Source organism: Streptomyces sp. NPDC020681 (assembly GCF_044334895.1).
Taxonomy (GTDB): Bacteria; Actinomycetota; Actinomycetes; order Streptomycetales; family Streptomycetaceae; genus Streptomyces.
In genome coordinates, this window is record NZ_JBIRTX010000017.1 from 1 (window position 1) to 56095 (window position 56095).

Annotated in this window: 51 protein-coding genes (1 of these 51 cut by a window edge); 20 read left to right on the top strand and 31 right to left on the bottom strand. The window is 70.9% G+C overall.

The genetic code is table 11. The features are described 5' to 3' along the window. Window positions 1–91 precede the first annotated feature (91 nt). From ACH4YL_RS31050 to ACH4YL_RS31070, 5 genes are all read right to left on the bottom strand, one after another. The gene (locus ACH4YL_RS31050) at window positions 92–913 is read right to left on the bottom strand and encodes an enoyl-CoA hydratase/isomerase family protein (RefSeq protein ID WP_398510799.1); all 822 of its coding nucleotides are present in this window, start codon (window positions 911–913) and stop codon (window positions 92–94) included. 25 nt (window positions 914–938) lie between these two features. After that, window positions 939–3170, bottom strand: coding sequence for an acetate--CoA ligase family protein (locus ACH4YL_RS31055; protein ID WP_398510800.1), 2232 nt, complete (start codon window positions 3168–3170; stop codon window positions 939–941). Window positions 3171–3334: 164 nt separating this feature from the next. Further along, entirely contained in the window at window positions 3335–4183 is an 849-nt protein-coding gene (locus tag ACH4YL_RS31060; protein WP_398510801.1) for an endonuclease/exonuclease/phosphatase family protein, read from the bottom strand. Between the two features lie 211 nt (window positions 4184–4394). Further along, window positions 4395–5594 carry an esterase-like activity of phytase family protein gene (locus tag ACH4YL_RS31065; RefSeq protein WP_398510802.1) on the bottom strand — a complete coding sequence of 400 codons (1200 nt, stop codon included), beginning with the start codon at window positions 5592–5594 and terminating at the stop codon, window positions 4395–4397. 70 nt (window positions 5595–5664) lie between these two features. Beyond that, a complete protein-coding gene (locus tag ACH4YL_RS31070) occupies window positions 5665–6828 on the bottom strand; it encodes a flavin-containing monooxygenase (protein WP_398510803.1) in 1164 nt (387 codons plus the stop codon). Between the two features lie 210 nt (window positions 6829–7038). Between ACH4YL_RS31070 and ACH4YL_RS31075 the strand changes: the two genes are divergently transcribed. Continuing rightward, complete coding sequence (locus ACH4YL_RS31075) at window positions 7039–7488, top strand: DoxX family protein (RefSeq protein ID WP_398510804.1); 450 nt, start codon at window positions 7039–7041, stop codon at window positions 7486–7488. Further along, window positions 7488–7910: a Zn-ribbon domain-containing OB-fold protein gene (locus tag ACH4YL_RS31080; RefSeq protein ID WP_398510805.1), complete on the top strand. Its 423-nt coding sequence runs from the start codon at window positions 7488–7490 to the stop codon at window positions 7908–7910. Before ACH4YL_RS31075 ends, ACH4YL_RS31080 begins: the two co-directional genes overlap by 1 nt. Before the next feature lie 15 nt (window positions 7911–7925). Here ACH4YL_RS31080 and ACH4YL_RS31085 read toward each other — a convergent pair whose 3' ends face one another. Further along, complete coding sequence (locus ACH4YL_RS31085; RefSeq protein ID WP_398510806.1) at window positions 7926–8597, bottom strand: pyridoxal 5'-phosphate synthase; 672 nt, start codon at window positions 8595–8597, stop codon at window positions 7926–7928. Between the two features lie 122 nt (window positions 8598–8719). Between ACH4YL_RS31085 and ACH4YL_RS31090 the strand changes: the two genes are divergently transcribed. Continuing rightward, window positions 8720–9310 (top strand): flavin reductase family protein, encoded by a 591-nt coding sequence (locus tag ACH4YL_RS31090; RefSeq protein ID WP_398510941.1) that lies wholly within the window; start codon window positions 8720–8722, stop codon window positions 9308–9310. 26 nt (window positions 9311–9336) lie between these two features. On the opposite strand, the gene ACH4YL_RS31095 is transcribed toward ACH4YL_RS31090, so the two are convergent. Then, a complete protein-coding gene (locus ACH4YL_RS31095; RefSeq protein WP_398510807.1) occupies window positions 9337–10659 on the bottom strand; it encodes an MFS transporter in 1323 nt (440 codons plus the stop codon). Between the two features lie 59 nt (window positions 10660–10718). On the opposite strand from ACH4YL_RS31095, the gene ACH4YL_RS31100 reads away from it, so the two are divergent. Next, a complete protein-coding gene (locus ACH4YL_RS31100; protein WP_398510808.1) occupies window positions 10719–11735 on the top strand; it encodes a GlxA family transcriptional regulator in 1017 nt (338 codons plus the stop codon). A gap of 20 nt (window positions 11736–11755) precedes the next feature. Here ACH4YL_RS31100 and ACH4YL_RS31105 read toward each other — a convergent pair whose 3' ends face one another. Genes ACH4YL_RS31105 through ACH4YL_RS31115 form a run of 3 tightly spaced genes read right to left on the bottom strand, consistent with a single transcriptional unit; the run spans window position 11756 to window position 14917 of the window. Beyond that, window positions 11756–12805: a Zn-dependent alcohol dehydrogenase gene (locus ACH4YL_RS31105; RefSeq protein WP_398510809.1), complete on the bottom strand. Its 1050-nt coding sequence runs from the start codon at window positions 12803–12805 to the stop codon at window positions 11756–11758. Continuing rightward, the gene (locus ACH4YL_RS31110; protein WP_398510942.1) at window positions 12805–13971 is read right to left on the bottom strand and encodes an acyl-CoA dehydrogenase family protein; all 1167 of its coding nucleotides are present in this window, start codon (window positions 13969–13971) and stop codon (window positions 12805–12807) included. Before ACH4YL_RS31110 ends, ACH4YL_RS31105 begins: the two co-directional genes overlap by 1 nt. Before the next feature lie 22 nt (window positions 13972–13993). Beyond that, window positions 13994–14917 (bottom strand): SDR family oxidoreductase, encoded by a 924-nt coding sequence (locus tag ACH4YL_RS31115; protein WP_398510810.1) that lies wholly within the window; start codon window positions 14915–14917, stop codon window positions 13994–13996. 86 nt (window positions 14918–15003) lie between these two features. Between ACH4YL_RS31115 and ACH4YL_RS31120 the strand changes: the two genes are divergently transcribed. Next, a complete protein-coding gene (locus ACH4YL_RS31120) occupies window positions 15004–15930 on the top strand; it encodes a cyclase family protein (RefSeq protein ID WP_398510811.1) in 927 nt (308 codons plus the stop codon). A 19-nt stretch (window positions 15931–15949) separates the two neighbouring features. Here the strand turns inward: ACH4YL_RS31120 and ACH4YL_RS31125 are convergent, their stop codons facing one another. The 4 genes from ACH4YL_RS31125 to ACH4YL_RS31140 form a co-directional block, all read right to left on the bottom strand. Then, window positions 15950–16414: an ATP-binding protein gene (locus ACH4YL_RS31125; RefSeq protein WP_398510812.1), complete on the bottom strand. Its 465-nt coding sequence runs from the start codon at window positions 16412–16414 to the stop codon at window positions 15950–15952. Between the two features lie 419 nt (window positions 16415–16833). Beyond that, window positions 16834–17718, bottom strand: a complete 885-nt coding sequence (locus ACH4YL_RS31130; RefSeq protein ID WP_398510813.1) for an acyl-CoA dehydrogenase family protein — start codon at window positions 17716–17718, stop codon at window positions 16834–16836. Window position 17719: 1 nt separating this feature from the next. After that, window positions 17720–18853, bottom strand: a complete 1134-nt coding sequence (locus tag ACH4YL_RS31135; protein ID WP_398510814.1) for an acyl-CoA dehydrogenase family protein — start codon at window positions 18851–18853, stop codon at window positions 17720–17722. Continuing rightward, complete coding sequence (locus ACH4YL_RS31140) at window positions 18854–20074, bottom strand: amidohydrolase family protein (protein WP_398510815.1); 1221 nt, start codon at window positions 20072–20074, stop codon at window positions 18854–18856. A 180-nt stretch (window positions 20075–20254) separates the two neighbouring features. Here ACH4YL_RS31140 and ACH4YL_RS31145 point away from each other — a divergent pair, with 180 nt between their 5' ends. After that, window positions 20255–21835 carry a class I adenylate-forming enzyme family protein gene (locus tag ACH4YL_RS31145; RefSeq protein WP_398510816.1) on the top strand — a complete coding sequence of 527 codons (1581 nt, stop codon included), beginning with the start codon at window positions 20255–20257 and terminating at the stop codon, window positions 21833–21835. On the opposite strand, the gene ACH4YL_RS31150 is transcribed toward ACH4YL_RS31145, so the two are convergent. After that, a complete protein-coding gene (locus tag ACH4YL_RS31150) occupies window positions 21816–22331 on the bottom strand; it encodes an EF-hand domain-containing protein (RefSeq protein ID WP_398510817.1) in 516 nt (171 codons plus the stop codon). The two genes, ACH4YL_RS31145 and ACH4YL_RS31150, sit on opposite strands and share 20 nt — an antisense overlap. A 147-nt stretch (window positions 22332–22478) precedes the next feature. Next, window positions 22479–22853 (bottom strand): STAS domain-containing protein, encoded by a 375-nt coding sequence (locus tag ACH4YL_RS31155; RefSeq protein ID WP_398510818.1) that lies wholly within the window; start codon window positions 22851–22853, stop codon window positions 22479–22481. Between the two features lie 318 nt (window positions 22854–23171). On the opposite strand from ACH4YL_RS31155, the gene ACH4YL_RS31160 reads away from it, so the two are divergent. After that, window positions 23172–23753, top strand: coding sequence for a sigma-70 family RNA polymerase sigma factor (locus tag ACH4YL_RS31160; RefSeq protein ID WP_398510819.1), 582 nt, complete (start codon window positions 23172–23174; stop codon window positions 23751–23753). After that, window positions 23750–25051, top strand: coding sequence for a zf-HC2 domain-containing protein (locus tag ACH4YL_RS31165; RefSeq protein ID WP_398510820.1), 1302 nt, complete (start codon window positions 23750–23752; stop codon window positions 25049–25051). Before ACH4YL_RS31160 ends, ACH4YL_RS31165 begins: the two co-directional genes overlap by 4 nt. A gap of 39 nt (window positions 25052–25090) precedes the next feature. Here ACH4YL_RS31165 and ACH4YL_RS31170 read toward each other — a convergent pair whose 3' ends face one another. Continuing rightward, a complete protein-coding gene (locus tag ACH4YL_RS31170) occupies window positions 25091–25672 on the bottom strand; it encodes an HD family hydrolase (protein WP_398510821.1) in 582 nt (193 codons plus the stop codon). A 156-nt stretch (window positions 25673–25828) separates the two neighbouring features. Between ACH4YL_RS31170 and ACH4YL_RS31175 the strand changes: the two genes are divergently transcribed. Further along, window positions 25829–26215, top strand: coding sequence for a signal peptidase I (locus ACH4YL_RS31175; RefSeq protein WP_398510822.1), 387 nt, complete (start codon window positions 25829–25831; stop codon window positions 26213–26215). On the opposite strand, the gene ACH4YL_RS31180 is transcribed toward ACH4YL_RS31175, so the two are convergent. Then, window positions 26202–26519 (bottom strand): trypco2 family protein, encoded by a 318-nt coding sequence (locus ACH4YL_RS31180; protein ID WP_398510823.1) that lies wholly within the window; start codon window positions 26517–26519, stop codon window positions 26202–26204. The genes ACH4YL_RS31175 and ACH4YL_RS31180 overlap by 14 nt on opposite strands. A gap of 36 nt (window positions 26520–26555) precedes the next feature. Between ACH4YL_RS31180 and ACH4YL_RS31185 the strand changes: the two genes are divergently transcribed. The 3 genes from ACH4YL_RS31185 to ACH4YL_RS31195 are packed head-to-tail and all read left to right on the top strand — an operon-like array spanning window position 26556 to window position 32655. Continuing rightward, window positions 26556–30215: a tetratricopeptide repeat protein gene (locus ACH4YL_RS31185; protein ID WP_398510824.1), complete on the top strand. Its 3660-nt coding sequence runs from the start codon at window positions 26556–26558 to the stop codon at window positions 30213–30215. Beyond that, the gene (locus ACH4YL_RS31190; protein ID WP_398510825.1) at window positions 30212–31348 is read left to right on the top strand and encodes a hypothetical protein; all 1137 of its coding nucleotides are present in this window, start codon (window positions 30212–30214) and stop codon (window positions 31346–31348) included. The genes ACH4YL_RS31185 and ACH4YL_RS31190 overlap by 4 nt, the downstream gene beginning before the upstream one ends. Further along, window positions 31345–32655, top strand: a complete 1311-nt coding sequence (locus ACH4YL_RS31195; protein ID WP_398510826.1) for an extracellular solute-binding protein — start codon at window positions 31345–31347, stop codon at window positions 32653–32655. The genes ACH4YL_RS31190 and ACH4YL_RS31195 overlap by 4 nt, the downstream gene beginning before the upstream one ends. 13 nt (window positions 32656–32668) lie before the next feature. On the opposite strand, the gene purU is transcribed toward ACH4YL_RS31195, so the two are convergent. Continuing rightward, window positions 32669–33520 carry a formyltetrahydrofolate deformylase gene (purU, locus tag ACH4YL_RS31200; protein ID WP_398510827.1) on the bottom strand — a complete coding sequence of 284 codons (852 nt, stop codon included), beginning with the start codon at window positions 33518–33520 and terminating at the stop codon, window positions 32669–32671. Window positions 33521–33651: 131 nt separating this feature from the next. Then, complete coding sequence (locus ACH4YL_RS31205) at window positions 33652–34098, bottom strand: hypothetical protein (RefSeq protein WP_398510943.1); 447 nt, start codon at window positions 34096–34098, stop codon at window positions 33652–33654. Window positions 34099–34271: 173 nt separating this feature from the next. On the opposite strand from ACH4YL_RS31205, the gene ACH4YL_RS31210 reads away from it, so the two are divergent. Continuing rightward, a complete protein-coding gene (locus ACH4YL_RS31210) occupies window positions 34272–35585 on the top strand; it encodes an ABC transporter substrate-binding protein (protein ID WP_398510828.1) in 1314 nt (437 codons plus the stop codon). 42 nt (window positions 35586–35627) lie between these two features. Here the strand turns inward: ACH4YL_RS31210 and ACH4YL_RS31215 are convergent, their stop codons facing one another. Then, window positions 35628–37178, bottom strand: coding sequence for a hypothetical protein (locus tag ACH4YL_RS31215; RefSeq protein ID WP_398510829.1), 1551 nt, complete (start codon window positions 37176–37178; stop codon window positions 35628–35630). Between the two features lie 146 nt (window positions 37179–37324). Continuing rightward, window positions 37325–38707, bottom strand: coding sequence for a transcriptional regulator (locus tag ACH4YL_RS31220; protein ID WP_398510830.1), 1383 nt, complete (start codon window positions 38705–38707; stop codon window positions 37325–37327). 262 nt (window positions 38708–38969) lie between these two features. Between ACH4YL_RS31220 and ACH4YL_RS31225 the strand changes: the two genes are divergently transcribed. The 5 genes from ACH4YL_RS31225 (at window position 38970) to ACH4YL_RS31245 (ending at window position 43863) form a co-directional block, all read left to right on the top strand. Further along, the gene (locus ACH4YL_RS31225; RefSeq protein ID WP_398510831.1) at window positions 38970–39674 is read left to right on the top strand and encodes a bifunctional DNA primase/polymerase; all 705 of its coding nucleotides are present in this window, start codon (window positions 38970–38972) and stop codon (window positions 39672–39674) included. 64 nt (window positions 39675–39738) lie between these two features. Beyond that, window positions 39739–40557: an ABC transporter ATP-binding protein gene (locus ACH4YL_RS31230; protein ID WP_398510832.1), complete on the top strand. Its 819-nt coding sequence runs from the start codon at window positions 39739–39741 to the stop codon at window positions 40555–40557. Further along, on the top strand, window positions 40554–42167 hold the full coding sequence (locus ACH4YL_RS31235; protein ID WP_398510833.1) for a transporter: 1614 nt from the start codon (window positions 40554–40556) through the stop codon (window positions 42165–42167). The genes ACH4YL_RS31230 and ACH4YL_RS31235 overlap by 4 nt, the downstream gene beginning before the upstream one ends. A gap of 75 nt (window positions 42168–42242) precedes the next feature. Continuing rightward, window positions 42243–43085 (top strand): hypothetical protein, encoded by an 843-nt coding sequence (locus ACH4YL_RS31240; RefSeq protein WP_398510834.1) that lies wholly within the window; start codon window positions 42243–42245, stop codon window positions 43083–43085. Between the two features lie 331 nt (window positions 43086–43416). Continuing rightward, a complete protein-coding gene (locus tag ACH4YL_RS31245) occupies window positions 43417–43863 on the top strand; it encodes a subtilase-type protease inhibitor (RefSeq protein WP_398510835.1) in 447 nt (148 codons plus the stop codon). Between the two features lie 379 nt (window positions 43864–44242). Here ACH4YL_RS31245 and ACH4YL_RS31250 read toward each other — a convergent pair whose 3' ends face one another. Further along, a complete protein-coding gene (locus tag ACH4YL_RS31250) occupies window positions 44243–45106 on the bottom strand; it encodes an alpha/beta fold hydrolase (RefSeq protein ID WP_398510836.1) in 864 nt (287 codons plus the stop codon). Window positions 45107–45647: 541 nt separating this feature from the next. After that, a complete protein-coding gene (locus tag ACH4YL_RS31255; RefSeq protein ID WP_398510837.1) occupies window positions 45648–46340 on the bottom strand; it encodes a metal-dependent transcriptional regulator in 693 nt (230 codons plus the stop codon). Between the two features lie 260 nt (window positions 46341–46600). Here ACH4YL_RS31255 and ACH4YL_RS31260 point away from each other — a divergent pair, with 260 nt between their 5' ends. Continuing rightward, window positions 46601–47356: an SIS domain-containing protein gene (locus ACH4YL_RS31260; RefSeq protein WP_398510838.1), complete on the top strand. Its 756-nt coding sequence runs from the start codon at window positions 46601–46603 to the stop codon at window positions 47354–47356. A 37-nt stretch (window positions 47357–47393) separates the two neighbouring features. Here ACH4YL_RS31260 and ACH4YL_RS31265 read toward each other — a convergent pair whose 3' ends face one another. After that, complete coding sequence (locus ACH4YL_RS31265) at window positions 47394–48803, bottom strand: PAS domain-containing protein (RefSeq protein ID WP_398510839.1); 1410 nt, start codon at window positions 48801–48803, stop codon at window positions 47394–47396. 445 nt (window positions 48804–49248) lie between these two features. After that, complete coding sequence (pdxH, locus tag ACH4YL_RS31270) at window positions 49249–49875, bottom strand: pyridoxamine 5'-phosphate oxidase (protein WP_398510944.1); 627 nt, start codon at window positions 49873–49875, stop codon at window positions 49249–49251. A 411-nt stretch (window positions 49876–50286) separates the two neighbouring features. Here pdxH and ACH4YL_RS31275 point away from each other — a divergent pair, with 411 nt between their 5' ends. Beyond that, complete coding sequence (locus ACH4YL_RS31275; protein WP_398510840.1) at window positions 50287–51387, top strand: citrate synthase 2; 1101 nt, start codon at window positions 50287–50289, stop codon at window positions 51385–51387. On the opposite strand, the gene ACH4YL_RS31280 is transcribed toward ACH4YL_RS31275, so the two are convergent. The 5 genes from ACH4YL_RS31280 to ACH4YL_RS31300 all read right to left on the bottom strand — a co-directional run. Continuing rightward, a complete protein-coding gene (locus ACH4YL_RS31280) occupies window positions 51366–52406 on the bottom strand; it encodes an isopenicillin N synthase family dioxygenase (protein WP_398510841.1) in 1041 nt (346 codons plus the stop codon). The two genes, ACH4YL_RS31275 and ACH4YL_RS31280, sit on opposite strands and share 22 nt — an antisense overlap. A 392-nt stretch (window positions 52407–52798) precedes the next feature. Further along, complete coding sequence (locus ACH4YL_RS31285) at window positions 52799–53401, bottom strand: TetR/AcrR family transcriptional regulator (RefSeq protein ID WP_398510842.1); 603 nt, start codon at window positions 53399–53401, stop codon at window positions 52799–52801. Continuing rightward, window positions 53389–54123: an enoyl-CoA hydratase family protein gene (locus ACH4YL_RS31290; protein ID WP_398510843.1), complete on the bottom strand. Its 735-nt coding sequence runs from the start codon at window positions 54121–54123 to the stop codon at window positions 53389–53391. The genes ACH4YL_RS31285 and ACH4YL_RS31290 overlap by 13 nt, the downstream gene beginning before the upstream one ends. After that, window positions 54120–55700, bottom strand: a complete 1581-nt coding sequence (locus tag ACH4YL_RS31295) for a 4-coumarate--CoA ligase family protein (protein WP_398510844.1) — start codon at window positions 55698–55700, stop codon at window positions 54120–54122. The genes ACH4YL_RS31290 and ACH4YL_RS31295 overlap by 4 nt, the downstream gene beginning before the upstream one ends. A gap of 56 nt (window positions 55701–55756) precedes the next feature. After that, window positions 55757–56095, bottom strand: the 3' end of a protein-coding gene (locus ACH4YL_RS31300; protein ID WP_398510845.1) for an acyl-CoA dehydrogenase family protein. 795 nt of this gene lie beyond the right edge of the window; 339 of the gene's 1134 nt are visible here — the last part of the coding sequence; its start codon lies off the right edge, out of view; its stop codon occupies window positions 55757–55759.

Sequence of the window (56095 nt, forward strand, 5' to 3'; positions counted from 1 at the left end):
GTGCGGTGTGTTCCTAGACAGCTCCACCACATCGGAGGTCTTCGCCATGTTCAAGACCCACAACTGTCAACAACGCTCGTGATCAATACACCTAGCGCCCGCGGTACTCCGGCGTCCGGCGCTCCACGAAGCTCGCCACTCCCTCGTTCGCGTCCCGCGTCGTCATGTTGATCTCCTGCGCCGCCGCCTCGGCCGCGAACGCCGTCGTCCTGTCCGCGTCCAGCGACGCGTTCACCAGCTGCTTCGTCAGCGCGAGCGCCCGCGTCGGACCCTGGGCCAGCCGCTCCGCCCACTCGCGTGCCGTCTTCTCCAACTCGTCCGCCGGGACGACCCGGTTGACCAGTCCGAGCCGCTCGGCGTCGGCGGCCGGCAGCGCGTCGCCGAAGAACATCAGCTCCTTGGCCCGCTGCGGGCCGATCAGCCGCGGCAGGAGATACGCGCCGCCGCCGTCCGGGACGAGACCCCGGCGGACGAACACCTCGATGAACCTGGCCGGTTCGGCGGCCAGAACGAGGTCGCAGGCGAGGGCGAGATGCGCACCGATGCCCGCGGCGGTGCCGTTGACCGCGGCGATCACCGGCTTTTCGCAGTCGAGTACGGCGGCGATGAGGCGCTGCGCGCCGAGCCGGATCGTACGGGCCACATCGCCTGGCACCCGGTCCCCGGCCGAAGGCGCTCCCCGCAGGTCCGCGCCCGCGCAGAAACCCTTGCCGGTGGCGGTGATCACGACCGCCCGTACGTCCGGGTCCGCGGACGCCGCGCCGAGGAGCGCGATGATCCGCTCGCGCTGGTCCCAGGTGACGGCGTTCATCGCCTCGGGCCGGTTGAGGGTGATCCACGAGACGCCGTTGTCAGTGGCGTGCAGTACCAATGACTCAGCGGGTTCTTTTGACTCTTCGGGGGAGGAAGTCATGGGCGTACGGCTCCAAGTCGTCGGGTCACCGGCATACCGCCAGCGCGTCCAGCGCCACCGCACCCTGCCCGCGCGGCAGCACCATCAGCGGGTTGATGTCCAGTTCGGACAGTTCGTCGCCCAGTTCCAGCGCCATCCGCTGGACCCGCAGCACCACCTCCACCAGCGCGTCGACGTCCACCGGCGGTCCGCCTCGTACTCCGTCCAGCAGGGCGCGGCCGCGCAGTTCGCCGAGCATCGCGCGGGCCTGGTCCTCGCCGAACGGCGGGACGCGTACGGCGGCGTCCTGCAGGACCTCCACCAGCACCCCGCCGAGCCCGACCGTCACCGTCGGGCCGAACAGCGCGTCCTGCGTGACGCCGACGACCATCTCCACACCCCGCTCGACCATCTGGCAGACCAGGATCCCGTCGAGGTCCGCCTCCTCGTAGCGCGCGATGTCGGTGAGTTCGCGATACGCGTCGCGAACCTGGCTCGCCGAGGTCAGCCCGATCTTCACCAGGCCCAGTTCGGTCTTGTGCGCCAGCTGTGTCCCGGACGCCTTCATGACGACCGGGTAGCCGACCAGACCCGCCGCCCGGACCGCCGCCGCCGCGCTGGTCACCAGCTGCTCGCGCGGGACGCGGATGCCGTACGCCCGCAGGAGCTGCTTCGCCGCGTGCTCGCTCAGCTGCTTGCCGGGACGCATCAGCGCCTGCGCCTTGCGGAAGGACGGCGACGGCGTGCGCGGTGCGTCGTCGAACGGCGAGCGGTAGCCGACGGTGAAACGGTGGTGGTCCAGATAGGCGCGGACCGCGGTGATGCAGTTCCCGAAGGTGCGGAAGGTCGCGACCCGCGAGGAGCCGAGCAGCGTCTCGCGGTACGCCGCCTCCGTGCCCACCGGCGACCCCCACACCACGCACACCAGCTTGTCCGTGGCTTCCGCCGCGTCCACCAGGTCCTGGGCCAGCTTGTCGCTCATCGGCGGGAAGGGGCCGGTGATCGGGCAGATCAGCACGCCGACGGACGGGTCTTCGAGGATCGCGTCGATGATCTTGCGGCCACGCCAGTCGCCCACCGGGTGCCCGCCGTTGTCGACGGGGTTCGCGACGCTCAGATACTCCGGTATCCACTCGTGCAGTTCGGCCTGCTTGGCCTCGGAGAGCTGGGGCATCGGCAGCCCCGCCGCGGTCGCCAGGTCCGAGAAGTGCGCGCCCGTGCCGCCGGAGATCGAATAGACCACGACCCCGTCGACCACCGGCCTGCGGGCCCGCGCCAACAGCGCTGACGTGTCCTGGAGTTCGTCGAGCCCGTCCACCCGGATCACGCCGAACTGCCGCATGGCCGCGTCCACCACCTGGTCCGCGCCGGTCAGTTTGCCGGTGTGCGAGGCGGCCATCCTGGCACCGGTCTCGGTCCGCCCGACCTTGACCGCGACGACCGGCACCCCGCGCCGCGCCGCCCGGTCCGCAGCGAGCAGGAAGGAGCGTCCGTCCTTGAGCCCCTCCACGTAGCAGGCGATGGCCCCGACCTCGGGCCGTTCGGCGAAGTACGAGATGAAGTCGGCGGTCTCCAGATCGGCCTCGTTGCCGGTCGGCGCCCAGTGGGAGAGCCGTACGCCCAGCTCCTGAAGGGTGAAGACCGGCCTGCCCTGGTGTCCCGACTGGGTGATCAGCGCGATCGCCGGACCGTCCAGGTCGTCGCGGAACTTCTCGAAGGCGTTGAGATTGGTGTTGGGCCCGAGCAGCCGCAGACCGGCCCGCTCCACCGCGGCCGCCAGCCGGGTCTGGGCCTCGGCACCGGCCGCGCCGGTCTCGGCGTATCCGGAGGCGAACGCGACGGCGAACTTCACCTTGGCCTGGGCCAGTTCCTCGATCACCGGCAGCGGGTCGCCGACCAGCAGCACGGCGAGATCGACCTGCTCGGGCAGCTCGCCGACGGACGGCACACAGCGCAGCCCGAAGACGCTCTCCCGGGTGGGATGCACGGGATACAGCCGCGCACCGACCCGCTCGGCCCAGTCCACGAGTTGTCTGGTGATCCCGGTGTTGGGCCGCCCGTCGCCGTCCGACGCCCCGACGACGGCGACGGACGCCGGCCGGAAGAACCGGTCGAGATCGGGCACGGGCGCGTGCAGCGGCCGCCCGCTGACGTCCATGTCGCCGTCGGTCGCGGTGATCGAGGCAGTGTCATGGACGGCATCGCGGGCGTGCTCCCCGCAGGCCACCACTCGGGCGCGGAGGTCGGAGGTGAGGGTGCCGTGAGTTGATCCAAGCATCGCTGAGCCCCGCTCCTGCTCGTAGCCAAGTTAACTGACGCATAGTCAGATTACAGACCTGACGGCATGTCAGGAACACTCCTGCGGGCAAAGCTGTACGGGAGGGGTGCTTTATCGGGTCGGAACGGGTCCTTGGGCCGGGTCCTTGGGCCGGGCCCCTCGGGTCAGGCCGGGTCGTCGGCTCGGGCCAGGTCCTCGGTCGAGGCCAGCTCCGCGAGGACGGCGAAGTGATCCGAGGGCCATACGCCGTCGACGGATCCGTCACCGCCGCGCCGCACGGACATCACGTGGCCGAGACCGTCGGGCCCGGGCAGCCCGACATGGATGTAGTCGATGCGGACGCTCGGCTGGAAGTACTCCGAGACATACGGGTTGGCTGCGTCCCAGGTCGCCGATGGCGCCGCCGGGTCGGCGTACTCCCAGGCATCCAGGAGTACTTGGCCCGGAACGGCGGGCGCGGTCTTGTAGCCGCCGAACAGCCGGACTTCGTCCGAGTCGGGCCATGCGTTGAAGTCACCGGTGACCACGGGTGGAAAGAGCGTCGGGCCGCGGTGTGCCGCCACGAATTCCGCGAGTGCCCGCACCTGCTCGCACCGCATGGCCGAGCCGTCGACGGCCGAGGTCAGATGGGTGGTGAAGAACGGCACCTGATGGTTGGGCGCATCTATGAGCGCGTGGAGAGCCAGCCGCCCGTCGTCGTCACCTTCGGCGGAAGGCAGTCGCAGCACGCGCTGGTCCACGATGGGCCAGCGGCTGAGCACCGCGTTGCCGAAACTCACGGCCGAATCGCCGAGTCGCCGCTGCCATCGCTCCGGCGCGTCGGAGGAGGCCCAGGTCCAGTGCATGCCGAGTTCTTCGGCAAGCCACTCGGCAAGGTTCTCCCCGTCACGCGCCCAGACCTCCTGCAACCCGATGACGTCGGGTTGCAGCTCGCGCAGCACGGCGAGAATCGCCTTCTGCCGCTCCTGCCACGGGCCGAACCGCCACCACACGTTCCACGTCAGTACGCGCATTGCCCCACCCCTCACCGGCCTCAGGCGGATCCTGCCGGCCCTGAGGCCAGCCTCCTGGTGACGCGGCGCTGGATCAAGCCGGTTCGCGGACCGGTCGCTCGTTCCGACCGGTCCGCGTCGCACCTCGCACCTCGTGCGTCATGCGTCATGCGTCATGCGTCATGCGTCATGCGTCATGCGTCATGCGTCATGCGTCATGCGTCATGCGTCATCAGACGAACGCGCGCCAGTCCGCGTTCAGGCGGTGCGCAATCCGGATGGTGATGAACTCGTTGTTGTCCGCCTTGCCCGGCGTACGGCCCGAGGAGAACGGGAAGTTGTTGTCGTTCAGTACCGCCAGAGTCCGGTCGTCGAGGAGGACGACGTCCTCGATCGTGGTGAACGGGAAGCGGAAGGTTTCGCCGAAGCCGCCGAGGCCCTTCGGGTTCGCGATGTTCAGCAGGTCGGCGACCAGCGTCTTGTCCATGACCCCGTCGCCGTTGCGGTCGCGGGTGTCGGCGAGGTAGATCCGCTTGAACTTGGCGTCGTCGCCCTGGCCGCCGTCGCGCTCGATGACCAGGAAACGGTGGCGGTCGACGGCGATGGCGTCGCCGATGGCGTTCGACGGCGACTCCAGGCGGTAGGTCCAGCGCTTACCGGTGTACTTGCCTGCACGCAGGTCGAAGTCGCTGAAGCGCAGGTCGCCGGGGGTGTCACCGGTCACCGTGCCCTCGAGGAGCGGGTAGAGGTGGCGGCCGTCGACCGAGCGGACCATGCCCTCGAAGCCCTTGCTGCCGCCGAGGGTGGGCTGCCCGCCGTTCAGGTACGGGTTCTCCGGCGCCTGTACGCCGTCCAGCGCGATCGGGGCCTCGAGGAGGCGGCCGGTCGGCGAGAAGTGCAGCAGGAACGGGCCGAACTCGTCGCCCATCCAGTACGTGCCGTCGTACGACCGCACGATCGACTCGACGTCGAAGTCGGCGCCGGTCAGCACCCGGTCGGCACGCGTGAGCGGGAACGGCACGCGGTGGTGCGGGTCGCTGAGGTTGAAGCCGCCCAGCACCGCGACCTTTCCGGTACGGGTGTCCGGCTTGACGCGGTGGACGCGCAACAGGAAGTCGGCGCTGTTGGCCTTGCCGCCGAAGCCGTTGTCGGACAGCACGTCGTAGCTGCCGTCGTGCCGGTTGACGATGCCGCTGAAGCCCTGGACCGGCTGGCCCGCGAACGGCGCCGCGATGCCGTTGAACGGGCCCGCGCCGATGGCCGAGCCGGACGGCTCGCTGTTCGGTACGAACGTCTCGGCCGGAAGCGACGCGAAACCGGTCAGCGTGGCCTGCCCGAAGGCCGTGTCCGTGGCGTCGCGGTCGGCCACCGCGGGCGACGCGAGCCCGACGGTCAGCGCGGCGGCGCTGAGCATGATCAAAAGTCTCTTCATGGCCTGCACGTTAGGGACACCGGATGACGGGCGGCCCAACGGAAGGCGACCGGTCTGCGGTACCGCTCGGTCAGCCCTTGGCCAGTGACTTGGCCAGCGACTTGGCGATCTTGCGGGCGTCGATGGTCATCTCGCGGAACATGCCGCTGATCGGGTTCGTGAACCCCGTGAAGTACAGGCCCGGAGTCTGCGCGAGCGTGCGGCCACCATGCGTCAGGGGCTTGCCGCGCTCGTCCAGGATTCCGAGATGGCCGACCAGGCCCTCCAGCGCCCGCCGGTAGCCGGTCGCCGCGATCACCACGTCCGGCGAGATGCGGGTGCCGTCCGCGAGGACCGCCTTGCCGGACTCGAAGGAGTCGAGCGCCGCGACGGGTTCGACCTTCCCGGTACGTACGGCGTCGATCAGGCCCACGTCCTGGATCGGGACCGCGCCCTCCTTGACCCGGGAGTACAGGCCGGTGTCCGGGCGCGGCAGGCCGTGTTCGGCGAGGTCCGGCACGGAGATCCGGCACATGACGGCCGCCGCCCGGTCCACCATGCGTACGGGCAGCCGGCGAGCCAGGATGCCGGTGCGCTGGGCGGGCCAGCCCGCCGTGGAGCGGCGGACGATGTGCGGGATCGTGCGGACGGCGATGCGCACTCGCGAAGCGCCGCCCTCCACCAGGTCGACGGCTATCTCCGCACCCGTGTTGCCGACGCCGACGACCAGGACGTCCTTGCCGCGGTACGGCGCGGCGTTGCGGTACTCGCCGGCGTGCAGCAGCTCGCCGGTGTACGCGTCGCTGCCGGGCCACTCGGGCAGCCTCGGCGTGTGGTTGTAGCCGGTGGCCACCACGACGGCGCTGCCGGTCAGCCGGCGGCCGCCGGTCGCGTGCAGCACCCAGTCGGAGCCTGCGGGTTCGATCCGGGAGACCTCGACCCCGGGCACGATCTCCAGCTCGTGGAACTCCGCGTACTTCTCCAGATACCGGACCACGTCGTCCCGGGAGACCCACCGTCCGAAGGAGCGCGGCATGGGAAGACCCGGCAGTGCCGACAGCCGTCGCGTGGTGTGCAGGTGGAGCCGGTCGTAGTGGCGGCGCCAGGAGGCGCCGACGGACTCGGACTTCTCCAGCACCACGGCACGTACGCCCTGCTCGCGCAGCGCGGCGGCGGCGGCGAGACCGCCGGGGCCGCCGCCGATGACGTATACCGGTCTGTCGTTCGTGAGATCGATGTCCTTTTCGTCGGCCATGCGCGTGAGCGTAATCGCGCGATTACTTGATGGGTCTCAGTCAAGACGGGAAATGATTGCGAATTCATCACGCCTGCACACGCCTTGCGCACACTTCGCACCATCTCTTGCGAGGGCCTCCCGCCATCCGCTGAACTGACGTACCGTCAGATGCTCATGGTCATGCTCACGCCCGTGCACACACGTCCCTACGCAGACAGGGAGGTCCGGATGGAGACCATCTGGCTCACCGGTGCCGAGTGGCTCGCCGTCCTCCGCATCGGTCTCGGCCTGTGGTGGCTGGAGAGCTGGCGGCACAAGGACAAGAAAGGCTGGTTCGAGCGGGGCACCGGGATCGCCTGGGCCGCGGACGTGGCGGGCAAGCACAGGTGGCCGGTGGTGAAGAACGGCTTCGCGACGGTGGTCCAGCCGCGGCCCAAGACGATGGCGTACGTCGTCGTCTACGCCGAACTCGCCCTGGGGCTCGGCCTGGCCAGCGGCTTTCTGACACCGATCGCGCTCGTCGGCGGGCTGCTGCTCAATCTGCTCTATCTGGTGCTGATGATCCATGACTGGGCGGAACAGGGACAGAACGCCATGATGGCGCTCATATCGCTCGTCGCGCTGTTCGCCATGTCCTGGCAGACCTGGTCGCTCGACAGCGCGATCGGACTCTTCTGATGAGCACCGCGAACGCCGCGAACGCCGCACTGCCTGAAGTCGACGACTTCACGCGGCCCTTCTGGGACGCGGCGCGGGACGGCCGGCTGCTGATCCGCCGCTGCCGTGCGTGCGGAAAGGCCCACCACTACCCGCGGGAGTTCTGTCCGTACTGCTGGAGCGAGGACGTCGACTGGATGGCGGCGAGCGGCCGGGCCACGCTGTACACGTGGTCCGTGGTGCACCGCAACGACCTTCCGCCGTTCGGCGCGCGCGTCCCGTACACGGCGGCGGTCGTCGACCTCGCGGAGGGCCCGCGGATGATGACCGAAATCGTCGGCTGCGCGGAGGAGGGCCTGGCGATCGGGATGGCGCTGGAGGTCGGCTTCAGGCCGGAAGGTGAGGTCGCGGTGCCGGTGTTCCGCCCTTCGCGGCCGGCCTGATCACAGTCCGCCCGGTCACGGCCAGAGCAGTTCCCTCGCCCAGCCGTCGTCCGCCTCGCGCCGGTAGCGCAGCCGTACATGCCGGCGCCGCTCGTCGCCCTGGAAGTACTCCACCTCCCGCGGCCGGAGCACATACCGCGTCCAGGTCGCGACCGGCGCGTCCGGCTCGGCCTGCGCTCGCTCCCACGCGGCCTGCGATGCCCGTGCCAACTCCTCGCGGGAGCCGAGGACTTCGCTCTGCCTGCCCGTGAGCGCGGCGGCCAGCGCGCCCGTCGAGCGCGCATGCAGATCCGCCCGGCTCTCCTGCGAACCGGCCGCGCTCACTCGGCCCCGGACCCTGATCTGCCGCCCCTGGACCGCCCAGTAGAAGCCGAGCGCCGCATCGGGACGCGCGGCCAGTTGGCGGCCCTTCGCGCTGGTGGCGTGCGAGGCGAAGTGCCAGCCCTGCTCGTCCGCGTCGTGCAGCATCAGCGTCCGTACGTCGGGCCGCCCCTGGTCGTCCACGGTGGCCAGGGTCATGGTGTGCGGCTCGGTCTGGCCTGCCGCCACGGCCTCGGCGAACCACTGATGGAAAAGCGGGATGGGGGTGGCTGGGGCGGTGTCCGGATCGAAGGCGGGAAGGTCCGTGTCCCAGACGCGCTGTGCGTGGAGCAGCGCGCGAAAGGCGTCCGGTTGATCTCTGTCCATGTGATCTCTGTCCATGTGATCTCTGACCATGCGCCCAGTCTGCCGCGCCAGGAGATCCCGGCGACCCCTTCCAATCTGACGATGCGTCAGGTTCAATGACTGATGTGATGGGACACGCAGGGATGGCGGCCACCGCCGTCCGATACCTCCGCTCGGTCGGAACCTCCACGGCCACCGAGCCGTTCGACGCCTTGCCGCGCCCGGACCTGCGGGCCGTCGGCGAGGAGGAGCGGCTGCCGCTCGACCCGGGCGAGTTCCGGCGCGTGCTCGGCTCCTTCGCGACCGGGGTCACCGTGGTCACGGCGTACGACGAGGACGGGCCCGCCGGCTTCGCCTGCCAGTCCTTCGCGTCGCTCTCGCTCGACCCGCCGCTGGTCGTGTTCATGGCCGGCCGTACGTCGACGACCTGGCCGCGGATCGCGCGCGCGGGCGTCTTCTGCGTGAACATCCTCGGCGAGGACCAGGGCACGCTGTGCCGGGGCTTCGCGGTGCCCGGCGCGGACAAGTTCGCGGGCGTGGCCCACACTCCGGCCCCGGCGACGGGTTCGCCGCTGCTGGACGGCGTACCGGCCTGGGTCGACTGCACGATCCAGACGGTGCACACGGGCGGCGACCACCTGATCGTCATCGGCCGCGTGGAGGCCCTCGGCGCAGCGGCCGAGTCGGCACCGCTGCTCTTCCACCGCGGCCAGTTCGGCCGCCTCGACTCCTGACGCGCCGGACCACTGACACCGCGGGGTCACGTCACCTTGTCCGCCGGCGCGGCCGGCGACACAGGTGCGACCGGGTTCAGCGTCGGCAGTGGCTTCCGGCGGATCACCAGGGACATCAGCGCCGCCGCCGCGCACAGCGCGCCCGAGGCGTACCAGACCACGTCGTACGAGCCGAAGACGTCCCGCGCCACGCCGCCCGCGAAGGCGATGATCGCCGCGCCCACTTGGTGGGAGGCGAGCACCCAGCCGAAGACGATCGCGCTGTCCTCGCCGTAGTGCTCGCGGCACAGGGCGATCGTCGGCGGGACCGTCGCCACCCAGTCCAGGCCGTAGAAGACGATGAAGAACAGCATCGGCGGATGGACGGAGGGGGCCAGCAGCATCGGGAGGAAGAGCAGGGAGATGCCGCGCAGCGCGTAGTAGACCGCGAGCAGCCGGCGGGCCTCGAAGCGGTCGGTGAACCAGCCCGAGGCGATCGTGCCCACGACGTCGAAGACGCCGATCACCGCGAGCAGGGAGGCCGCCGCCGTGATCGGCATGCCGTGGTCGTGGGCGGCGGGCACGAAGTGGGTCTTGACCAGGCCGTTCGTCGATGCGCCGCAGATCGCGAAGGTGCCCGCCAGCAGCCAGAACGGGCCCGTGCGCGCCGCGCGGAACAGGACCTGCACCGCGCGGCGGGCCGCGCCCGGTACCGGGTCCGGCTTCGGGGTGAAGCCCTCCGCGCCGTAGGCCGCGATGCCGATGTCCGCCGGGTGGTCCCGCAGCAGCAGCCAGACGAACGGGACGACCGCGAGGGCCGAGAGCGCGACGGTGATCGAGGCCGGGCGCCAGTCGTGGTTCTCGACCAGCCAGGAGAGCAGCGGGAGGAAGATCAGCTGGCCGGACGCGCCGGCAGCGGTGAGGATGCCGGTGACCAGGCCGCGTCGCTTCACGAACCAGCGGTTGGTGACCGTCGCCGCGAACGCCAGCGCCATCGAGCCGCTGCCGAGGCCGACGAGAACGCCCCAGTACAGCACCAGTTGCCAGGACGTCGTCATGATCGTGGTCAGGCCGGAGCCGACCGCGATCACGGTGAGCGCGACCGCGACGACCCGGCGGATGCCGAAGCGGTCCATCAGCGCCGCGGCGAACGGCGCGGTCAGACCGTACAGCGCGAGATTGACCGAGACCGCGAAGCCGATCGTGCCGCGCGACCAGTCGAACTCCTCGTGCAGCGGCTCGATCAACAGCCCCGGCAGTGAGGCGAACGCGGCCGCGCCGATGATCGTCACAAAGGCGACGACCGCGACGAACCATGCGCGGTGGATACGGACCGGGGCTGGAGGAGTCTTAGGCACGGCGTCAAGCATCCGGGGGCCGGCCGGCGACAACGAGTGGCCCGAGGGACAGCATTCGATAGGATCGGGCCATGGGCAAGGACCGCAAGGACCGCAAGGACCGCAAGGACATGAAACCCGGGCATCGGGTCGTGGTGCTCGCGCTCAGCGGGCTCCTGCCCTTCGAGCTCGGCATCCCGCACCGCATCTTCGGGCGCGCCAAGGACGCCGACGGCCAACTCCTCTACGAGATCGTCACCTGCTCCGTCCGGCCCGGACCCGTCCGTACGGACGCCGACTTCGACATCCACGTCCAGCACGGGCCCGAAGCGCTGGCCACCGCCGACACGGTCGTCATCCCCGCCTCGTACGAGCTCGGTCCGGTCCACGAAGACGGCAGGCTCACCGACGAACTCGCCGACGCCCTCGCGCACATCCGGCCCGGCACCCGCATGGTCGCCATCTGCACCGGGGGATATGTCCTCGCCGCCGCCGGGCTCCTCGACGGGCGGCCCGCCACCACCCACTGGTCGTCCGCCGAGCACTTCCAGCGGCTCTTCCCGTTGGTGAAGGTCGACGCGGACGTCCTGTTCATCGACGACGGCGACGTGCTGACATCGGCCGGTGTCGCGGCCGGTATCGACCTGTGCCTGCACATCGTGCGGCGCGACCACGGCACCGCAGTCGCCAACGACGTGGCGCGCCGCACGGTCGTACCGCCGCACCGCGACGGCGGACAGGCCCAGTACATCCACCGGCCCCTCCCCGAACCGCAGTCCGCGACCACCACCGGCGCACGGGCCTGGGCGCTGAGCCGCCTCCACGAGCCGATCCAGCTGCGCGACATGGCGGAGCAGGAGTCCATGAGCGTACGGACGTTCACGCGCCGCTTCCGCGAGGAGGCGGGCATCAGCCCTGGCGAGTGGCTGACGCGGCAGCGCGTCGAGCGGGCCCGGCACCTGCTGGAGTCGACGGATCTCTCCGTCGACCAGGTGGCCCAGGACGCGGGCTTCGGTACGGCGCAGTCGATGCGGCAGCATCTGCAGGCGGCGCTGGGCGTGCCGCCCACGGTCTACCGGCGCACCTTCCGCGCGGGCGCCCGCGACTGATTCCGGATCCGCAGGCGGATTCAGAAGGTGAGCACTCCGCGTGCCACCCGTCCGTGGTGCGCGTCGTCCGCCGCCTTCGCGAAGTCCTCGATCGGATAGGTCTCGGTGACCAGTTCGTCCAGCAGCAGCGTGCCCTGCCGGTACAGCTCGGCGTAGAGCGCGATGTCGTGCTGCGGGCGCGAGGACCCGTAACGGCAGCCCAGGATGGACTTGTCGAGGAACATCGCCGCCGGCAGGAAGGACGCCTCCGCCGTCGCCGCCGGCATGCCGAGCAGGATCGCCTGGCCGTGCCGGTCCAGCAGCTCGATCGCCTGCCGGATCAGGCCGACATGTCCGACGCACTCGAAGACATGGTCCGCGCCGGTCGGCAGGATGTCCCGCACACCATCGGCCGACGGAAGGAAGTCCGTCGCCCCGAACTGCCGGGCCACCGCCTCCTTCGCCGGGTTCGAGTCGACCGCGACGATCGCCGACGCGCCCGCGATCCGCGCGCCCTGGATGACGTTCAGCCCGATCCCGCCCGTCCCGATCACCACGACGCTCTCGCCACGGCCGACCTTCGCGCGGTTCAGTACGGCTCCGACTCCCGTCAGCACGGCGCAGCCGATCAGCGCCGCCGAGGTGAGCGGGAGTTCGGCCGGGATCTTCACCGCCTGGACGGCCTTCACGACGGTGCGTTCGGCGAACGCGGAGTTGGAGGCGAACTGGAAGACCGGCTCGCCTCCGCGCGAGAACGGCCGGCCGGGCCGGCCGATCGCCTTGCGGCACATGGTGGGGCGTCCGCGGTCGCAGTCCGCGCACGCGCCGCAGTTGGCGAGCGTGGAGAGCGAGACATGGTCGCCGGGCGCGACATGGCCGACGCCGGCGCCGACCGCCTCGACGACGCCCGCGCCCTCGTGGCCCAGCACGACAGGTGCCGGGAAGGGGATCGTGCCGTCGATCACCGACAGATCGCTGTGGCACAGTCCGGCGGCGGCGACGGCGACAAGCACCTCGCCGGGACCCGGGTCCCGTATCTCCAGATCGTCGACCACCTGGGCCTGTTGGCCGTCGAACACAACGCCTCTCATCACGGCTCCCTCGGTTCCTTCGGTTCTCTCGGTTCCTTCGGCAGGCCGAGCACGCGCTCGGCGATGATGTTGCGCTGGATCTCGTCCGAGCCGCCGTAGATCGTGTCGGCGCGGGAGAACAGGAACAGCTGCTGGAGTTCGTCGAGTTCGTACGGCCGCTCCGTGCTCCAGTCGTACGGACCGGCCGCCGCACCCACGCCCCGTACGGCCATCGCGAGCTCACCGAGCCGCTGGTGCCAGCCGCCCCACAGCAGCTTGGCGACGCTGGGCGCGCCGGAATCCTGCTGGGAGCCCAGCGTGCGCAGGGCGTTCCAGCGCATGGTCCGCAGCTCGGCCCACTGGCGTACGAGCCGGTCCTTGAGCACAGGATCGGCGACGGCCCCGCTGTCCACGGCGGCCCGCACCACCTGGCCCAGCTCCTCCTCGAACCCGATCTGCTGGACCAGCGTGGAGACTCCGCGCTCCACCGCGAGCAGACCCATGGCGACGCGCCAGCCGTTGCCCTCGCCGCCGACGAGGTGTTCGGCTCGGGCGATCGCGCCGTCGAAGAACACCTCGTTGAACTCGCTGGTGCCGGTCATCTGGCGGATGGGCCGTACGTCGATACGGCCCGGCTGGTCCATCGGCACCAGCAGGAACGACAGCCCGTGGTGGCGCCGGGACCCCTGTTCCGTACGCGCCAGCACAAAGCACCAGTCGGCCTCCCGCGCCAGCGAGGTCCAGATCTTCTGGCCGCTGATCCGGTACGTGCCGCCGTCGCGTTCCGCGCTGGTGCGCAGCGACGCGAGGTCGGACCCGGCACCGGGCTCGCTGTAGCCCTGGCACCACAGCTCATCGGCGCGTGCGACGGCGGGCAGGAACCGGTCCTTCTGGGCCTGGCTGCCGTCGGCGATCAGGGTGGGCGCGAGGAGGTTCTCGCCGATGTGGCCGAGGCGGGAGGGGGCTCCGGCGCGGGCGTACTCCTCGGCCCAGACGACCTGTTGGGCCAGGCTCAGGCGCCGGTTGCCGTATCCGTCCTCGGCCCAGCCGATCCCGATCCAGCCGTCCCGGCCCAGCGTCCGCTCCCAGTCCCGCCGTTCGGGTCGCGCGCCGTCGAGACGCTCCTCGAGCCAGGCCCGCGCCTCGCCCCTGAACGCCTGCTCGTCCGTGAACGCCTCGTCGCTCAACGCCTCGTCCCTCGACGCCTGATCACTCACGGGGCGCCTCGTTCGGGCGCGAGCCCGCCGCCGCCGCCTTCGCCATGGCCTCCAACTGCGCGAGCAGCGGCATCGGGTCCGTGCCCACCGTGCCCGGGAGGAAGTCCGCGATCTTCTCCGGGGTCCAGGCCCCCTCCGCGTAACCCGCGCGCAGCTCCCTCGGCTGCGCCCACACCGCGATCTTGGGACCCGCGATCGTGTAGACCTGCCCGGTGATCCGTTCCTCGCGGGCGCGGTCCGAGAGCAGATAGACGACGAGCGCCGCGACGTCCTCCGGCTCGCCGATCTCCTTCAGCTCCATGGGCACGTTCGCGGACATCCGCGTACGGGCCACAGGGGCGACCGCGTTCGCGGTGACGCCGTACTTGTGCAGGCCCAGCGCCGCGCTGCGGACCAGCGAGATGATGCCGCCCTTCGCCGCCGAGTAGTTGGCCTGCGCCACGCTCCCCTGGTGGTTGCCGCTGGTGAAGCCGATCAGCGTGCCCGAGCCCTGCTTGCGCATCACGGCCGATGCGGCGCGGAAGACGGTGAACGTGCCCTTCAGATGGGTCGCGACGACCGGATCCCACTCCTCCTCGGACATGTTGAAGAGCATCCGCTCCCGCAGAATGCCCGCCACGCACACGACCCCGTCCAGCCGCCCGTACTCCGCGAGTGCGATGTCGACCAGCCGCTGCCCGCCGGCCATCGTCGCGATGTCGTCGGCGACGGCGACCGCCTCGCCGCCCGCAGCGACGATCTCCTTGACGACGGCCGACGCGATCTCCGACGTCGGCTCCGCGCCCTCGACCGAGACGCCGTAGTCGTTGACGACGACCCGCGCTCCCTCGGCGGCCGCGGCCAGTGCGACGGCGCGCCCGATGCCCCGTCCCGCACCCGTCACGGCGATGACCTTGCCTGCCAAGAAGTTCCCCACGCCCGGCCCCTTCCCGCGGTTTCTGACGGACCGTTAGATTCTACGGTCAGTCAGATAGTCGAGCACAAGCCCCAGGAGGCAGCCCGATGTCACTCCCGGCCGAGTTCTACGAGATCGCCAAACGCGTGAACAACTGGGGCCGTTGGGGCGAGGACGACGAGATCGGCACGCTCAACCTGATCACCGACGAGATCGTGCGGGACGCCGCCGCGGCGGTACGGACCGGCCGCCGGATCGCGCTCGCACTCCCTCTCCACCAGGACGGCGTCCAGACCGGCATGATCCCGGGACGGGTGAACCCGCTGCACACCATGGTCCAGATCAACCAGGAGCTGTTCGGCCCCGGCACCGTCGCCACCAGCGACGACGCCGTGACCATGGGCCTCCAGGCAGCAACCCACTGGGACGCGCTGACCCATGCCTCGCACTCCGGAAAGATCTACAACGGCCGTTCCGCCGACACCATCACCCCGCACACCCGCGCCCGGTTCAGCGGCATCGACAAGGCTCCGTATGTCGTCTCGCGCGGTGTCCTGCTCGATGTGGCGCGCGCCAAGGGGCTCGACCGGCTGCCCGGCGACCACGCCGTCACGCCCGAGGACCTGGACGAGGCCGCGGAGTTCGGCGGGGTGAGTGTGCGGGCCGGTGACATCGTTCTCGTACGGACCGGACAGATCCAGGTCTGTCTCGGCGGCGACAAGCACGGCTACGGATATCCGTCACCCGGCCTCTCCGTCCGTACGCCCGAGTGGTTCCACGCCCGCGATGTCGCCGCCGTCGCCAACGACACGCTCACCTTCGAGATCTTCCCGCCGGAGATCGAGGACCTGTGGCTGCCGGTGCATGCCCTCGATCTTGTCGAAATGGGCATGCTCCAGGGCCAGAACTGGAACCTGGAGACCTTGTCGGAGGCCTGTGCCGAGGAGCGGCGGTATGCGTTTCTGCTGTCCGCGATGCCGGAGCCGTTCGTCGGTGGTACGGGCACGCCTGTCGCCCCGGTCGCGATCCTGTGAGCGCCGGACCGGACAGGCCCTAGGGCGCGGTGACGAAGCCCCGTACTTGCGGCGCGACCCTGCCCGCCTGGCAGGCGCCCCGGTCCACTTCGCACCAGATGGACTTGCCGGCTCCCTCCGCCTGCCAGCCCCACCGGTCGGCGAGTCCGTCGACCAGCGCGAGCCCGCGGCCGTTCGTGTCCTCGCCGTCGGCCTTGCGCTGTTGGGGCGGGCGGGCGCTGATGTCGGCGACCTCGACGCGTACGGTCCCGGCGATACCGGCCTCCGGGGCGTCCCCGCCGAAGAGCATCCGCAGCACGGCCGGACAGCCGGTGTGCACCACGGCGTTGGTGACCAGCTCCGAGATCAGCAGGATCAGAATCTCGGCCAGCGGCTCGTCATCCCCTATCCCGGAACCGGCGAGCCGCGAACGAGCCCATCTCCGAGCACGTCCCACCTCCGCGGGATCGGGCCCGACCTCCAACTGAACCTGAAGAACCTGCACCGTTCACACCATCCGAACCGGCGGACACATCGCCTCGCGCCTCGACAGGGTTCCCAACCAGGTCACTGAACGTGACTCCCGTACGAGACAGCATGGTTGACGTACAGTCACCCCAACAAGCGCTTCGGGCATATTCCAACGGGAAGGAGTACCCGTGGTGCATACTGTGCGACGCACGTTGCGGGGAGTCGAACAGAGGCTCGCGACCCGTGCCCCAGTGGCACGAGCGGCGCGCATTCCCGGATCCGGAGCCGCCGATTCGGCAACACCGTGACCACCGCGCCTCGGAACCACTCGCATCTGACGGAGCGTACCGGAGCACAGCCTTGGCGACGGGCCGTGACGAGTCGCGGTAAGGACACAACCCGGTATCGACACTCGGTGACGTGCCGTTGCGCTCGGCATGGCGTGATGGCGGGTCATGGCGTCGAGGCGAGGGCCTCGGCCTGGATTTCCTCGGCCTGCGCCGCGGTCGGCCACATCAAGGCGCGCAGCCAGGCCCGCTTGAGGTGCAGATGCACATCGGCCTCCCAGGCGAAGCCCATCCCGCCGTACACCTGGAGACAGTCACGGGCGTTGCGTACGGCGGCGTCGTCGGCGAGCAGCTTGGCTCCGGCGATCTCGGTGAAGTCCTCGGCGAGTTCCGCCGTGACAGCGGCCGCATAGACGGCGGCACGGGCGAGTTCCGTGCGTACGAGCATCTCGGCACACAGATGCTTGACGGCCTGGAACCCTCCGACCGGCCGGCCGAACTGCTCGCGCTCCTTGGCGTGGCGCACCGCCATGCCGGTGGTGCGGGCGGCGCTGCCGACCTGCTCGGCGGCGGTGAGGAGGGCGGCCCGCGGATCGGTGTCCCTGGCCGGCGCGGGCACACGGTGGAGCGGGGTCAACGGGTCGACGGACCGCAGGGGTACGGCTCCGGTGGCATCGCCGAGGACCTGGTCGGCCGCGTCCAGCCAGGCGACCAGTCCTCCGTCGACCCGGGTGACGACGGCCTCGCCGGTCGCGGCGCCGGCGACGGTGGCCGCGGCGAGATGCGTGGCGACGAGTGGCCCGGGCACCAACGCCCGCCCGATCTCCTCGAACACGAGCACCGCCTCGGCCGCTCCGAGCCCGACGCCACCGTCCGCCTCGGCGAGGCACAGCGCGAACACTCCGGCGTCCCCGAGCTGCCGCCACAGAGCCCGGTCGAGCCCCGGGTGGTCGGCGGCCTTGCGCAGGCCCTCCGGGCCGAAGGCGCGGGTCAGCAGCTCGCGCGTTGCCGACTGCAAGGCCCGTTGATCGTCGGTGGGTTGGAAGTCCATGTCACCGGCCCTTCGGCAGGCCGAGGATCCGCTCGGCCACGATGTTCCGCTGGATCTGGGACGTGCCTGCCGCGATCGTGTACGAGAGCGAGGACAGCCGGTCCAGCGTCCACTCCTGCGACAGGTCCGCCGCGTCGGGGCCGAGGACCTCCGCCGCGGTGTCGTACAGCTCCTGGCGGGCGTGCGAGTAGCGCAGTTTGAACACCGAGCCGCCGACGCCCGGGACGCCGCCCGTCTTCTGCGACTCGCTGACGTTCCACTGGGTCAGCCGCCACAGCGCGGCGAACTCCGCGTTCAGCCTGCCGAGCCGGCGGCGCAGCACCGTGTCGTCCCAGCGGCCGTTCTCGCGGGCCGTGGCGGCCAGTTCGCCGAGGGTGCGGCGGCAGGCGACGACCTCGCCGACGAAGGCGGTGCCTCGTTCGAAGGAGAGCGTGACCATGGTGACGCGCCAGCCGTCGTTCTCCGCGCCGACCCGGTTTTCCACCGGCACCCGGACCTCGTCCAGGAACATCTCGGCGAACTCCGTGGAGCCAGCGAGCGTACGCAGCGGCCGGACCGTGATGCCCGGCGCGTCCATCGGCATCGCGAGCCAGGAGATCCCGCGGTGCTTCGGCGCGCCCGGGTCGGTGCGGACCAGCAGTTCGCACCAGTCGGCGACCTCCGCGTGCGAGGTCCAGATCTTGGAGCCGGTGACGATGTACGAGTCGCCGTCCCGGACCGCCTTCGTACGCAACGAGGCGAGGTCCGAGCCCGCGTCCGGCTCGCTGAAGCCCTGGCACCAGATCTCGTCGCCGCGCAGCACCGGCGGCAGCCAGCGCCGGCGCTGTTCGGCCGTGCCCTCCGCGGCGATGGTGGGGCCCGCGTGCAGCAGTCCGACGAAGTTCGCGCCGACATACGGCGCGCCCGCCCGCTCCGTCTCCTGGAGGAAGATCAGCCGCTGGGTCGGGGACGCGTCCCAGTGGACGTCCGCGTACCCCGCGTCGTACAGCATCCGCTGCCAGGCCGTGTCGTACGCGCGGCGGCCCGGCCAGTCGTCGGGCGACGGCTTCGGCCCGAGTCCCGGCAGCACGACGCCGAGCCAGTCCCGCAGCCGCGCGCGGAACATCTCTTCCTCGTCCGTGTACGTGAGGTCCATTCAACGGTCCAGATCCGGGCGCCGCTCCCGGTCGAAGTCCAGATCGAGCATCCTGATCGCGTTGCCGCGCATCAGCTTGTAGACCGTCTCGTCGTCGAGGTCCTTGACGTGGTCGAGCGCGACCTCCTTGGTGTGCGGGAAGGTCGAGTCGACGTGCGGATAGTCGGTCTCGAACGTGGCGTTGTCGCGGCCGACCACGTCCAGCGACGCGACCCCGTGCTTGTCGCGGAAGAAGCAGCAGAACATCTGCCGGTAGTAGTACGTCGACGGCGGCTCGGGGATCAGGTCCCGCACGCCGCCCCAGGCCCGGTGCTCCTCCCACACGTCGTCGGCGCGCTCCAGCGCGTACGGGATCCAGCCCATCTGGCCCTCGCTGTAGGCGAGCTTGAGCCGCGGGAACTTCACCAGCACTCCGCTGAACAGGAAGTCCATCATCGAGGCCATGGCGTTGTTGAAGCTGAGCGATGCCTGCACGGCGGGCGGCGCGTCCGGCGACGCGGCGGGCATCTGGGAGCTGGACCCGATGTGCATGTTCACGACCGTGCCCGTCTCCTGGCAGATCGCGAAGAACGGGTCCCAGTAGCCGGAGTGGATCGACGGCAGCCCGAGGTACGTCGGTATCTCGCTGAAGGTCACGGCCTTGACGCCGCGCGCCGCGTTGCGCCTGATCTCGGCCACGGCGAGGTCGATGTCCCACAGCGGGATGATGCAGAGCGGGATGAGCCGGCCGCCGCTGTCGCCGCACCACTCCTCCACCATCCAGTCGTTGTAGGCGCGTACGCAGGCGAGCGCGACTTCTTTGTCGTGCGCCTCGGCGAAGGTCTGGCCGCAGAAGCGCGGGAAGGTGGGGAAGCAGAGGCTCGCCTCCACATGGTTGAGGTCCATGTCCGCGAGGCGTTCCTTCGGGTCCCAGCAGCCACGGCGCATCTCCGCGCGGGTGATCCCTTCGAGCGTCATGTCGTCGCGGTCGAAGCCGACGGCGGCGATGTTGCGCTTGTACGGGAACTTGAGGTCCTCGTAGATCCACCAGTCGGTCGGCGGCCCGTCCGGGTCCATGGTGATCTGGTACTTGCCGGCGACGTAGGCGAGTTCGCCGATGCCCGCGGTGAGCGGCTGCGGCCCCTTCTCCCGGTACTTCGCCGGAAGCCAGGTCTCGAAGAGGTGCGCGGGTTCGATCACGTGATCGTCAACGCTGATGATCCGGGGCAGTTCCAGTTCCATCGGGGCCTCCGCTGGTGACCGCTCGCTTGCGACCGGCTGCTGTCTTCTGACTGTTCTTCTGACAGGCCTTCTGACGGGTCGTCAGATATCAGGCTAGCCCCGCACCCCTGGACCGACAAGGCGGTGAGCCCTACGCTCTCGCCACTACCTGACTACCCGTCAGCTCTGGAGGCGTACGGCATGACGTCCGGCACGAACGACACCGCACACGCTCTCGGCGCATCGCGCACGCTCTGGGAACTCGTCCGCCGCAGGGCCGAACTCACCCCCGACCGGCCCGTGTTCCTCCAGGACGACCGCACGCTCACCTTCGGCGAACTGCACGACCGTGCCGAGCGGTGCGCGGCCGGACTGTACGAACGCGGCGTGCGGCCCGGCGGCGTGGTCGGCTGGCAGCTGCCGACCCGGATCGAGACGGTGCTGCTCTCGGTGGCGCTCGCGAGGCTCGGCGCGGTCCAGTCGCCGGTGATCCCGTTCTACCGGGACCGCGAGGTCGCCTTCGCGCTGCGGGAGTCGAAGGCGGAGTTCTTCGCCGTGCCGGGCGAGTGGCGGGGCTTCGACCACGCGGAGATGGCACGGCGGATCGAGGCGCGCGGCGTCTTCGAGGCGTACGACACCCTGCCGGACGGCGACCCGTCCGTACTGCCGCCGCCGCCCGCCGACGGAACGGCGGTGCGCTGGATCTACTGGACCTCCGGCACCACGTCCGACCCCAAGGGCGTGCTGCACACCGACCGTTCACTGATCGCCGGCGGCTCGTGCCTCGCGCACGCGCTCCATCTGTCGGCGAACGACGTCGGCTCGATCGCCTTCCCCTTCGCGCACATCGGCGGCCCCGACTACCTGGTGATGCTGCTGCTGTACGGGTTCCCGGCGGTCCTCTTCGAGAGGTTCGCGCTGCCCGACGCGCTGGACGACTACCGCAAGCACGGCGTGACGACGGCCGGCGGATCGACCGCGTTCTACTCGATGTTCCTCGCCGAACAGCGCAAACAGCCCGCCGAGAAGCTGATCCCGACCCTGCGCCTGCTGGCGGGCGGCGGCGCGCCCAAGCCACCGGAGATCTACCACGCCGTCGTCCGGGAGATGGGCTGCCAGCTCACTCACGGCTACGGCATGACCGAAGTGCCGATGATCACCATGGGCTCGCCGGACGACACCGCGGAGAACCTCGCGACCACCGAAGGCAGGCCGCCGGACGGCATGGAGATACGGATCGTGGACGGCGAGGTGCGGCTGCGCGGCGAGGCGGTGTGCCGGGGCTATCTCGACCAGGAACAGTCGGCGACGGTCTTCGACGAGGACGGTTTCCTGATCACGGGGGACGTCGGCCATCTCACCGAGAGTGGCCATCTGGTGCTCACCGGGCGGCTGAAGGACATCATCATCCGCAAGGGCGAGAACATCTCGGCGAAGGAGATCGAGGACCTGCTGCACGCGCATCCCGGGGTGGCCGACGCGGCGGTGATCGGACTGCCGGACGCGGAGCGGGGCGAGCGGGTGTGCGCGGTGGTGGAGCAGCCGCCGGACGCCGATCCGCTGACGCTGGAGGCGGTGACGTCGTATCTGCGGGGGAAGGGCCTGTCCACGTACAAGCTGCCGGAACAGCTGGAGGTGGTGGCGGCCCTCCCCCGGAACGAAACCTTGCGCAAGGTCCTGAAGTACAAGCTCAGGGAGCGATACGGGAGTCCTGACCACGGGAGTCCCGCGTACGGGAGTCCCGCGGATTCCGGTCCGGGGCCTACGGGTGCTCGGGAGTGACGTAGTACGCCGCGAACCCGGTCAGGATCTCCTCCTCGCTGATCCGCCCGTCCCCGTCCGCGTCCAGCGCGGCGGCGGCCCCGGCCGCGACCGAGGGCGCCACGCCCAGCACCCGCATCACCCGCTCCGCCGCGGACGGCGTCACTCCGCCGCCGTCCTCGTCGGCGATGGCGATCACGGCGTGCAGGAAGGGCCGGGCGATCTCCGCGAACCGCTGGGGCTTGTCGCGCAGTCTCTTCACCGCACCGGTGATGAACTCCTGGCGGGTGACGCGCTGGTCCCCGTCCACGTCGGCGATTCCGGCCATGCCCTGCCAGAACGCCTCCGCGCCGCTGTACAGGGCCTGGCCCTTGTCCGAGCGTGCTGTGCAGGAGAACTCGGCGAGCAGAGCCTTGGCGGCCCCGCTGAAGTCCTCACGGTCGATATAGCCATTGCCGTCCTGGTCGAAGGCGGCGAAGCGAGACGCGATCTTGCGCTCGTACTCTGCGCTGTCCATGCGGGGAGCGTACGGCCCCGGACGATGACGCGTGCAAGTACTCCGTGAATTACGTCCCGGCCACATTCCGGCGGAGCGGAGGTAAAGGCCGGGAGCGTCGGCCCGCGTGCGCGGCACCCGGGCAGCCCGGGTGGCCCGATCACGCGCTCACGCGGAGAGGGGCTCCGCTTCCTCGTCGGTCGCCGCGGCCGCGTCCTCGTACACCTCGAAGAGGCGGCGCACCCCGAGCGCGGCCAGGACCCGGTTGACGTGCGAGCCGTCCTCCGCGCCGCGGGCGGGCAGGATCAGCCGCAGTCTGCCGCGGCAGGACCGCAGCAGCCGGCGCGCGGCGATCAGCACTCCCACTCCGCTGGAGTCGCAGAAGAGGACCTGGGAGAGGTCCAGCACCAGGTCACGGTGGCCCGCGGCGACCGCGTCGTGCACATGCTGGCGGACCACCGGTGAGGACACGAGATCGAGCTCGCCGCAGACATGCAGCACGGTCCATGCGCCTTGCCGGGTCTTGTCCACCTTGAGCATCACGACCGGACCACTCCTTGTGCCCTGGGGGGTGATAGCGGAATCCTTGCTTCCTGGCCCGCCTGCCCAGCCGCCAGAGCGTCAAACACCACGGTCGCGGCAGGTCCCGAGGGGAGCGTCCGCGCTTACCATCCCGGTCCTCCGCCAGGGGCGCACTTGCCGCAAAGGGGCGCGTTCGCGGCCGCGCGCATTACATTCGAAGTGGCGAAGTGACGACAAGCACAGTCGCGCACGGGGCAGGGCGCGCAGGTTCAGGGCAAGCTGGCACAGGGGCAGATGCGCACTCGGGCCGTGCGCTGACGGGCAGGCTTTGGGGGCCTTATGGCAAAGGACACACCGCCGCGCTGGGACCGCAGGATGCAGCAGCGGCTCGCGCGGGGAGAGGCCGCTGCCCTCGGTGAGCTCTACGACAGGTTCGCCTCGCTGGTGCACATGCTGGCCCACCGGGTGCTCGACGACGAAGCCGCCGCGGACCAGGTGACCCGTGAGGTCTTCGGCTACATCTGGGAGAACCCAAACGCGTACGACCCGAAGCAGGGCTCGATGCGGTCCTGGGTCGCCAAGGTCACCAACAGCCGGGCCGTGCAGCGCCTTCGGCGGACGGAGGCCGCGGCGCTCGCGGACGGCGGCGAAGGCACCACGGAAGAGCTGGAACAGAAGGTGCGCCGGGCGGCGGTCGCGGCCCGCGCGGACTACATCGTGACGTCGATGCCCGCGCCGCTGCGGGCCGCGCTGGAACTCGCGTACTTCCAGCGCAGGGACTACCGCCAGACCGCGGCCGACCTCGGCGTCACCGAGGACGAGGCCAGGCGCAGGCTGCGGCTGGGCCTGCAACTGCTGTCGACCGCCAACACCCGGCCGCTGGAGGGCTCTTCGCCGCCCGGATACGGACGTTCCTTGTGAGCGGCCCGCTGGACGGCGGCGGCCACGGCGGCCACGGCGGGGACGACGACGGACGCGACGAGGTGCGGGGAGCGCCGCGCATACCGGGACCGCGGCCGGCGGCGGACGACTACGACCCGCCGCCGCGGGTGATCCCGTTGCCGCGACCGACGAACGGCAACGCCGACCTCGTGGAGGTGCCGTCCGTTCCCGCAGCTCACGCCCCCTCCCACAGCGTGCTCAAGTCCCTGCTCGGCGCATGGGCGTTGTCCGCGTGCTCCGCCGACGAGACCGCGGCCGTCGAGGCGCACCTCGGCGAATGCGCTCCGTGCGCGGAGGAGGCCCTGCGGCTGCGTGACGCGGTCGGACTGCTGCACACCGACCGGGATCTGGACCTGGATCCGATGCTGCGCTTCCGGGTGCTGGAGAACTGCCTGGGCCGCAGGCCCGCGCGTATCCCGGTGCCTGTCTGGGCGACCCCGTACGACGCGGAGACGGCACGGCTGGACGCGCTGCTGCGGGACATCGGCGAATCGGAGTGGCACGCGCCGGTGCGGCTCAAGTGGTTCGAGGGCGAGCGGGCGGTGAGCCGTAAGACGACCGTGGCGGGCGTCATCGGCCATCTGATGACCGTCGACGGCGTGGTGGCGTCCGCACTCGGCCTGGACGACCCGCTCGGCCCCGACGCACCGCGCGGCCCCGTCGAACGCACCGAACGCTTCTGGAGCACCACGGACAGGCCGATCACCCGGTCGGTCCACGAACCGTGGCGCGACCAGAGCCACACTCTTATCCGCACGGTGTCCTTCGCGGGCCGCGGCGTGGCCGAACTGTCGGTCTCGTACGGCGACTTCGCGCTTCCGCTGCGGGACTCACTGCTCGACCGGGCCTTCGAGTGCTGGATGCACGCGGGCGACATCGCGGACGCGGTGGACTACCCGTACGAGCCTCCGAGCGGCTCGCACCTCCACCACATGATCGACCTGGGGGCCCGCCTGCTCCCGGCAGCCCTGGCCGACCGCCGCCGCGCCGGCCTCGCCGCCCCACCCCGCCACCTGGTCGCGGCCGGAGCCCCCGGCCGCTCGCTCCACCTGGAGGTCGAGGGCGCGGGCGGCGGCAACTGGTACATCGCCCTGGACTCCCCGGCGGCCATCGCCTCCCCGGACCGCACGGTCGCCCAAGTGGCCCTGGACGGCGTCGAATTCTGCCGCCTGGTCGCGGGCCACATCGCCCCGGAGGAGGCAGCGGCGGGCCAGGACGGCGACCGCGAGGCGATCAGGGACGTGCTGTTCGCGGCGGCGTCACTGAGCAGGCTGTAGCGCGGCCGCCTTCGGCAGCGGGCGGGCCGTTCGCCCGGGTCAGGCTTTCTTCTCGTCCAGGGCGGCACGCAGCCAGTCGAGGGAGCCCTGGCTGAGAAGTTCGTCTGCGAGGCGCTGCCCCGTTTCGGTCACGAGGCGGCCGCGACTGTTGTCGATCCACCGCTGGGCGTTCTCGTACCCCTGCGCCTTGTACTCGATGCCCTGCAACAGGCACTCCAGCTTGTCCGCGTCGCGCGCGCAGATCGCCTCCGCGGACTCCTTGGCCTCGTACTCCGCGACCAGATCCCGCACGGTCGAAGCCAGGGCCTCGGGCATGCCGACGGTCTGATCGGCGGTGACGGCACGTGGGTCAGCCTCTGTGGAGTACTTCTTCCCGAGGTAGTTGACGTCGCCGGTGCGTGTCTCCTGAGAGTCGTGCCACACCGCGAGGAACGCGGCCCGCGCGGGATCCGCGCCCTCCAGCTTTGCGATGATCGACGCAATCAGAGAGGTGCGCCACGAGTGCTCGGCGACGCTCTCCGGGTCACGCACTCCGGCCATCCACCATCCCGTACGCCGCGCGTGCTTGAGCGTGCCCGCCTCGTACAGGAAGTGCGCCACCGCGGACAGGTCGTCAGCCACCGTCCGTCTCCTCTCACGCCTCGGCGAGGCGGATCGCGTACCGGATGCCCTCAAGCTCTCGCCGCGCCCGCGCCGACAACTCCCCGCGTTGCGTCAACGCCATGCTGAGCATTCTGGTCACACCACCTCGCGCCCCCTGCACTAGCGTCCCTGTGCATGGACGACAGTGTGTACGTGGGTAACGCGGGCAAGGACGCAGCCCTGGACCAGGGCTGGCTGCTCGGGCACTTCAAGGGTGTCGGCGATCCTCGCCACAGCGACGCCGTGGAGATCAAGTGGGGCGTACACCCGCGTGGCGACGAACGGCGGCAGTGGGTGCGAGGTGAAGAGCGGACCGCGCTCCTTGTGCTCATCAGCGGGCGCTTCCGTGTCGAGCTCCCCGGTCGCAGTGTTCTCCTGGCAGAACAAGGTGACTACGTCGTGTGGGGCCACGGCGTCGACCACTCGTGGACGGCGGAGGAAGAGTCCGTGGTGCTCACCGTTCGGTGGCCGTCCGTACCGGGGTACGCGGTGCCGCGCGGCGCCGGGTTCACCTCGAGCTGATACTCACGTTCGGGTCACCGTTCGCCCCCTGCGGCTTCAGTTCGATCTGGATCGTGTGCGTCGAGTCCCGCGCCGCCGACCCGCCACCGCCCGCCGTCAGCACACCGATCCGCAGCTCCGCCCGGCCGCTGCCCTCCCGCCGGACCTGTACCGCGAACTCCAGATTCACCTTCTCCACGCTGAACTTGAGGTCGCGTCCCTCCCCCGCCCGCTGTGCCCTTTCCAGTTCGTCCCGGACCTGTCCGATCACCTCGGCCAGTCCCGCCACCGCGCCGTCCACCGCGCCGTCGTCACGCTCAGCCATCGCACACCCCGTCATCTGTAGTTATCGTTGTGCAGTATGAGGGAGCCGTTGCGTACGTCCAACTCATCGTCATCACCCGAGAGTTGGCGGGTGCGGCTGCTGCGCACGCAGGACCGGGCCGGTCGGCCGGTCGGTGCGGGTGTGCTGCTCCCCGGCGGGCTGATTCTCACCTGTGCCCACGCCGTCCTCGCCAAGGCCGGGCGCGACGGCGTCCGTGCGCCCCTGGACACCGTGTATGTCGACCTGCCCGCGGGCACCACAGCCCCGGAACCGCTCGCCGCGCGGGTGCTCCGGGAGTATCTGGTGCTGCCCACCGGGCAGTTCAGCGGCGACCTCGCGCTGCTCAAGCTGGACAGCCCGCCGAACGTGCCGCCCGCCGTCCTGCACCGGCAGGTTCCCGCGCGCAATGAACTCGTGCACTTCACCGGGTACCCGGAGGACCTGCCGGGCGGTGAGGACGTGTATGCGCGGCTGAGAGGGCGCGGCGGGCCCGGGTTCAATCCCGAGTGGGTGCAGCTTGATCCGGAGGGCGCTCCGTACACCGTGCGGCCCGGATTCAGCGGCGGCGGTGTCGTGCACAGCCGTACGCGGCGGGTCATCGGGATCATGGTCCATCAGTTCGGCACACCGCAGGCGCCCGTGCGCCGGGAGCACGCGTACATGATTCCGGTCGAGACTGTGCTGCGGCATCTGCCGCTGCAACGGCTCGGCATCACCATCCCCGGGCCCCGGGCCGTCTCCGAAGATGTCGCCCTGGCGCCGGAGCGGACCGCGTCCGGACGGGTGCCGGGGCTGCACAGCAGGCTGACGCGCTGGCTGGACGGCGCGCCGGACACCGATCCCGTCGAGCTGGCCTTCGCCGGGGAGGGCGAGCACGAGCTGCTGCACACGATCCGTACGGTCCTCACGCTCGCCGACCGGGAGCAGAGTCCGCCGTCCGCGTCCGGGAGTCCGGCGGGTGAACCGCAGGTCGGGAGCATCGACTTCGCCGAGGACGCCACCAACCGGACGGTGGAGTATCTCGCCGCCCAGGTCGCCGGGCGAATGGGACTGGACTCGCCGGCGGACGGAACAAGTGCCGCGCTGCTGGCGCAGATCGCCGAGCAGAGCCCGCCCCTGATCGCCGCGTTCCTCTCCGTCGACCGGTCCGCGTCGCCCGACGACGAGATCGTGGCGCTGCTGCGCGCCCTGCTCGCGCCGGGTGACAGCCGGTTGCTGCTGGTCTTCAGCGATCCGCGGTCGCCGCTGCTCGCACGGGTCCGCGCCGAGCTTCTCGAGGAGGAGTGGCCCGACCGGCGGGCGGACCGGCTGGCGTTGCGGGTGGCCCGGCTCGGCGAACTGGAGCAGCGGTTGCGTGAGCTTCCGGAACATCCGCGCACCGGTGGCCGGCCGCAGCCCCGGCGTCCCGACGCGCGGGCCGGGCAGCTGCGTCAGCGGCTTCGGCAGGTGCGCCGCGGCGGACCGTCGTACGACTCCCCCGACCTGCCCCGCGCGCTGTTCCGGCTCGCGATCGACATCGAGACCGCGCTGCTGGACGCCGGGACCGCAGAGGCCGAGCTCGCCGGGCCGCTGGGGCCGCGGGACTTCGTCGTCGAGCCGCCGGGTGACGGGCTCACCGATCTGCCGGTGGTGGCCGTACGCGACCCGGACGCGCTGGTCACCGCGCCCGCCGGGCAGCTCGCGACGAGCGACCGGCTGCATCAGCAGTACGAGGTGGTGGGGCCGCTCGGTCACGGCAGCCACGGTCAGGTGTATCTGGCGCGCGATCTGCTCCTCGACGACCGGCCGGTGGCGCTGAAAGGGCTGCTCGACCCCAGTGACCCGACGGGCCTGATCCGGGTCCACCAGGAGCGGCTGCGACTGGTCAGCCTGAATCATCCCTCGGTCATCCGGGTGGTCAACTACGCGAAGCACGAGCCGACTTCGGCGGAGTTCATCGTCATGGAGTTCGCCGACGGTGCGCCGCTGGAGTGGGTGGCGGCCCGGATCGCACAGCACGAGCCGCCGTTCTCCGGGCCGCGCGTGCGGGAGTTCATCGTCGTCTACGGACTGCACATCCTGGACGCGCTGCACTACCTGCACGACCAGGAGGGCCTCGTCTACGGCGATCTCTCACTCACCAACGTGCTGCACTGCGGCAACGGCATAAAGCTCATCGACGTCGCCGGCGTGCGCAAGCCGGGCGAGGCCGGGCCGGTCAGCCACCGGCCGCCGGAGGCCGGCCAGTCGGGCGAGATGACCACCGCCGGCGATCTCTACAGCGTCGGCTCGGTCCTCGGCGAGCTCCTTGCCAAGGCCCCGGAGCCGCCGGCCGACCTCGGCACCGAGTCGCTGGAGCGGGCTTTGCGGCGCGCCACCGCGCGTGATCCCAGGGAGCGCTACGCCTCCGCCCAGGAGATGGCCCTCCAACTCCGCGGCGTACTGCGCGAACTGCGCTCGCTGCGGCTCGGCGAGGAGACCTTCGAGCCGTCGCCCCTCTTCGATCCGGGTGCCTTCGCGCTGGACGGCCAGCTGGGCAAGGCCCCGCCGCTGGTCCGGTGGCGCGCGGACGGCGGCCGCGGCTTTCCGCTCGGCGCGGGAGTGCCGGGTCCCGCCGAGGTCGCGGTGGCTCTGCCCGTACCGAAACCGGACCGCCAGGACCCGAACTGGAAGGAGTTGCAGCGCACTTCGTACGCCGACCCCGCCGGGCTGCTCCAGCTCAGCGACGAGTGGCTGGCCTCGCCGGAGCTGCATCTGCTGCGCTGCCGGCTCCGTCTGGAACTCGCCCGCGACCAGCCGGGAGACAGGGACAAGCAGCTGCGGAACGCCGGGGACGAGCTGAAGCAGGCGCGCTGGCTGCTCGGCGATCTGGCCCGCCACGACTGGCGGCTCGACTGGCACCAGGGCCTCACCGAACTCGCGCACGGCCGGCTGCGGGCGGCCCTGAGCTGTTTCGACACGGTGTACTCCGCCATTCCCGGCGAGTACGCGCCCAAGCTGGCGCTCGGCTACTGCCACGAGAAGCTCGCCGACGAAAGCCGCGGCGGCGGCGATACGAGCCACGAGCAGCAGGCCATGCAGTTCTACGACGCGGTGTGGCGACGCAACCACGCGCTCGGCAGCGCGGCGTTCGGCCTCGCCCGGATCCATCTCGCGCGCCGCAGCCCCGAGCGGGCCCTCGCGTCGCTCACCGGCGTGCCGCCGGACTCACGGCACCGCACCGCGGCCCGTACGGCGATGGTGCGCATCCACGCGAGCCTGCCCGCGGACGGCAGCCCGCCGACCGTGGCATCGGCGGTCCGCGCGTACACCGCGCTGCGCCTGCTGGTCAGCTACGAGGGCCTCACCGACCGGCAGGCGTACGAACGGCTCACCGCCGAACTGCTCGAGCTGCTCCTCGAACTGGTCCGCAGCGCGCCGGGCGCCCCGCTGGAGGAGCTGCGCGAGCAGCTGCCCGGGCCCGCGCACCAGGTACCGGCCACCGAACGGGAGCTGCGCGAGCGGCTGTCGGCCTGTTACCGCAGGCTCGCCAAGCAGGTGCCGCGCACGGACGACCCGGAGGACGCGGCACTGGCGGAGGCGCTCCTCGACAACGCGTACCGCACGCGCCCGCTGGGGGTGCGGCATCACCGCGAGGAACGCAGACGGGTGCGTGCGCCACGGCCGTTGGCGGCGTGGCTGCCGAAAGGGCTCCGCGCGGCGGAGGAGGAGGCATGAGGGTGCCTGGGCCCGAGCGACTCCGGGCCGCTCTCGCGCGGCTGCGGACCGCCGTCCCGCTGGTCCTGCCCGTGCTGTGGGAGCGGGCTTCGGGCCGCACTCCCGGCGGCGGGCTGCCCACCGCCGCCTTTCTGCGCCGCCGGATGCTGGTACTGCCCACGCTCGCCGTCGTCGCTCTCGCGCTCTCGGCGGCCGCGTACGGCGACATACACGGCCGTACGGAACGGCTGCGGGACCGCTGCGCACCCGCGCTGGTGGATCTGGCCCAGGCCCGCACCTCTCTCGAACTGGCCCAGGCCCAGGCAGAGTTACGGCTGCTGGGCGCTCAGGCCGGTCGCGTCGAGCTCGGCGAGACCTATCGCTCGCTGGTCACCGAGGCGACGCAGAGCCTCAACCGGGTCGCGCAGTCCCGGGCGCTGCACAAGGCTCAGGAGCAGGAGCTGCGCGTGGTGTCCGGCCTGGTCGTCGCGTACGGCGACAAGATCGCGTGGGCGGACCGGCACCGCGAGAAGGAGCTGCTGCGCAAAGCCGGAGTGGCGTACGCCGACGACATGCTGCGCGGCCGCCACAGCACGGTCGTCACGGCCGGATCGCAGGAGGTCCGGCCGGAGCCGACCTCCATCCTCGACCGCATCGGTGTGCTCGAACACCAACTGCACCAGGAGAACCGCGACCTGGCCGCCTGGAGTCCGCTCTCGCTGACCGCCGCGGGCGCCGCCGCGCTGTCCGCCGGACTCTTCGCCTTCGTGCTCGTCGGCACTTCGGCCTTCCTGCGGGACCGGCTCCGGCTGGTCAGCGTGCAGTTGGCGGCGGCCGCGGTGCCGGTGCTGACGGCTCCCGTACTGCTGGCCTTCGGCGGCGCAGAGGAACACGGCGCACAGGAGCAGGTGCGGGCCGAACTCGCGGGTCTGGAGCAGGTGGTCGCGGACCGTACGGCTCCGCGCCGGATCGAGACCACCGCCCGGGACGCGGCCGTGCTGATGCGCGAGGCCAGCCCCGACACCTGGTCGCTGACCGCGGGCGTCGCCGTGCCCGCGGCCGGAGTGGGCGCGCTCGCCTGCGGCGTCACGCTCTTCCTCTACGGCCGCCCCTATCCCGCCGCCCGCCCTCGACGGAGGCACCCCGACGCATGAGCCAAAGCCTGAACCGACGCAAGAGCATGGGCCGACGCATGAAATCCCGGTGGAGGGTTCTTCTCGCGGGCTGTCTGCTCGCCGCGGCCGCCGTTCCCGCCGCCGGCTGCTCGGACGCGACCGAGGAGCGCACGCTCGTCGTCCTCGGCCCGTGGACCGACGGCGAGGAGAAGCCGTTCGTGGCCGCGCTCCGCAGCATCGAGCGGCGGACCGGCCGCACTTACGTCTACAAGGGCACCCGCTCCCTGCGCGAGACCCTGGTCGCCCAGCTCCAGGCGGACGCCCCGCCGGACCTGGCGATCCTGAGCAGCCCCGGCGATCTCGCGGAGTACGCCCGCGCCGGTGACGCGTATCCGCTGCCGGAGAAGGTGTCGGACGCCGCGGTCCCGCCGTGGGCACCGCCGGTCACGGTCGAGAACGAGCAGGGCGAGGCCCGGACGCGCGCCTACTGGGCGCCGGTCAGGGTCGACCTCAAGTCCCTGGTGTGGAGCGGCGCGAAGACGGCCGGGAAGTCTCCCGACTGGTGTCTCGGCATGGGTTCCGGCGCGACCTCGGGCTGGCCGGGCACGGACTGGGTGGAGGATCTGCTGCTCCAGCGGAAGGGCCCGGCGGAGTACGAGCGGTGGGCCACCGGCAGGATGCCGTGGCCGGAGACCAGGGCGGCCTGGGAGGAGTGGGCCGCGCTGCTCGCGGCGAACGGCGGGAACCTCGGCGAGGAAGGCCTCAACTCCTCGTTCGAGCAGCTCCCCGACGGCCGCTACGGGCTGCTGAACGGCGGCCGGTGCACGCATGAGCACCAGGGGTCCTTCATCCGCCGCCACTACGGCGACGATGTGCTGCCGACGCCGACGGCGAGCGTCCTCGCGGACCAGGCACCGGCGGGTTCGTTCGAGGTCTCCGGCGACATGGCCGCGGTGTTCAAGCCGAGCGCCGACGCCTGGGACCTGCTCGGCCGGCTCACCTCCCGCCAGGCCCGCGAGGACTGGGCGAAGGCCGCGCAGCCCGGCGAGCGGCCGCTGTTCCCGGGCCGCGTCGTCGGCAGCGTGCCGCTGTCCGCGGGCACCGCCGAGGTCCAGAAGCTGCTGAGCGGGGCGGACCAGATCTGTCTGGACGCCTCGGACGCGATGCCGCCGACGCTGCGCGACGCGTTCTACCGGGCCGTACTGGAGTTTCTCGGCGCACCCCGCAACGAGAGCCGGCTGACCGAACTGCTCAAGCAACTGGAGGCGGAACGCGTGCTGCAACGCGACGAGGGCGCGTTCGTCCTGGACGACCTGTGCGACAACGTGGTCGCATCCGAGTCGTAACGTCGCAAGCCGGCTACGCGAAGACGACCGTGCGGCGGCCGTTCAGCAGGATCCGGTGCTCCGCGTGCCACTTCACCGCGCGGGCCAGCGCCTGGCACTCCACATCGCGGCCGATCGCCACCAGCTGGTCCGGGGTGACCTCGTGGCCGACCCGCTCGACCTCCTGCTCGATGATCGGGCCCTCGTCGAGGTCGGCCGTCACATAGTGCGCGGTCGCACCGATCAGCTTCACACCGCGGGCATGCGCCTGGTGGTAGGGCTTCGCGCCCTTGAAGCTCGGCAGGAAGGAGTGGTGGATGTTGATGATCCGGCCGTTCAGCTGCTTGCAGAGATCGTCCGACAGCACCTGCATATAGCGGGCGAGCACCACCAGTTCGACCTTCTCGGCGCGCACCAGCTCCAGCAGCTGCGCCTCGGCCTCGGCCTTGTTGTCCCTGCTGACCGGAATGTGGTGGAAAGGAATGTCGTAGGAGGCGACGAGCTCGGCGAAGTCCGTGTGATTGGAGACGACCGCCGCGATCTCCACCGGCAGCGCGCCGATCCTGGAGCGGAAGAGCAGATCGTTCAGGCAGTGACCGAACTTGCTGACCATGAGCACGATCCGCATGCGCTCTTCGGCGAGATGGATCTCCCAGTCCATCTGGAACGAGTCCCCGACGGCGGCGAAGCTGGCCCGCAGCTTCTCCACGGTCACCGGCGCCTCGGCCGAGAAGTGGACCCGCATGAAGAACAGACCCGTGTCCCGGTCCCCGAACTGCTGGCTGTCCTCGATGTTGCAGCCAGTGATGAAGAGATAGCTCGACACGGCATGCACGATGCCCTGTTTGTCCGGGCAGGAGAGCGTCAGGACGTACTGGTCGGTCATCCTCGTAGGGTGCCATATCCGGCGGACACCGCCGTAGGACCGTCCGTCAGGCGAAACGGATCACGCCGAAGCGGATCGCGCCGAGGCGATCACGTGGAACGGGTCAGGCGGAACGGGTCGGGCAGAACGGGTCAGGCGGAACGGGTCATGATCCGCAGCACATCCAGCGAACGCGGAGGCGCGTCCGGGTCCTCGCCGTCGTTCGACGCCAGCCGTACGTGCGCGTCACGGGCCGCCCGTACCGCCTCCGGCCAGCCGTGGTGCTCCAGATACGCGGAGACCTGGGCGTCGGCGCCGACCTGGTGCATGATCCGCAGCACTCGCAGCACGGCGACGTCGACGAGGGCGGCCTCGCCGGAGTCACGGAAGATCGTGCCGACGTACTTCTCGGCGGACCAGTTGTCCAGCCAGGTGTCCTCGACCAGCCGGTAGACGGCGTCGGTGACGTCGCCGTATCCCTCGCGGCCGGCCAGCCAGGTCTCGTGGTGGAAGACGGGATCGGAAAGCATATGGAGCGCCGAGCGCACATTGCTGCGCCAGCGCCACCAGGGCATGTCGGTTACAGGCATGTCGCCCATGGTGGAGGAGCGACGGCCGCGACGGGAAGGGGTGACCGAACCTTGCTGCACGCCGTCGATCGTACGTTCCCGCTTCGAGCGCTCTGACCGCCCCCTGCAATTCACCTTCCGGTCACCCCTGGTTGAACAATGCTCACTCCGCCGTTACCCGGGAACCGGAAATCTGCATAACCATGACCGGTTGGCGACGTTCCTCCTCCCCCCGCCCTTCAAGCACCGCACGAGTTCGCGCCGTACGCACCTCGACGGCTGCCGCAGCGGCCGGAGCGTTGCTGGCCACCGGCTGCGGGATACTCCCTGGTGCCACGGGGGGCTCCAGGGAACCCGTCAAGGTGATGACCTTCGCCCCGCAGGACACCAGAGCGACCAACATGCCCGGCATGCCCGCCATGGCGAAGGCGTACGCCCGCTGGGTCAACACGCAGGGCGGCATCGACGGACACGAGCTGCGCATCATCTCCTGCAACGAGCAGAACACCTCGATCGGCGCGGCCGCCTGCGCCCGCCGCGCGGTCAAGGAGGGCGTGGACGCGGTCGTCGGCTCGTACAGCCAGCACGGCGACGCCTTCATGGCCCCGCTGGAAGCGGCCGGCATCCCCTTCATCGGCGGCTACGGGATATCCGAGGAGGAGTTCACCAGCTACCTCTCCTACCCCGTCAACGGCGGCCAGGCCGCACTCCTCGCCGGCAACGGAATACAGCTCTCCGGCGTCTGCCGCCGCGTCTCGCTGGTACGGCCCAACACGCTCGCCGGCGACGAACTGCCCCAGCTCCTCAACTCCGGCCTCAAGGTGGGCAGCGACCGCGAGTCCACGGACATCCTGGCGGCCGACGACGCGACCGACTACACCTCACCGGCCACAACGGCCCGCGACAAGGCCGGCGCGGGCTCGGCGACGAGCAGCGACAAGCGGCCCGGCTGTGTCACCGCCGCGCTCGGCGAGCGCACCGCGACCTTCTTCGACTCCTTCCGGCGACTGCCGGAGGACGACCGCAAGATCAGGATCTCGTCGGTCGTCGGCAGCGTCGGCCAGCCGCTCATCGACAGCACCGGCGGGCGCAACGGCCCCTTCGAAGGCGCCTTCATCACCGGCTGGTACCCGGACGCCGGCGACGCCCGCTGGAGCGAGATGGAGAAGGTCATCAACGCCCACGCCTTCGGCGACAACCGCATCGACCCGGCGGACGCGGGCGTGCAGACCACGTGGATCGCGTACACCGCGCTGAAGACGGTCGTCCAGTCGCTCGACAGCGACCAGGTCTCGCCCGGCAAGATCTCGCACGCGCTCGACGGCGGGGTGCGGGTGACGACCGGCGGGCTGACGCCGACGCTGCGCTGGAACTACGAGGACATGCTCGGCACGCCGGGCTACCCGCGGATCGTCAACCGCGGCGTGACCTTCCAGGTGGTGCGCGAGGGGCGGCTGGTGGCCCAGAAGCGGGGCTTCGTGGATGTCAGCCAGACGCTGGAGACCGCCGTCTCCTGACGGTCTCCGGCGGTCTCCTGACGGTCTCCGGCGGAGCGGCGGCTAGAGCTGCTCGGGGCGGCGCTCGGTGAGGCTGTACTTGTCCGCGATGGCGTTCCAGAGCTTGGACGCTTCGCGCTTGGCCTTGGTCGCCTCACCGCTGGCACGGTTCGCCTGAGCGGTTTGTCCGGTAGCGCGGGCTTTGCCGTCCTTGCAGCCCTTCTTGTCCTTGACCTGCTGGGCCCAGGCCGCGTAGTGGTCGTCCGCCGACGCGGACGCCTGCCAGGCCTTGGTGAGCGAGGAATTCAGCTCGGAGTGGCTGGGCAGCTTGTCGATGGTCAGCCCCTGGAGCCGGGTCACCAGGCTGCGGCGCTGCGTGGCGGCGCCCTTCAGATCGGTGAAGGCCTGGTCCAGGTTCTCGCACCGCTTGATGTTCTCCACCGAGCGGATCACCGCGTCGCGGCTGTTGTTGCTGTCCGCGAGAAGCTTGTCGAGCGCTTCGGCCTGCGTCTTCGCCGGGTCGTCGGCGGCCTTCGGGGAGTCGCTGGGCGCCGGGGACGAGGCGGCGACGTTCGAGCCGGCTCCCGGGTCGTCCTTCTTGTCGTCCCCGCCGCCGTACATCAGGGCGCTGACGCCGAGTCCGAGCACGGCACAGCCGACCACCACGGCGGCGACGACCGGCACGAGCGAGGACTTGCGCCGACCGCCGGCCTCGGGCTCCTCCGGCTCGTACTGCGGCTGCTGATACTGCGGTGGCTGGTGCTGTTGCTGGTACGGCTGCTGATACTGGGGCTGCTGCGACCCTTGGGCCTCGAAGCGCGGCAACTGCTGCGTCGAATCGGCCACTTGGGCGGGCGCGTCCGTACGGAAGAGGCTGTCGAACTCCGCCGGAGGCTGCCGGTCACCGGGCGCACCGGGCCTGATCCCGAGCGGCGCGGCGTTGGGCGCGGCCGGCACGGGCGGGATGTACTGCGTCGCGTCCGACGCCCCGGGCGCTCCTTGCTGGAGGGACTGCGTCCCGAGGAAGGTCGTGGACTCGGCGAGAGCCTCGGGCGGCAGCGCACCGGGCCCGACGGGCTGGATGTACTGCGTGGCGTCCGAGGCGCCGGGCGCGGGGGCAGCCGCGACCGGCGGGATGTACTGCGTCGCGTCCGAGGCGCCGACGCCGGGACCGGGAATCTGCGGCGGCAGAGCGGCCGGCAGCGGCTGCGGCTCGGGCAGGGCCTGCCCGCCGTACGCAGGCTGCGGGGCCTCGCCCCAGCCGCCCTGAGCCGGCTGCCCGTACTGCGGCTCCGCGTACGGCTGCTGCCCGTAGTTCTGCTCCCCGTACTGCTGCTGTTGCTGTTGCTGCTGCTGTGCGTACTCCTGCTGTCCGTACTCCTGCTGTGCGTAGGCGCCGCCCTGGGGCTGCTCCGGCAGCTGTCCCTGCTGCGGTCCCGGCTGCTGCTCCGGCCCCCACGGCTCGCCCCACGGCTGTCCGCCCGCCGGAGCCACCTGTGGGTCGGAAACGCCCGGTATGAAGGGGTCAGATCCGTCGGCGGGCAGCACGACGCCTTCGTGCGCGGGTCGCGCAGCAGGAAGCTGCCGCTCGTCACCCTGTCCGCTTTGCGTCACCGGGACTCCTACGTGTAAACCTACGGAACCGTCGGCTCACGCTACCGGGTGGCTCAGCCGCTCCGCACACACGCGCACACGTAGTAACAAGAAGCCCCCTTAAGTCGCTGTTAAGGGGGCCGCTCCCGCACCCGACGTGTCGAGTGTCACGCCGCCTGGAGCTCCAGCCGCGCGCCGAACTCCCTGACCGACGCCTCGTCCGCGTACGGCTCCAGACGCTGCTGGAGATCGTCCAGATACTCCGCGCCCCGGCTGGAGCGCAGCCGGCCCAGCAGCTCCACCGCGCGCGTGCCCGTGTGGCAGGCCTGCTCGACCTCGCGCTGCTGGACCTGCGCCGTGGCCAGCAGGACCAGGCCGATCGCCCGGCGCCTGGCCCGGGACTCCGGGTGGCCGTCCAGCGCGGCCGTGGCATGGTGGGCGGCCGCCTCGGCCTGGCCGAGGTCGCGGTAGCAGTGGGCCAGTTCGTCCGCGAGGTACGCGCGGTCGAAGTGGGCGATCCATGCCGGGTCGTCGCCGCTGTGCGGTTCGGCGCGCTCGAGTGCATTGAGCGCCCGGCCGGCGACCGCGTGGCAGGTACGGGCGTCACCGAGCAGGGCGTGGCCGCGGGCTTCGGCGGCGAAGAACATCGCCTCGGCCCGTGGAGTGACATGGCCGCGGGCGCCTTCCTGGGCGGCGCGCGCCAGTTGGGCGATTTCGCGCGGGTTGCCGAGCTGCGCGGCCAGATGACTCATCGAGGCGGCCAGCACATAGCCGCCGTACCCGCGGTCGCCCGCGGCCTGGGCGAGCCGGAGGGCCTGGATGTAGTAGCGCTGGGCGAGTCCGGGCTGGCCGGTGTCGACGGCCATGTATCCCGCGAGCTCCGTCAACCGCGCGACGGCCGCGAACAGTTCGCGGCCCACCGACTCGCGGTACGAGCCCGACAGCAGCCCGGACACCACGCTGTTCAGATAGTGCACGACCACCGGCCGGACATGTCCGCTGCCGAACCGGTGGTCCAGCTCGTTGAGCGCCTGGGTCATCGCCCGTACCGCCTCGACGTCCGAGATGCCCACCCGCGCGCCCGCCGTGCGCGCCACCTGCGTGTCCGCGCCGGTGATCAGCCAGTCGCGGCTCGGCTCGACGAGCGCGGACGCGGCGACCGCGGAACCGGACAGGAAGTCACGGCGGCCGACATCGCTCCGCCACAGCTCACAGACCTGCTCGATCGCGCCGAGCACGGTCGGCGAGAACTGCAGGCCGACGCCCGACGCCAGGTTCTTGCCATTGGCCATGCCGATCTCGTCGATCGTGACCGTACGGCCCAGTTTGCGGCCCAGCGCCTCGGCGATGATTCCTGGTGCACGACCGCGCGGCTGCTGCCCGCGCAGCCAGCGCGCCACCGATGTCTTGTCGTACCGAAGATCCAACCCCCGCTCCACGCCGACCATGTTGACGCGACGGGCGAGCCCGGCGTTGGAACACCCCGCTTCCTGGATGAGCGCCTGCAACCGTTCGTTCGGCTGTCGGGCGACGAGAGGCCTGGCTGCCATGATTACCCCCTGTGGCCGCGGGTGATCCATGAAGTGATCACTGCCCGCCTTATATACGGAGAATGCAGACTTGAGCGAGTTGGTCTGTTTTTCCCGGAACCCCCGAAGGCAACGCCCTCGCAGGTGGCTACCCGCTCGCCGCGGCCCTGCCGCATGCGCGCCCCCACCCATGCACCCGTGCGCCCCGCGTGCAGGATCGATGCTCCACGCCCCCGGCTCCGGACGCCCGTAACCCGAGGTGGCGGCGGGAGTTGAGTGTGTCGTGGAAGAGACCATCGCAGTCACGGAAGCCGCACACATCCCCCAGCAGCGAGGTGACCAGCTGCTGGACCAGCAGCGAGGTGACCAGCTGCTGGACCACGCCGTGCGGTACGCGGAAGACCGGCACTGGGACGTGTTCCCCGGCACCTGGCTGGAGGCGGTGGACGGCAGGGAGCGCTGCTCGTGCGGGGACGCCGACTGCCACCTGCCGGGCGCCCACCCGGCCAGGCCGGACTGGGCGAACCAGGCGACCGGGAGCGCGACCGCGGCCCGCCGCATCTGGTCGAAGCAGCCGAAGGCGTCGATCCTGCTGCCGACGGGCCGCACCTTCGACGCCATCGAGGTCTCCGATTCGGCGGGCTTTCTGGCGCTGGCCCGCCTGGAGCGGATGGGTCTGCCGCTCGGCCCCGTGACCTGTACGCCCGACCGCCGGATGCTGTTCTTCGTGCTGCCCGGCGCCGCGGTCAAGGTCCCCGATCTGGTCCGCACCCTGGGCTGGATGCCGAGCACGATGGATCTGATCGCCCGCGGCGAGGGCCACTATGTCGCCGCCCCGCCGACGCGCATCGGCGGCCACGGCGCGGTCCAGTGGGCCCGCCGGCCCACGACCGCCAACCGCTGGCTGCCGGACGCGGACGAGTTGATCAGCCCGCTGGCGTACGCGTGCGGGCGGGAGGCGGCAGCGGAACGGGCCCGGCGCGGTTAGACGGCCCCTACATAAGGTGGTCCCGTACAGACACACTTACGGGGACATCGAAGGGCAGGGCACCATGCCGGACCAGGCAATTGGAGCCGAAACGGCGGGCGGGGCGCGAACAGCGCCGCCCGCCGTCCGCGTTGAGGGACTGTGGAAGAGGTTCGGCGAGCAGATCGCGGTCGCCGGCATCGACCTCACACTGCCCGCGGGCCAGTTCATCGGCCTGGTCGGCCCGAACGGCGCGGGAAAGACGACCACCCTGTCGATGGTGACGGGCCTGCTGCGACCGGACCAGGGCCGGGTCGAGGTGGCCGGCCACGACGTGTGGCGCGACCCGGTCGAGGTCAAGTCCCGGATCGGCGTGCTGCCGGAGGGCCTGCGCCTGTTCGAGCGGCTCTCCGGCCGTGAACTCCTCGGCTACAGCGGCCGGCTGCGCGGACTGCCCGGCGAAGAGGTCGACAAGCGGGCCGCGCAGCTGCTCGACGTACTGGATCTGGCGGGCGCGCAGCACAAGCTGGTCGTCGACTACTCCACGGGCATGCGGAAGAAGATCGGTCTGGCGGCGGCGCTGCTGCACAATCCCGAAGTGCTGTTCCTGGACGAGCCGTTCGAGGGCGTCGACCCGGTCTCCGCACAGACGATCCGCGGAGTGCTGGAGCGGTACACCGAGTCCGGCGCGACGGTGGTCTTCTCCAGCCATGTGATGGAGCTGGTGGAGTCGCTGTGCGACTGGGTCGCCGTGATGGCTGCCGGACGGATCCGGGCGCAGGGCCCGCTGGCGGAGGTACGGGGCGACGCGAAGTCGTTGCAGAGCGCGTTCCTGGAACTGGTGGGCGCGAACGAGCGGGACCACGCGGAGTCGCTGGACTGGCTCGGCGGCGGTGCACGTTGAGCACGGTCTCCGCCACCCCCGCCGCGTCGCTGGCGCCGATCTTCATACGGCTCAAGCTGTCGCTGCTGCGCAACGGGCTGCACCAGTCGTCGAGCCGCACCGCCGCGTTCGTCACCTCGCTCGTCGTCACGCTGCTTCTCGCGGCAGGCCAGTTGATCGGCCTGATCGCCCTGCGCGGAAACGATCACGCCGCGTCGGTGGTCGTGCTGCTCACCGCGGTGCTGGCGCTCGGCTGGGCCGTGATGCCGCTGTTCTTCCCGAGCGGTGACGAGACGCTGGACCCGACCCGTCTGGTGATGCTGCCGCTGCGTCCCGGGCCGCTGGTCCGGGCGCTGCTGGCGGCCTCACTGGTCGGCATCGGGCCGCTGTTCACGCTGTGCCTGACGGTGGGTTCGGCGCTCGCGCTCGCGCACGGCGTCGCAGCGCTGCTCGTCTCGGTGGTCGCCGTCCCGCTGACGCTGCTGGTGTGCGTGGCACTCGCGCGGGCGGTCGCCGCGGGCAACATCCGGCTGCTGACCTCGCGCAAGGGCCGCGATCTGGCCGTACTGAGCGGTCTGGTGATCGCGGTCGGCATCCAGGTCGTCAACTTCGGCGCGCAGCGCCTGGGCGAGTCGGGCGGCCTCTCGGCGCTCGACCCGGCGGCGGGGATCGCCCGGTGGGTGCCGCCGGCGTCGGCGATCGGCGCGATCGACTCGGCGAGCGAGGGCTCGTACGGGATCGCGGTCGCGCAACTCGCACTGTCGGGCGCCGCGTTGCTCGCGCTGCTGTGGTGGTGGCAGCACAGCCTGACCAAGCTGATGACGTCGCCGGACGGCTCGACGCTCGCCGCGGCCTCGGAGCCGACGCGCAAGGAGTCCTCGACCGGTCTGCACCATCTGCTGCCCGAGGGCCGCACGGGCACGGTGATGCAGCGCAGCCTGCGTTATGTGTGGCGGGACCCGAAGACGAAGGCGGCCTGGGTGACGGCGCTGGCGATCGGTCTGATCGTGCCGCTGTTCAACGCGCTTCAGGGCACGGGCTCGATCTACTTCGCCTGCTTTGCCGCCGGGATGCTCGGCATCCAGATGTACAACCAGTTCGGGCAGGACACCTCGGCGTTCTGGATGGTGGCGCTGACGATCTCGTCCACGAAGGACGCGTACGCGGAACTGCGGGCGCGTGCACTGGCGTTGCTGGTGATCACCCTGCCCTACACCGCGCTGGTCACTGCGCTGACCGCCGCGCTGCTGGGCAACTGGGAGGCGCTGCCCGAGGTACTGGGCCTGTCGTTCGCGCTGCTCGGCGCGATGCTGGCGACAGGAGCGGTGGCGTCGGCCCGCTTCCCGTACTCGATCCCGCAGGACAGCGCGTACAAGAACGTCGCACCGGGGCAGGGCGGGCTGGCCTGGATCTCGATCTTCGGCGGCATGATCTCGGCCGCGGTGCTGTGCGCGCCGGTGATCGCGCTGACGATCTGGATGCACGCGTCGGGCGCGGACTCGGCGCTGTGGCTGATGCTTCCGGTGGGGGCGGCGTACGGGCTGCTGATCGGGTGGGCCGGGGTGCGGGTCGCGGCGCCGCAGACGGCGAACAGGCTGCCGGAGATTCTGACGGCGGTCAGCAAGGGTTGAGGCGGGCCGGCGGAGGCGCCAGGGGCGCATGGGGTGCTTCGCACGGTGAGGCGGCGTGCGGATAGCGTGACGACCATGTCTACGCCGCCTCCGAACCCTTACACGCAGCCGCAGTTCCCGCAGCAGCAGCCGCAGTTCCCGTCGTACCCGCAGGCACAACCTCAGGCCCAGCCGCAGCCGGGGTACGGGGCTCAGCCGCCGTACCCGTACCAGCAGCAGCCGTACCCGGGGCAGGGCGGACCCGGTGGCTGGGGTGCGCCGCCGCCTCCGCCGCGGAAGAACAAGGGGCCGATGATCGCCCTCATCACGGTGGGGGCGATCGCGGCTGTGGCGGCGTTCTCCTGGTTCGGGAACAACGTCGTCGGCGGCGGAAGTGGCGGCAGCAGCGAGAGCTTCCCGGAGGCGACGCACGAGCTCACCCGCCCCCAGACGCTGCTCGGCGGCCGGTACAAGCTGGACGACGACATGTCCGAGGACTACCAGGACGAGTTGGCCGGGACCAGCGAGGCCAATATCCGCGACGCCCAGGGCTCCATGGCGCGTTACCTCTCGCAGGCCGAGGGAGGCGTACTGATCGTCTCTGGCATGCACGGCCGCATCAAGGACCCCGACGAGGCCCGCAGCAGGATCCTGAAGGGCGCCGGGGACTCGGACGGCTCCACGATCGCCGTACCGGCGAAGGACTTCACTCCGGCCGGCTCGGAAGTGGCCATCACCTGCCAGGTGTTGACGACGAAGCAGACGGACGGCGCCGCGAGCACGCTCCCGATGTGTGCCTGGGCCGACGGGAACACGACCGCGGCGATCGCCCTGACGAGTGTGAAGACGGCGAAGCAGTCCCCGCAGGAGGTCGACCTCAAGGCGGTGGTGGAGGAGACGGTGAAGGTCCGCGAGGAGATGCGCCGGCCGATCGCCTGACGGCGCGTCTGCGCACGGCCTTCTGTATACGTTCGCGAACCGCGACGGGCCGGGCCGGACCTCATGGAGCGACAGTTTCCAGTCGAAGCGGTTCTGCGAGACGCAGAACCGTTTCGGCGTTTTCGCAGCTCAGACGATAGTTCTGGCTTATACCAACGATGATCGTCCATATGCTGGACGCCCCGTCACACCCGCTCCGAGCTGCCCGAACGACCATTCGGTCCGGGTGTTCGAATGTGCGCGGCCGGAAAGTGGTGATCAATGTGCACTCACTGTCCGCATACGCAAGACTCCCGACCGCAATCTCCCCCCGAATGAAGGAGTTTCACACATGCGTTACCTGCGGAGCACAATCGCCACGACTGCCGCCCTTTTCCTGAGCGCCGCCGCGGCGGGCACGGCGGGCGCCCAGCCCGCGGCCCAGCCCGCCGGCACGAACAGCCTCTACGCCCCGTCGGCCCTCGTGCTCACGATCGGCAAGGGCGAGACGGCTGCGACGGCCACGGTCCAGCGGGCCGTCACCCTCACCTGCTCGCCGCGCCCGGAGGGCACGCACCCCGCGCCCAAGGCGGCTTGCGCCGAACTGCACACCGTGAACGGCGAGTTCTCGGCCCTGGCCGACACCCCGTCGCAGAAGACCTGTACGCGCCAGTGGGACCCGGTCGTCGTCACCGCCAACGGCGTGTGGCAGGGCAAGCACGTCACCTGGTCGGCCATGTACGGCAACATGTGCGAGATGGAGGGCAGCCTGGCGGACGGCACGGTCTTCTCCTTCTGACGGAACGTTCCGCCGTAATCCACCAGGCAGGCAGCACGCCCCCGCAGAAGACACACACGAGTCGTCCTCCCGCACGGCGTTGATCTCCTCGCAGCCGGCGCAACGCCGGAAGACGACCTCGTATGTGAACCCGTCAGACCGACCGAGCCCGACCCGGTCCAGCACGCCGGCCACCACCGGCGAGGAGCCGAGGTCGGGGCAGGAGCCGGTCGACTGGTTGCTGACCTCGCTGACGTAGCTGACCGCCCAGCCGCTGCCGCCGCGGCTGACGGCGATCACCCTCGCACCGGCACCAACCCGCGCCGCGCGCAGGCGACATGCTCACTGCGCCGCCCGCCGCCCGCCGCTCCCCGGCGGGACAGCAGCGCCGGACCGCACGTCACGGCGTGCGCACACCGTCCAGAAACGGCTCGATCGCCGTGCGCCAGCCCTCCGGCTGGTCGTAGTGGACCAGATGGCCCGCGTCCGCCACCTCCGCGTACTCACCGCGCGGCAGGACCCGGACCATCTCCTGGGCCTCCGCGCGGCCCAGTTCGCCGTCCAGGCCGCGGACCACCAGCGTCGGGCACTGGACCTGCGCCAGCTCCTCCCAGTGGGCGTCGTGGACCCACGTTTCACGGGACTTGAGCATCTGGCGGCGGGAGAAGACCGGACGCCAGCCGTCCGCCCGTTCCGCCATGACCTCGGCGAAGAACTCTCCGCGCGAAGGGCTGGGATGCTCGACCCACGGGTCGTCCTCGCCGTACCACTTGCGCACGTCCGCCAGCGTCGCGAACGGGACCGGCCACGAGCGGAACCAGTCCTCCCACTCGCGCTGCGACGCCGCCCCCAGCGCCGACGCCCGCATGTCACAGATGATCAACGCCTGGACCAGGTCCGGGCGTTTGGCCGCGAGCTGCCAGGCCGTCAGCGCGCCCATCGAGTGGCCGATCAGGGTCACCGGGGCCAGGCCCAGTTGTTCGACCGCGGCCTCGGCGTCGGACACGTACGCCTCGCGCGTGAACGGACCCTCCGCCGGTTTGTCGCTGCGGCCGTGGCCCCGCTGGTCGAGCGCGACCGCCCGGTGCCGCTCCGTCAGCCAGCGTGCCGTGGACGCCCAGTGCGAGGCACGGCCCATCAGGCCGTGCAGCAGTAAGACCGCGGGGGCATGCTCTGCCTCGCCACGACCCTTGGGCGGATCCGCGAACTCCCAGGCAGCCAGGCGTACGCCGCCGGCTCCGGTCACGTCGATGCGCTGCACCATGTGCCTGGCACCCCCTTCTCTCCCCCGGGTCGTCCCGCTCGGTCGCTACCGCAAGACTATCGAACCTTTATTCGAAAACTCGGCTCTGGCGCGCAACACCCCTCATTCGAGTGACCACGCTCAAGGATTGACTCCGACCGGCGAGGGGAGATCTTCAACGGGAGGCGGGCCGATCGGGGAAGACGGTCCGAAGGGAATGACCCTGAGAGCTCGGGGCTCCGGGTCAGCACAGGGGAGGACAGGCCCCGGCGCCCATGGGCGCCGGGGCCCCTCTGCGCGTAGGAGGTGAATGCGAATGCGCTGCGGTGGTACGAGATCTGCTGCGGGCGCCGAAGTGCGCACCGGGCGTACAAAGGGCGCATACCGCCATCCTCCCCCTGGCTCCGCCGGGGGGACCCCCACCCCAGCCATGGGTCATCTGCCTCAGCCACAGCCTGGCACGCGTTTCGCCCGGGCGCTGCCATTCCGGACGGAAAACGGTTTCAAGGATACGGAAGGCGAGCGACCGCATCGCCTCCGTGACCGGGATTACCCCCAGCCGTTACCTCTTGGCCACGAAGACATGCGACGCCACTTCCGCGTCCAGCTCCGCCGCCTCACCGCTGCTGCCGACCAGCACTCCACCCGCGGCCTCCGTCACACTCACCACCGAACCGGGCTGCACGCCCGCCCGACGGAGCGTGTACATCAGCTGGGCGTCCGTCTGAATCGGCTCGCCGATCCGGCGCACAACCACCGTCTTGCCGTCCGTACCCGGGTCCAGGTCCGCCAGCGAGACCATGCCGTCGTCCAGGAACGGGTCGGCCTCCGCCTTCTCGCCCAGCTCCTCCAGACCCGGAATCGGGTTCCCGTACGGCGATTCCGTGGGGTGACGCAGCAGCTCCAGCACGCGCCGCTCCACCGCCTCGCTCATCACGTGCTCCCAGCGGCAGGCCTCCGCGTGAACCTGCTCCCACTCCAGGCCGATCACGTCGACCAGCAGACACTCCGCGAGCCGGTGCTTGCGCATCACGCGCGTCGCCAGCCGGCGGCCCTCATCGGTCAGCTCCAGGTGACGGTCGCCGGCCACCGTCACCAGGCCGTCCCGCTCCATACGCGCCACGGTCTGGCTCACCGTCGGACCGCTCTGGTCGAGCCGCTCGGCGATGCGGGCGCGCATGGGCACCACACCTTCCTCTTCCAGCTCGAGGATGGTGCGGAGATACATCTCCGTCGTGTCGATCAATCCGGACATACGTGCCCCTCGATGCTCTGACATGAAAAACGAGTCGTGCGCTGCGGCCCCGACCCAATTCTGACGCATCCCACTGACAAGCGGGCCGCGCCCGGGGAACCCGGCCGGGGAGCCTGCATTGCGGGAGTCTGTATTGACAGGGCAATGGTCCAGACCGCAACGTGATCCGCGGCACGAGTATTCCCACGCGGGTCATCCCGCCGCGTTCTGTACGTACCCCGTACGGCTGCGCGTTCCCCCACCTCCGGAAGGGCTCGGCGATGAGCGAGAGCAAGCTGGCCGGTCAGTTCATCGACGCCGCGATCGGTCTGCTGCAACGCGTACGCGAGGAGGAGGCGGGCACCATCGCCGCCGCCGGAGAGACCATCGCGGACACCGTCGCCGCGGGCGGCCGGCTCTTCGCCTTCGGCGCCGGACACTCCTCGCTCGCCGCGCAGGACGTCGTATACCGGGCCGGCGGCTTCGCGCTGATGAACCTGCTCGCCGTCCCCGGCGTCGTCGGCGTCGACGTCATGCCCGCCACACTCGGCTCCGCGCTGGAACGGGTCGACGGCCTCGCGGGCGCGGTGCTCGACTCCAGCCCGGTCAAGTCCGGCGACGTACTGGTGATCATCTCGCTCTCCGGCCGCAACGCACTGCCCGTCGAGATGGCGATGAACGCTCGGGCGCTCGGCCTCAAGGTCATCGGCGTGACCTCGGTGGCGTACGCGGAGCAGACCAAGTCCCGGCATGTGTCCGGCACCTTCCTCAAGGACCACTGCGACATCGTCCTCGACTCCAAGATCGCGGTCGGCGACGCGGAGCTGACCCACGAGGGCATCGAGGCGCCGTTCGCGCCCGCCTCCACCGTCGTGACCAGCGCGCTCATGCAGGCGACGATGGCGGCCGCGGCGGAGCGGCTGGTGGAGCGAGGCATCGAGCCGCCGCTGCTGCGGTCGGGCAATGTCGACGGCGGGCACGACTGGAACGGCCGCGTGATGACGGAGTACGGCGACCGGATCTTCTACCGCCGCTAGCCGTTAGGGAGTGTCGGGGGCGGCGACCGGCCGCTCACTACTCGCGCTGGTCGCCCTCGCCGCCCGTCGACTGCACCAGATCCAGCGCCGAGGCGGTCAGGACCGCCATGCTCTCCGCGTACACCGCGTCCGTGCGCTCGAACGCCGGGCGGCTCGCGCCGCGCAGGAAGGTCACCACGCCCAGCGTGCGGCCACGGCTGCGCAGCACCGTGCACAGCGCGTGCACCGTGCCCGCCGGCCACTGGCGGTCCGTCGCCCACGTCGCCGGACCCCCGCTCGCCGGAACGCTCGCACGGACCGACCCGTTGCGGTCGGCCGCCTGGAGCGCCGGATGCCCGTGCGGATAGCGGACCGGGATGCCGCCGCCCGCCACCGGCACGACCGGGCCCGGCGCGCCCGACGGCGTCGCGGCCGTACGAACCAGCCGCCGCCCGTCCGGCCCCAGCAGATCTATCAGCGCATGGTCGGCGAAACCCGCGAGCGCGAAGTCCAGATACGCCGTCGCCGCCTCCATCGGGTCCTCGCACTCCGCGGCGGCCCGGCCCGCACGATGCAGCTGACTGGAACGGAACCGCAGCCGGTTCGCCTCCTGCTCGGCGAGCTTCTCCTCCGTCACGTCGTCGAACATCCAGCCCACCCCGAGCGGCACCGGCTCCTCCGCGAGCGGGGACGCCAGCCGCAGGAATCCACTGCGCCAGCACCGCCGCCGCTCACCGTCGCCGGCCGCCAGCGTCACCCACACATCCGTGAGCCCACGCGGCGCACCCTCCGACAGCACATGGTGCAGCGCGCCCTCCAGCTCCTCCACGCCCTGGACCACCAGCTCACCCAGCGGCCGCCCCAGCGGCGAGGTGCGGCCGGCGCCGAGAGCGCGGGCCGCATTGCCGTTCACGACCGTCGGCCGCAGATCGACATCGACGAGGACGACGCCCCAGGAAGCGTCCTCGAACAAAGCCTCGCTCAGCGCGATGGAACGCTCCAGGTCGATCTGCGCATGCACCTCGCTGAAGGCGCAGTACACCCCGTTCGGCTTCCCGTCCGCGCCGAGAACCCGCGCCGACTGAGTCCGTACGAGCACCCGCCCGCCGTCCTTGCGCAACAGCGCAAACTCATGCACCTGCCGCCCGGGCCCGTCCATCGCGGCCATCAGCCGCCCCTCGACCTCCCCGGCATCCGCGCTCCGCACGGCCCAGCCGGCAAACCCGCGCCGCCCCACGGCCTCCTCCGGCGACCAGCCGAGAATCCGCTCGGCCTCACGGTTCCAGTGGGTGATGGTCCCGTCCGCGTCAAAGGCACAGAGCGCGGCATCCATCCCATCGAGCAGCGCAGCAAGCAACTCCGACCCGGGCACCACCGCAGGCTCCGGCCCGGGCTCCGCACCCGCGCCTTCCCGCTCGGGCTCGTCAGGCCCCAGGGCGTTGGCTGTCTCACTCTTGGAAGCACTCATCCTGAACCCCCTGCAGGACGTGGCCGCGCGAGCTGTCGCGTCTACAGATCATTGAACTCGAACGTGACGCAGGACACACGCGGTTCCTGCAAATCGTTGCACGGCGGAAACGCGGCGCCGCACGGCGGCCCTTCTTCGGCATGGTCCTTAAATGGGTTGTACCCCGCCGCGGTGCTTCCTAGGGTGTCGTTCACACGTGAAAGGAGGTGGCCCGGAAGTGATTTCTTCTCGGACTCGTGAGGTGACTGCGGGCTGACGGCCCGTCGTCGCACTCTGTGTGCAGCCGACTGATCGTCGGCCGAAATTCCAAGCAGTCACCGACCCGCGGGCTCGCCGGTAAGTCCGGCCGGCTCCTCCGTAAGGAGGGACCAGAGCCCGCGGGTTTCTGCGTTCCCGGCCCTCGGCTTCCCGGCCTCCGGCCCCTGGCTGCTTTCGAGCCGGCGGCTCATGGCGCCAGCCGCTCCACCCGCCATCCCGGCTCCCCCGTACGCACATAGCGCAGCCGGTCGTGCAGCCGGTTCTCGTGGCCCTGCCAGAACTCGACCGTCTCCGGCGTGATCCGGTACCCGCCCCACTCCGGCGGCGCCGGTACCTGTTCGCCCTCCGGGTAGCGGGAGGCCAGCTCCTCGTAGGTGTGCAGGAGTTCGTCGCGTGAGGCGATCACCGAGGACTGGGCGCTGGCCCAGGCGCCGAGCTGGGAGCCGTGCGGGCGGCTGCGGAAGTAGGCGACCGTTTCGTCGCGGCCGATGCGGGTCGCCGTGCCCGTGACGATGACCTGGCGGGCCAGCGGGTGCCAGGGGAAGAGCAGCGAGATGTGCGGGTTGGCGGCCAGTTCGCGGCCCTTGCGGGAGGCGTAGTTCGTGTAGAAGACGAAGCCGTCCGCGTCGTACTGCTTGAGCAGCACCGTGCGGGAGGACGGTTGGCCGTCCTCGGTCGCGGTGGAGACGATCATGGCGTTCGGCTCGTGCAGTCCGCCGGCCGCGGCCTCGCCGAACCAGCGGGCGAACTGGTCCATGGGGACGGCGGCAAGGTCCGTCTCCAGGAGCGGTGTGGAGCGGTACTGCTTGCGCATCGCGGCCGGGTCGTGGGATTCGAGGTCGTCGATGGAAGCGGGGTGGACGGCGGAGTCCGGGTGCGGTGCGGCGTCTTCGGCCGCGGGGCCATCGGCCACGGGATCATCGGTCACGGAGTCATCCTGCCGCAGCGCCGTCGCGCCGCGGTGCACGAGTTTGCCCGGCACGGAGTGCCGCCAATCCTCCTCGTCCGAATTGGTGCAGTGTGCCGGACGTCACGCTTCCCCGCATCAGCCGAACCCGCCAAAATCTTGGGTCGGGCCACTGTGGCCCCCTTACAGCAGGGGTTATCGTGCCTGCCTCCCCGGCGATTGGGTGACCACCATCCGCACGGGGCATCACCGGGGTGTCCGACCCACAAGGGACAAGCACCCGCCACGCCTGTCGTACGCACCTTGAGGAGCCGCCTGATGTCCGACTTCGTACCTGGACTCGAAGGAGTCGTCGCGTTCGAGACGGAGATCGCCGAACCCGACAAGGAGGGCGGCTCGCTCCGCTACCGCGGCGTCGACATCGAGGATCTGGTCGGCCATGTCTCCTTCGGGAACGTGTGGGGGCTGCTGGTCGACGGCGCGTTCAACCCCGGGCTGCCGCCCGCCGAGCCGTTCCCGATCCCGGTGCACTCCGGCGACATCCGCGTGGATGTGCAGTCGGCGCTGGCGATGCTCGCGCCGGTGTGGGGGCTCAGGCCGCTGCTCGACATCGACGAGGCGCAGGCCCGTGAGGATCTGGCGCGGGCGGCCGTGATGGCGTTGTCGTATGTGGCACAGAGTGCCCGCGGGCAGGGTCTGCCGATGGTTCCGCAGCGGGAGATCGACAAGGCGACGTCGGTCGTGGAGCGCTTCATGATCCGTTGGCGCGGCGAGCCGGACCCGCGGCATGTGCGGGCGGTGGACGCGTACTGGACTTCGGCGGCGGAGCACGGCATGAACGCGTCGACGTTCACGGCGCGCGTCATCGCTTCCACCGGGGCGGATGTCGCGGCCGCGCTGTCGGGCGCGGTCGGTGCGATGTCGGGGCCGCTGCACGGCGGCGCGCCGTCCCGGGTCCTCGGGATGATCGAGGAGATCGAGCGCACCGGCGACGCGACCGCTTACGTGAAGCGGGCGCTGGACAAGGGCGAGCGGCTGATGGGCTTCGGCCACCGCGTGTACCGCGCCGAGGACCCGCGCGCCCGTGTCCTGCGGCGTACGGCCAAGGAGCTGGACGCGCCGCGGTTCGAGGTCGCGGAGGCGCTGGAGAAGGCGGCGCTGGAGGAGTTGCACAACCGCCGTCCTGACCGGGTGCTGGCCACCAACGTGGAGTTCTGGGCGGCGATCATGCTGGACTTCGCGGAGGTCCCGGCGCACATGTTCACGTCGATGTTCACCTGCGCGCGTACGGCGGGCTGGTCGGCGCACATCCTGGAGCAGAAGCGCACGGGCCGCCTGGTGCGGCCGTCGGCGCGGTATGTCGGGCCGGGGTCGCGGGATCCGCGCGAGATCGCCGGTTACGACGACATCGCCGGCTGACGTTCCTGTGCCAGCAGGTCGGCGTGGTGGCGGGCCGCCACCAGCGGGTGGGCCCGCAGTTTGCCCTTGAGTTCGTTGCGGCCGTACTCCGCGAACAGCGGGTTTGCCGGGTCGACGCGCACTCCGGGCGCGTTCGCCGCGTACGGGAACGCCAGCGGCTCGATACGGGCGTCCAGACGCGGGTTGTAGAAGAACGGCACCGAGTACCGCTCGGTGGCGCCGGGCGGGCTGACGACGCGGTGGTTGGTGGCCTTGAGATAGCCGTTCGTGGCGACTTCGAGCAGCTCGCCGAGGTTGACCACGAAGGCGCCGGGCAGCGGCGGGACATCGTGGAAGGCGCCGTCCTCGCGTTCCACCTGGAGGCCGCCGATGCGGTCCTGGTGGAGCAGCGTGAGGAAGCCGTAGTCCTTGTGCGCGCCGACGCCCTGGGCTGCGCCGTCGCCCGCGCTGCCGGGGTAGCGCACCAGCTTGAGGTGCAGATGGGCGCGGTCGCCGAAGAGGTCGTCGTAGAAGTCCGGCGGTGCGCCGATCGCGGCGAGCAGTTCGTGCAGCAGCCGGTCGGCGACGGCGCTGAGGCGGTCGATCCAGGCGAGTGCTGCGGTGCGCAGCCGGGGCAGTGCGGCGGGCCACTGGTTGGGGCCTTCCAGCCACCAGTAGCCGGGCTCGCCGGGCCCGGGTATGTGGGCGGGACGCTCGGCGCCGATGTCGAGCTGGTCGCGCCAGTCGCGGCTGCCGCCGGTGCGTTCGTCGCCGGTGCGGGTGTAGCCGCGGAAGTGCGGTGAGTTGATGTTGTCGATGGCGAGCCGGTCGGCCTCGGGCAGCGCGAAGAAGGCCCGCATGGCGGAGGTGAGCGCGGTGGTCTCGGCCTCGGTGACGCCGTGGCCGGTGAGCTGGAAGAAGCCGACGTCGTGGGCGGCGCTGTGCAGCTGCGCGTGCAGCAGGGCGCGGGCCTGGCCGCCGCGGTCGGCGGCGGAGAGGTCGATGACGGGAAGCTGAAGGGGCGAGCTCAAGTGCGACATGGGTACGTCCGCGGGGTGTACGGGGTTCCGCGGGAGCGCCGGGGGTGGGGCGGGCCGCGGGTGCCTGGATGGTGAGGGGGCTGAGTCAGGCGGAGGGCCGACAGCCCATGCTCGTGACGCGGACGAAGTCCACGTGGCGGCGGCGTACGAGCAGAACCATCTGGCCAGGGTACTGCGGGTCGGGCGGAACAGCGGTGTCCCGGGTCACAGCGGATCGGCGGATCGGCCCGAGGGCCGGTGAGCGGGTCGGCCGGACAGCCGGACAACGCGTCGGCGCGTCAGCCGGACTGCCGGACTGCCGGACAGCGGACCGTAGGTCTGCCGGTGAGCGGTCAGCCCGTCAGCCGGACCGCAGGACGGCCGGACAGCCGGTCGTTGGGAGCGGTCGACGCTCAGTCCAGCACCTCGTCCAGCAGCGCCGCCCACTGCGCCACCACCCGCTTCCGGCGCGCCGCGTCGTCCGTCAGCAGGTTCGCGAGCCCCAGCCCGCGCGCCATGTCGAGCAGGCCCTGGACCGTTTCCCGTACGCCCGGACGCGACTCGTCCACGTCCAGCAGCCGTACCGCGATCCGGTGCGTCTCACGGCCGACCTTGCCTTCCAGCTCCGTGACCCGCGGCCGCAGTTGCTCCTCGTTGGAGGCCGCCACCCACAGTTGCAGCGCCGCGCGGAACAGGGGGCCGGTGTAGAGGTCGACGAGGGCGGCGACCACGGCCGTACGGTCCTGGGTCGGCAGCGCCCGCAGCGCCGAGGAGCGTTCCTCCGCGACGTACTCGACGGCCGCGGTGAACAGGTCCTCCCTGGTCGGGAAGTGGTGCTGGGCCGCGCCCCGTGACACGCCCGCACGCTCGGCGACGACGGAGACCGTCGAGCCTGCCCAGCCGTGTTCGGCGAGGCAGGACACCGCGGCCTCGAGCAGCCGCTGCCGGGTGGCCCGGCTGCGGTCCTGCTTCGGCGCCTTGGCCGCGGCGGTCTTCGGCGTGGCTACAGCTCCCATGCGGGATCCCGTCGTTCGAGGAAGGCCGTCATGCCTTCGCGCGCGTCGGCCGAGGCGAACAGCGAGGCCGAGCGCTGCACCAGGTCTTCCGCGTCCCGGTCGAAGGCCTCCAGCACCTTAGCCGTGACCAGCTGCTTTGCCGCGGCCAGGCCCTGGGGCGCGGCCTTGCGCAGCCCGTCGAGCAGCGGGGCGAGCGCCGCGTCGACGTCGTCGGCGGCGAGCGTGAGCAGTCCGATGCGGGCCGCCTCGGCCGCGTCGAAGCGCTCCCCGGTGAGGTAGTAGCGCTCGGCCGCGCGCGGGTCCAGGCGCGGCAGCAGCGGAAGCGAGATCACGGCGGGCGCGACCCCGATCCGTACCTCCGTGAACGCGAAGTCCGAACCGCTCGACGCCACCGCGATGTCGCAGGCCCCGAGCAGCCCGAGCCCGCCGGCCCGCGTCTTCCCCGTGACGCGGGCCACCACCGGTTTCGGCAGCGTGACGATCTGCCGGAGCAGTTCGACGAACGTGTACGGATTGGGCGGGGCCTTCAGGTCGGCGCCGGCGCTGAACGTGGACCCGGTGTGGGTGAGCACCACCGCCCGTACCGACTCGTCCTTGGCGCACTCGCCGAGCGCCTGCGCCAGCGCGCCGACGAGCCGCGCCGACAGCGCGTTGCGGTTCGCCGGCGAGTCGAGCGTCAGGGTGGTGATGCCCCGCTCGTGCGCGGTGGCGAGAAGTGTCACGTGGTCTCCCTCTCCCGATCCCTCAGCTCGCGTCGGAGGATCTTTCCGGATGCGGCGCGCGGCACGCCGTCGATGAATTCGACGCGGCGGATCTTCTTGTACGGGGCGACCCGCTCGGCGACGAAGGCCATCACATCGTCCTCGGTGAGGTCGTCGGCGCCGCGCTGCCGTACGACGTACGCCTTCGGGATCTCGTTCCCGTCCTCGTTGTACACCCCGATCACCGCCGCGTCCGCGATGGAGTCGTGGGTGAGCAGCAGCGCCTCCAGTTCGGCGGGCGGGACCTGGTAGCCCTTGTACTTGATGAGCTCCTTGACCCGGTCGACGACGAAGAGCCAGCCGTCGGCGTCGACCCGGCCGATGTCGCCGGTGTGCAGCCAGCCGTCGGTGTCGATGATCCGGGCGGTGTCGTCGGGCCGGCCGAGATAGCCCTTCATCACCTGCGGGCCGCGGATCGCTATCTCGCCGTCCTCGCCGGGCGCGGCGTCCTTGGCGGGATCGTCGAGGGAGACGATCCGCATCTCGGTCGACGCGATGAGCTTGCCGACGGTGCCGGGCGGCGGGTTCTGCGCGTCGAGGGGCACGAGGTGGGTGCCGGGCGAGAGTTCGGTCATGCCGTAGGCCTGGCCGATGGGCGGGAGGCCGAGCCGCTTGGAGCAGGCGGCGGCCAGTTCGGCGTCCAGCGGTGCGGCGGAGCAGATGATGTTGCGCAGCGACGACAGGTCGTACTGCGCGACCGCCGGGTGTTTGGCGAGCGCCAGCACGATCGGCGGGGCGACGTACAGGGCGGTGATGCGGTGCTTCTCGATGGCCGCGAGGAAGGTCTCGAGCTCGAATCGGGGCAGTACGACGACGGTCGCGCCCTGCCGCAGCGGCGCGTTCATCAGCGCGGTGAGGCCGTAGATGTGGAAGAACGGCAGCACGGCCAGAATGCGTTCGCCGGGGCCGAGCGGCATCAGCGGATACAGCTGCGCGAGGTTGGTGGCGATGGACCGGTGCGTGAGCATCACGCCTTTGGGGACGCCGGTGGTGCCGGAGGAGTACGGCAGCGCGGCGACGTCCTCGGCCGGGTCTGTCTCGATGTCCGGCTCGGGCGCGGTCGAGCCGAGCATGTCGAAGATGCTGACATGGCCTTCGGCCTGGTCGCAGACGAAGATCTCCTGGATGCCGCCGACGAGTTCGGCGGCCCGGCGGGCGGCTTCGAGGAGCGGTGAGACGGTGACGATCCAGCGGGCGGAGGAGTCGCGCAGCTGCTTGGCGAACTCCTCCGCCGTGGCGAGCGGATGGACGGTGGTGACGGTCGCGCCGGCGCGGGTGGCTCCGTAGAAGACGGCGGGGTAGGCGACGGTGTTGGGGCTGTGCAGGGCCAGTACGTCGCCCTTGCGCAGCCCGGCGGCGGCGAGCGCGGCGGCGATCCGCCGGTGGAACAGGTCGAGCTGCGCGTAGGTGACGGTGGTGCCGTTGACGCCGTCGATCAGCGCGATCGTCTCGCCGTACTCGGCTGCCCGGCCGAGCACCGCTTCGTGGATCGGCTCGATGACGGCCGGGACGTCTGCGTACTCGCTCTGAAACACCATGTCGGCCCCTCGGTGAGTCGGTGAGTCCTCCGTGTGGACGGCCAGAATCTCCTTAATCAGTACGACTTGGGGAGACCCAGGGACTGGTGGGATACGTAATTGAGGATCATCTCGCGGCTGACTGGCGCGATCCGGGCGACGCGGGCCGCGGTGATGAGGGAGGCGAGGCCGTACTCGCGGGTCAGGCCGTTGCCGCCGAGGGTGTGGACGGACTGGTCGACGGCCTTCACACAGGCCTCGCCGGCGGCGTACTTGGCCATGTTGGCGGCCTCGCCGGCGCCGATGTCGTCGCCGGCGTCGTAGAGGGCGGCGGCCTTCTGCATCATCAGGCGGGCGAGTTCGAGTTCGATGTGCGCCTGGGCGAGAGGATGGGCGATGGCCTGGTGCGCGCCGAT

Coding starts and splice junctions, on each gene's coding strand:
- ACH4YL_RS31275 (WP_398510840.1), top strand. CDS start 50,287: ATGTCCGACTTCGTACCTGGACTCGAAGGAGTCGTCGCGTTCGAGACG.
- ACH4YL_RS31090 (WP_398510941.1), top strand. CDS start 8,720: ATGGCGGCCACCGCCGTCCGATACCTCCGCTCGGTCGGAACCTCCACG.
- ACH4YL_RS31175 (WP_398510822.1), top strand. CDS start 25,829: ATGGACGACAGTGTGTACGTGGGTAACGCGGGCAAGGACGCAGCCCTG.
- ACH4YL_RS31195 (WP_398510826.1), top strand. CDS start 31,345: ATGAGCCAAAGCCTGAACCGACGCAAGAGCATGGGCCGACGCATGAAA.
- ACH4YL_RS31140 (WP_398510815.1), bottom strand. CDS start 20,074: ATGGAACTGGAACTGCCCCGGATCATCAGCGTTGACGATCACGTGATC.
- ACH4YL_RS31265 (WP_398510839.1), bottom strand. CDS start 48,803: ATGAGTGCTTCCAAGAGTGAGACAGCCAACGCCCTGGGGCCTGACGAG.
- ACH4YL_RS31075 (WP_398510804.1), top strand. CDS start 7,039: ATGGAGACCATCTGGCTCACCGGTGCCGAGTGGCTCGCCGTCCTCCGC.
- ACH4YL_RS31135 (WP_398510814.1), bottom strand. CDS start 18,853: ATGGACCTCACGTACACGGACGAGGAAGAGATGTTCCGCGCGCGGCTG.
- ACH4YL_RS31185 (WP_398510824.1), top strand. CDS start 26,556: ATGAGGGAGCCGTTGCGTACGTCCAACTCATCGTCATCACCCGAGAGT.
- ACH4YL_RS31180 (WP_398510823.1), bottom strand. CDS start 26,519: ATGGCTGAGCGTGACGACGGCGCGGTGGACGGCGCGGTGGCGGGACTG.
- ACH4YL_RS31080 (WP_398510805.1), top strand. CDS start 7,488: ATGAGCACCGCGAACGCCGCGAACGCCGCACTGCCTGAAGTCGACGAC.
- ACH4YL_RS31260 (WP_398510838.1), top strand. CDS start 46,601: ATGAGCGAGAGCAAGCTGGCCGGTCAGTTCATCGACGCCGCGATCGGT.
- ACH4YL_RS31245 (WP_398510835.1), top strand. CDS start 43,417: ATGCGTTACCTGCGGAGCACAATCGCCACGACTGCCGCCCTTTTCCTG.
- ACH4YL_RS31100 (WP_398510808.1), top strand. CDS start 10,719: ATGGGCAAGGACCGCAAGGACCGCAAGGACCGCAAGGACATGAAACCC.
- ACH4YL_RS31160 (WP_398510819.1), top strand. CDS start 23,172: ATGGCAAAGGACACACCGCCGCGCTGGGACCGCAGGATGCAGCAGCGG.
- ACH4YL_RS31060 (WP_398510801.1), bottom strand. CDS start 4,183: ATGCGCGTACTGACGTGGAACGTGTGGTGGCGGTTCGGCCCGTGGCAG.
- ACH4YL_RS31105 (WP_398510809.1), bottom strand. CDS start 12,805: ATGAGAGGCGTTGTGTTCGACGGCCAACAGGCCCAGGTGGTCGACGAT.
- ACH4YL_RS31050 (WP_398510799.1), bottom strand. CDS start 913: ATGACTTCCTCCCCCGAAGAGTCAAAAGAACCCGCTGAGTCATTGGTA.
- ACH4YL_RS31295 (WP_398510844.1), bottom strand. CDS start 55,700: ATGGTGTTTCAGAGCGAGTACGCAGACGTCCCGGCCGTCATCGAGCCG.
- ACH4YL_RS31120 (WP_398510811.1), top strand. CDS start 15,004: ATGTCACTCCCGGCCGAGTTCTACGAGATCGCCAAACGCGTGAACAAC.
- ACH4YL_RS31150 (WP_398510817.1), bottom strand. CDS start 22,331: ATGGACAGCGCAGAGTACGAGCGCAAGATCGCGTCTCGCTTCGCCGCC.
- ACH4YL_RS31240 (WP_398510834.1), top strand. CDS start 42,243: ATGTCTACGCCGCCTCCGAACCCTTACACGCAGCCGCAGTTCCCGCAG.
- ACH4YL_RS31095 (WP_398510807.1), bottom strand. CDS start 10,659: ATGCTTGACGCCGTGCCTAAGACTCCTCCAGCCCCGGTCCGTATCCAC.
- ACH4YL_RS31285 (WP_398510842.1), bottom strand. CDS start 53,401: ATGGGAGCTGTAGCCACGCCGAAGACCGCCGCGGCCAAGGCGCCGAAG.
- ACH4YL_RS31085 (WP_398510806.1), bottom strand. CDS start 8,597: ATGGACAGAGATCAACCGGACGCCTTTCGCGCGCTGCTCCACGCACAG.
- ACH4YL_RS31205 (WP_398510943.1), bottom strand. CDS start 34,098: ATGGGCGACATGCCTGTAACCGACATGCCCTGGTGGCGCTGGCGCAGC.
- ACH4YL_RS31145 (WP_398510816.1), top strand. CDS start 20,255: ATGACGTCCGGCACGAACGACACCGCACACGCTCTCGGCGCATCGCGC.
- ACH4YL_RS31190 (WP_398510825.1), top strand. CDS start 30,212: ATGAGGGTGCCTGGGCCCGAGCGACTCCGGGCCGCTCTCGCGCGGCTG.
- ACH4YL_RS31070 (WP_398510803.1), bottom strand. CDS start 6,828: ATGGCCGACGAAAAGGACATCGATCTCACGAACGACAGACCGGTATAC.
- ACH4YL_RS31130 (WP_398510813.1), bottom strand. CDS start 17,718: ATGGACTTCCAACCCACCGACGATCAACGGGCCTTGCAGTCGGCAACG.
- ACH4YL_RS31255 (WP_398510837.1), bottom strand. CDS start 46,340: ATGTCCGGATTGATCGACACGACGGAGATGTATCTCCGCACCATCCTC.
- ACH4YL_RS31055 (WP_398510800.1), bottom strand. CDS start 3,170: ATGCTTGGATCAACTCACGGCACCCTCACCTCCGACCTCCGCGCCCGA.
- ACH4YL_RS31230 (WP_398510832.1), top strand. CDS start 39,739: ATGCCGGACCAGGCAATTGGAGCCGAAACGGCGGGCGGGGCGCGAACA.
- purU (WP_398510827.1), bottom strand. CDS start 33,520: ATGACCGACCAGTACGTCCTGACGCTCTCCTGCCCGGACAAACAGGGC.
- ACH4YL_RS31065 (WP_398510802.1), bottom strand. CDS start 5,594: ATGAAGAGACTTTTGATCATGCTCAGCGCCGCCGCGCTGACCGTCGGG.
- ACH4YL_RS31250 (WP_398510836.1), bottom strand. CDS start 45,106: ATGGTGCAGCGCATCGACGTGACCGGAGCCGGCGGCGTACGCCTGGCT.
- ACH4YL_RS31220 (WP_398510830.1), bottom strand. CDS start 38,707: ATGGCAGCCAGGCCTCTCGTCGCCCGACAGCCGAACGAACGGTTGCAG.
- ACH4YL_RS31210 (WP_398510828.1), top strand. CDS start 34,272: ATGACCGGTTGGCGACGTTCCTCCTCCCCCCGCCCTTCAAGCACCGCA.
- pdxH (WP_398510944.1), bottom strand. CDS start 49,875: ATGCGCAAGCAGTACCGCTCCACACCGCTCCTGGAGACGGACCTTGCC.
- ACH4YL_RS31280 (WP_398510841.1), bottom strand. CDS start 52,406: ATGTCGCACTTGAGCTCGCCCCTTCAGCTTCCCGTCATCGACCTCTCC.